A 56,954-nucleotide genomic window follows, 5' to 3' on the forward strand; every position below is an offset into this window, starting at 1 on the left:
ACGCGGTCGCCGTTCTCCTCGTGGGCGCTGGCGACGCGATAGGTCATGGGGTAGGTCGGCCACGGCTGGGCGCCGGACCGCTCCTCGTCGGGCCGCGGCATGATCTCCAGCTGGGTCACCGACCGGGCGGCCTGGCGGGTCGCCGTGCCGAGGCAGTCGGCGCCGGTGTCGCCACCACCGATGATGATGACGTCCTTGCCGGTGGCGAGGATCTGCCCCTCGACCTGCTCGCCGAGGGCGACGCGGTTGGACGGCGGGAGGTAGTCCATCGCCTGGTGTATGCCGTGCAGCTCGCGCCCGGGGACCGGCAGGTCACGCGGGACGGTCGACCCGATGGCGAGCACGACTGCGTCGTAGCGCGCCCGGAGCTGGGAGCCGGTGATCTCCTCACCCACCGCGACGCCGGCCCGGAAGCGGGTGCCCTCGGCCTCCATCTGCGCGAGGCGACGGTCGAGGACGGCCTTCTCCATCTTGAACTCGGGGATCCCGTAGCGCAGCAGGCCGCCCGGCTTGTCGGCGCGTTCGTAGACCGCGACGGTGTGACCCGCACGGGTCAGCTGCTGGGCCGCCGCGAGACCCGCGGGGCCCGAGCCGACGACCGCGACGGTCTTGCCGGACAGCCGCTCGGGCGGTTGCGGCGTGACCGACCCGGCCTCGAAGGCCTGCTCGATCGTCGTGAGCTCGACCTGCTTGATCGTCACGGCCGGCTGGTTGATGCCGAGCACGCAGGCCGTCTCGCACGGGGCCGGGCACAGCCGACCGGTGAACTCCGGGAAGTTGTTGGTCGCGTGCAGCCGCTCGATGGCCTCGCGCCAGTCGCCCTTCCACGCCAGGTCGTTCCACTCGGGGATCAGGTTGCCGAGCGGACAACCGTTGTGGCAGAACGGGATTCCGCAGTCCATGCAGCGGCCGGCCTGTCGCTGGAGCTGGCCGAGCTCCTGCTCCTGGTAGACCTCCTTCCAGTCCCTGATGCGGACCGGGACGGGGCGGCGCGTCGGCAGCTCCCGCTCGCGGACCTTGAGAAAGCCTTGGGGATCAGCCACGGGATGCCTCCATGATCCGGTCCCAGACCTCTGCGCCGTCGAGGTCGAGGCCCTCGACCTCGGCCTCGGCGCGCACGTCGAGGACACGCTGGTAGTCGCGGGGCAGGACGAGGGTGAAGCGCTGCTTCGCCTCGTCCCAGTCCTGCAGGAGCCGGTCCGCGACCGCGGACTCGGTCCAGCTGCGGTGCTTCTCGAGCATCGTCCGCAGCACGTCGCCGTCCTGCTCCCGCAGGGGCAGCAGGTCGACGAGATCGACGTTGACGTGGTCGGGCCGCAGGTCGAGCACGTAGGCCACGCCCCCCGACATCCCGGCGGCGAAGTTGCGCCCGGTCGGTCCGAGGATCGCGACGACGCCACCGGTCATGTACTCGCACCCGTGGTCGCCGACCCCCTCGACGACGGCCGTCGCGCCCGAGTTGCGGACGCAGAACCGCTCGCCGACCTGACCGCGCAGGAAGATCTCGCCGGTGGTCGCGCCGTAGCCGATGACGTTGCCGGCGATGACGTTGGACTCTGCGGTGAGCGGCGCCGAGGACTCGGGACGCACGACGATCCGCCCGCCCGAGAGGCCCTTGCCGACGTAGTCGTTGGAGTCGCCCTGCAGGACGAGGGTCAGCCCCGCCGGCAGGAACGCCCCGAAGGACTGTCCGCCCGAGCCGGTGAGGGTGAACTCGATCGTGCCGTCGGGCAGCCCGTGGGGATGGACCTTGGTGATCTCGTGCCCGAGCATCGTGCCGACGGTGCGGTTGACGTTGCGGACCGCCACCTCCGCCCGGACCTGCTCCCCGTCACGCAGCGCGGGCTGCGCGAGCGAGATGAGCTGGTGGTCGAGCGCCTTCTCGAGGCCGTGGTCCTGCACCGCCGAGTTGTATGCCGTGCCGCCGGTCGGGTCCTCGACCTGGGTGAGGATGGGGCTGAGGTCGAGCCCCGACGCCTTCCAGTGCGCGACCGCCTTCTCGGTGCGGAGAGCATCGACGTGGCCGATGGCCTCCGCGATCGAGCGGAAGCCGAGCGACGCGAGGTGCTCGCGGACCTCCTCGGCGATGTACTCGAAGAAGGTGACGACGAACTCGGGCTTGCCCGAGAACCGGGCCCGCAGCTCGGGGTTCTGCGTCGCGACCCCGACCGGACAGGTGTCGAGGTGGCAGACCCGCATCATGATGCAGCCCGACACGACGAGCGGGGCGGTCGCGAAACCGAACTCCTCGGCGCCGAGCAGCGCGGCGATGACGACGTCGCGACCGGTCTTGAGCTGGCCGTCGGCCTGCACGACGATGCGGTCGCGCAGCCCGTTGAGCCGCAGGGTCTGCTGCGTCTCGGCGAGGCCGAGCTCCCACGGTGCGCCGGCGTGCTTGAGCGAGGTCAGCGGGGACGCGCCGGTGCCCCCGTCGTGGCCGGAGATGAGCACGACGTCGGCGTGCGCCTTGGAGACGCCGGCCGCGACGGTGCCGACGCCGATCTCGGAGACGAGCTTGACGTGGACCCGTGCGCCGGGGTTGGCGTTCTTGAGGTCGTGGATCAGCTGGGCGAGGTCCTCGATCGAGTAGATGTCGTGGTGCGGCGGCGGGGAGATCAGCCCGACCCCGGGGGTGCTGTGCCGGGTCTTGGCGATCCAGGGGTAGACCTTCGGCCCGGGCAGCTGGCCACCTTCGCCGGGCTTGGCTCCCTGGGCCATCTTGATCTGGATGTCGTCGGCCTGGGTGAGGTAGAGGCTGGTGACCCCGAACCGGCCGGAGGCGACCTGCTTGATCGCGGAGCGGCGCAGCGGGTCGAGCAGCCGGTCCTCGTCCTCACCGCCCTCACCGGTGTTGGACTTGCCGCCGATCTGGTTCATCGCGATCGCGAGGTTCTGGTGCGCCTCGAGGCTGATCGAGCCGTAGCTCATCGCGCCCGTGGAGAACCGCTTGACGATCTCGCTGATCGGCTCGACCTCGTCGAGGGGGACCGGCTCCCGCCCGGACGCCTCGGGGCCGGCGAACTCGAAGAGCCCCCGCAGGGTCATCAACCGCTCGGACTGCCCGTCTACGCGCTCGGTGTACTGCTTGAAGATGTCGTAGCGCCGCGCCCGGGTCGAGTGCTGCAGCCGGAAGACGGTGTCGGGGTCGAAGAGGTGGGGCTCGCCTTCGCGGCGCCACTGGTACTCGCCGCCGACCCACAGCGAGCGGTGGGCCTGGTGGATTCCCTCCGGGGGGTAGGCGACGGCGTGCCGGGCCGCGACCTCCCCGGCGACGACGTCGAGGCCGATCCCGCCGAGCTGGCTGACGGTCCCGGTGAAGTACCGGTCGACGAGCTCCTGGGACAGCCCGATCGCCTCGAAGACCTGAGCGCCGCGGTAGGACGCCACAGTCGAGATGCCCATCTTCGACATCACCTTGAGGACGCCCTTGCCGAGCGCCTTGATGAGGTTGGCCACGGCCTTGTCGGCGGTGACACCGGTCAGCGTGCCGGACCGCACGAGGTCCTCGACGCTCTCCATCGCGAGGTAGGGGTTGACGGCCGCGGCGCCGTAGCCGACGAGCAGCGCCACGTGGTGCACCTCGCGGACGTCACCCGCCTCTACGACGAGGCCGACCTGGGTGCGGGTCTTCTCGCGGATGAGGTGGTGGTGGACCGCCGAGGTGAGCACGAGCGACGGGATCGGCGCGAGGTCACGGCCGGAATCGCGGTCGGACAGCACGACGAAGCGCGCGCCACGGCGGATCGCCGCCGACACCTCGGCGAAGATCTCCTCGAGCTTGGCGGTCATCGCTGCCGCGCCACCGGTGACGTCGTAGAGGCCGTGCACGACGTGGGTGGCGTAGCCCGGCAGGTCGCCGTCGGCGTTGATGTGGACGATCTTGGCCAGCTGGTCGTTGTCGATCACCGGGAAGGGCAGCAGCACCTGTCGGGCGTGCGCCGGCGACACCGAGAGCGCGTTGCCCTCGGGACCGATGGTGGCGCCGAGCGAGGTCACCAGCTCCTCCCGGATCGCATCGAGCGGCGGGTTGGTGACCTGGGCGAAGAGCTGGGTGAAGTAGTCGAAGATGAGTCGCGGTCGGCTGGAGAGCACGGCGATCGGGCTGTCGGTGCCCATCGACCCGAGCGCCTCGCCGCCGGACTTCGCCATCGGCGACAGCAGGATGCGCAGCTCCTCCTGGGTGTAGCCGAAGGTCTGCTGGCGGCGGGCGACGGACGAGGCGGTGTGGACGATGTGCTCGCGCTCGGGCAGGTCGTCGAGGCTGATCATGCCGGCGTGCAGCCACTCGTCGTAGGGGTGGCGCGACGCCAGACCGCTCTTGATCTCCTCGTCGCCGATGATCCGGCCGTGCTCGGTGTCGACGAGGAACATCCGTCCCGGCTGGAGGCGGCCGCGCTTGACGACGGTCTTCGGGTCGAGGTCGAGGACACCCGACTCCGAGGCGAGGACGACGAGCCCGTCGTCGGTCACGGCATACCGGCCGGGGCGCAGGCCGTTGCGGTCGAGGACCGCGCCGATGAGCGTGCCGTCGGTGAAGGTGACGCAGGCCGGGCCGTCCCAGGACTCCATGAAGGTCGAGTGGAATTCGTAGAAGGCCCGACGGGCGCGATCCATGTCGGCGTTGTTCTCCCAGGCCTCCGGGATCATCATGAGCACCGCGTGGGGCAGCGACCGACCGCCGAGGTGGAGCAGCTCGAGGACCTCGTCGAAGCTCGCCGAGTCGGAGGCTTCCGGGGTGCAGATCGGGAAGAGGCGGTCGAGGTCGCCGGGGATGATGTCGGAGGTGAGCAGGCTCTCGCGGGCGCTCATCCAGTTGCGGTTGCCCTTGACGGTGTTGATCTCGCCGTTGTGCGCGATGAAGCGGTAGGGGTGCGCGAGCGGCCACGACGGGAAGGTGTTGGTCGAGAAGCGGGAGTGGACCAGCGCGAGCTCGGTCTCGTAGAGCCGGTCGGACAGGTCGGGGAAGAACGGCTCGAGCTGGCCGGTCGTGAGCATGCCCTTGTAGACGATCGTGCGCGACGACAGCGACGCGAAGTAGACGTCGGTCTCGCGCTCGGCGCGCTTGCGCAGGCAGAAGGCGAACCGGTCGAGCCCGACGCCGGACTGCCGGCCGACGGAGGAGCTGACGAAGAGCTGGGTGAAGTGCGGCATGCAGGCCCGCGCGACCTCGCCGACGAGGTCGGCGGACACGGGCACGTCGCGCCAGCCGAGGACCTTGAGGCCCTCCTCTGCGGCGATCCGCTCGATGGCCGCGACGCTGGTGGCGCGCTCGGCGGGGTCGCGGGGCAGGAAGGCCAGGCCCACGGCATACGAGCCGACGACCGGGAGGGCGAAGTCGACGGCCTGGCGCAGGAAGCCGTCGGGGATCTGCGTGAGGATGCCTGCGCCGTCACCGACCAGCGGGTCGGAGCCGGTGGCGCCGCGGTGGTCGAGGTTGCGCAGGGCGGTGAGCGCGTGGTCGACGATGTCGTGGCCGGCGCGACCCCGCATCGTCGCGACCATCGCGACCCCGCAGGCATCGTGCTCGTGGGCACCGCGGTAGAGGCCGATGTCGCTCGGCCGGGCGGAGAACAAGGGGCGCTGGGGGGACACGCGGTCTCACCGTCCTTCGTGGTCAGCTGTCGGTGTGTCGTGGCACACCTTGATCACCTGGAAGCGCACCTGGACGGCGATGGCCGGTGCTGGGGCAGGATAGCCGGAAGGATCCGGCGTCCTAGGATCTGGGACAACTCATTCCGCGATGTGAGATGCCCGCGACGGTGACGGGTGGTCTCCGTCCCCGTCGGCATCGTCGTCACGAGGGCTGAGGGAGTCATGGACACCATTCTGGCCCAGCTCGTCCGGCTGGGCATCAGACCCGGATGTGTCGGAGATCTCCCCGCTCTCTCCCGAGGTCGACAGCGGTCGGGATCGCCGACCGAATCCGATGTAGAGGGCCACGCCGAGCAGGAACACCAGGAGCGACACCCACACGTTGACCCGCAACCCAAGGATGTGGTTGGCGTCGTCCGTGCGCATGAACTCCAGCACCACCCTACCGAGCGGGTAGCCCGCGACATAGAGCGCGAACACCTGGCCCGGGGCGAACCTGAGGCGACGGTCGAGCAGCAGCAGCACGATCGCGAGCAGCAGGCAGAAGATCGACTCGTAGAGGAAGGTCGGCTGGAAGATGCCGAGCACGATCGGGTGACCGCTCGCGTCGAGGACGGCGTGCCCGTCGGCCTGGTCCCACTGGTAGATCTTCAGGCCCCAGGGGAGCGTCGTCGGACCGCCGTAGATCTCGTTGTTGAAGTAGTTGCCCCACCGGCCCATCGCCTGGGCGACGAGGATGCCCGGCGCCGCCGCGTCGATGAAGTGCCGCAGCGAGACGCCCTGACGGTGGCAGCCGATGGCTGCGCCGACCGCGCCGAGCGCGATCGCGCCCCAGATGCCGAGACCGCCGTTCCAGATCTTGAACGCGTCGATCGGGTGGCCACCCTCGCCGAAGTAGGCCTGCGGCGAGGTGATCAGGTGATAGATGCGGCCGCCGAGGATGCCGAAGGGCACGGCCCACGCGGAGATGTCGAGGGTCTGCCCCGCCTTCCCGCCACGGTCCAGCAGCCGCCGCTGGGTGATCCACAGGCAGACGACGATCCCGGCGAGGATGCACATCGCGTAGCCGCGCACGGGGAAGATGCCGAGGTGCCAGACCCCCGAGGTGGGGCTGGGGATCTCCAGGGAGAGGGCGGTGATCATGCCGAGGCCACCATTCCGGAGGCCCCGCCGGGGGCACCGCCGGGCGTCGAGCGGCGGGCACGGACACCCTCGGCGAGCTCGCGGGTGAGGTCGGTGAGCGCCCGTATGCCGTCCGCCCGGGTGGGTGCCTCGGTCAGGCACCGGACGAGGGCGGACCCGACGATGACCCCGTCGGCGAACCGCGCGACGTCGGCCGCCTGCTCGCCGTTGGAGACCCCGAGGCCGACGCAGACCGGGACGTCGGTGACCGCACGGGTGCGCGCGACCAGCCCCTCCGCGGCGCTGCCCACGCTGGTGCGGGTGCCGGTGACGCCCATCGTCGACGCGGCATACACGAACCCGCGGCAGGCCGACGTGGCCCTGGTGAGGCGCTCCGACGTCGAGCTCGGGGCGACGAGGAAGACGCGGTCGAGGCCGTGGGACTCCGACGACGCGATCCAGTCGCCCGCCTCGTCGGGGATGAGGTCGGGGGTGATCAGGCCCGAGCCGCCGCCGGCGGCGAGGTCGCTCGCGAAGGTCTCCACCCCGCGGCGCATGACGAGGTTCCAGTAGGTCATCACGAGGGCGGGGGCCCCGGCGTCGCGGACGGCCGCCGTGGCCGTGAACACGTCGTCGACCCTGGTGCCGCCGGCGAGAGCCGTCTCCACGGCGTACTGGATGACCGGCCCGTCCATCAGCGGGTCGCTGTAGGGGACCCCGACCTCGACGATGTCGACGCCGGCCTCGACCATCGCGGTCATCGCCTCGATCGATCCGGGGACGTCGGGGTAGCCGACGGGGAGGTAGCCGATGAGGGCCGCGCGACCCTCGGCGCGGCACCGGGCCAGGACGTCACCGACGCGGGTCATACCTGGACCCCGTCGGTGAGGGAGCTGACGCCGGTCGCGTCGGCGCTCGCGATGGCGCCGGCGCTCTGGAGGGCGGCGTCGTCCAGGAGCCCGAACCACTGCGCGGCGGTGTGCACGTCCTTGTCGCCGCGGCCGGAGAGGTTGACGAGCAGGACGGCCTCGGGGCCGAGCTCGCGGCCGACGTCGATCGCCCCTGCGAGGGCGTGCGCCGACTCGATCGCCGGGATGATGCCCTCGGTGCGGCAGAGCAGCCGGAATGCCTCCATCGCGTCCACGTCGGTGATCGGGCGGTATTCCGCGCGGCCGATGTCGAGCAGGTAGGAGTGCTCGGGGCCGACGCTGGGGTAGTCGAGACCGGCCGAGACGGAGTGGGACTCGACAGTCTGGCCGTCGACGTCCTGCATGACGTAGGTGAAGGCCCCGTGGAGCACGCCCCGCTCGCCGGCGGAGAACCGGGCCGCGTGCCGGCCCGTCGTGACCCCGGCGCCCCCGGCCTCGAGCCCGACGAGTCGCACGCCGGTGTCGTCGAGGAAGCGGTGGAAGATGCCCATCGCGTTGGATCCCCCACCGACACAGGCGAGCACGACGTCGGGGAGTCGGCCGACGAGGTCGAGCACCTGGGCCCGCGCCTCGATCCCGATGACCCGGTGGAAGTCGCGGACCATCTCCGGGAAGGGGTGCGGACCGGTGACCGTGCCGAGCACGTAGTGGGTGTCGTCGACGTTGGCGACCCAGTCGCGCAGCGCCTCGTTGACGGCGTCCTTGAGGGTCTGGCTGCCGTTCTCCACGGCCACGACCTCGGCGCCGAGCAGCCGCATCCGGGCGACGTTGAGGGCCTGCCGCTCGGTGTCGACCTTGCCCATGTAGACGACGCAGTCGAGACCGAGGAGGGCAGCGGCGGTGGCGGCGGCGACGCCGTGCTGGCCGGCGCCGGTCTCGGCGATGATCCGCTTCTTGCCCATTCGCTTGGTGAGGAGGGCCTGTCCGAGGACGTTGTTGATCTTGTGCGAACCGGTGTGGTTGAGGTCCTCGCGCTTGAGGATCACCCGCGCTCCCCCGGCGTGCTCGGCGAACCGCGGCACCTCGGTGAGGATGCTCGGGCGGCCGGTGTAGGTGCGGTGCAGCCGCTCGAGCTCCCCGACGAACTCCGGGTCGATCATCGCCTTGCGACGGACCTCGTCGAGCTGCTCGAGGGCGGGGATGAGGGCCTCGGGGACGTAGCGTCCGCCGAAGTCCCCGAAACGTCCGGGCGTCGTCATCGCACACGCTCTCTGTCGTCGGTGGTGAGGGCTCTGTCGTCGGTGGTGCTGAGGGGCGCCGGTGGGCCATGGAGCACAGGGACGCGGGCGAAGCGGGCGACCGCGTCGCGCGGGTCGCCGCCGGTGACCAGGGCCTCGCCGACGAGGACCCCGCGGGCCCCGGCGGCGGCATACTCCTCGACGTCGGCGAGGTCACGGACCCCCGACTCGGCGATGGTCACCACGGAGTCGGGGACGAGCGGCCGCAGTCGCGCGAAGGTCGAGCGGTCGATCTCGAGGGTCTTGAGGTTGCGCGCGTTGACCCCGATGACACTGGCCCCGCTGTCGACGGCGCGGCGCGTCTCCTCCTCGTCGTGGACCTCGACGAGGGCGGTCATGCCGAGCGCCTCGGCCTGCTCGCGCATCGCGACGAGGGCGGTCTGGTCGAGGGCCGCGACGATGAGCAGGATCAGGTCGGCGCCCCAGGCCCGGGCCTCGTCGACCTGGTAGCTGGTGACCATGAAGTCCTTGCGCAGCAACGGGGTTCGCACGGCGGCGCGCACCACGGCGAGGTCGTCGAGGCTGCCGTGGAAGCGGCGCTGCTCGGTGAGGACGCTGATGGCAGCGGCGCCGCCAGCGGCATACCGGGCGGCGAGGTCGGCGGGGTCGGCGATGGTCGCGAGGACGCCCTTGCTCGGGCTCGAGCGCTTGACCTCGGCGATCACGGCGAGCCCCGGGGCCGCTCGCAGGGCCGCCGTTGCGTCGAGGGCGGGGGCGACCGTCGTGAGCAGGCGGTCGAGCTCTGCGCGAGGCGTCCGGGACTGACGCTCTGCGAGGTCGAGGCGCACGCCGACGATGATCTCGTCGAGGACGGTGGGCAGGCTGGACACAAGCCCAAGGTTACGGCGAGGGAGGGGGTCTGCGAGACACCGGTCCATCTCGGCACCGGCTGGGCTCAGGGGGCGAGCCACACGCCGAGCGGGACCTGGGGCAGGTTGCGCCACACGGCGAAGGCGAGGAAGAGGATCCCCAGCAGGACCCAGGTGCGGTTGGAGATACCGATCCGCGGTGTGGGACGGCCGGTCACCGAGGCCCGGACCCCCAGGCCCCACGTGATCGCGATCGCCGGCAGCACTAGGAGGACGACGGGAAGGTTGGACGACAACGCTGACGGGACGTCGAGGTGGGTGAGGTCGGCGACGGCGCGCAGGCTGCCGCAGAAGGGGCACCACAGGCCCGTGACGGCGTGGAAGGGGCAGAGCGGCACCGGGGCGACGTCGATGCCGTGGGTGGCGTGGAGCCGGACCAGGGCAGCCCCGAGCAGGGCCGCGCTGCCCCCGACTACAGCGAGGGCCCGCGGCCGGGAGATGCTCCCGGCCGACGGCCCTGCGATGAGTGATGCGTCAGTCACGCGGTGCTTGCCGGCGCCCGGGTCAGGACTTGGCGACGGTCACGACGACGGTGCCGACGATCTTGTCGGCGAGGGTCTGCCGCTTGGGGTCCCAGAGCGGGAAGAGCCAGCCGATGTAGAAGATGACGTTGTCGGCGACGTGCGCGATGTCGCGGACGAACGCCATCCCCGGCCCGATCGGCTGGCCGGTCTTCTCGCTGATCAGCTTGACGCCGACCACCCCGCGGCCGATCGTCTGGCCGGTCTTGCCGCCGCGGTACCAGCGGTTGTAGATGACCACAGCCAGCACGTAGATCGCCCCGATGAGGTAGGTCACCCCGATCGTTCCCAGCTGGCCGGTGGCCGCATCGGTGCGGGGTATGCCTATCGCCAGGAGGATGTAGCCGGGGATGAGCACGGCGCTGTCGATGAGGTATCCGAGAAAGCGCGTGAGCCACGTGGCGAGGGATCCAACGCCGTCCTGGGCGTAGGACTGGGCGTAGGGCTGACCGTAGGCCGGGCCGGCGCCGTACTGCGGGGTGGCGCCGTACTGCGGAGGGCTTCCGTAGGGAGCGGCCGGGGCGGAGCCGTAGGGGTTCGCGGGCGGCAGCGGGGCACCGTAGGACGACGGCGGCCCGTAGGAGGGCGGCGGCGGTGTCGCGCCGTAGGACGGCGGCGGCGGTGTCCCGTAGCCCGGGCTCTGGGGTTCCTGCGGGGAATCGGCCGGGCCCCCGGGAGGTGGCGTGTTTCCGTAGGACATGGTGTCGAGCCTCTCTGATGGACGGTGCGCCCCCTGGGCGCGACAGGGTTGGACATTAGTCCCTGTCCCGCGTCGACGCACCGTTCAGACTACGCGGCGAGGACAACGGTTCCCGTGGGAAGGAATCGTCGTCCCGCGCGGTCGGACCAGTATCCCGCACTACCGCGCGAAAGTGGTCAAATCAGGAGGTTCCGCTGTTGTGGCGACTCTTGCCGGGGAGCGGCGCCGCGCGGCCGTTGTCACCGCGGGCCGACGCGTGGGTGGCTGCCTTGGCGCCGTAGCCGGCCATCGAGAGGACCTTGCCGGCCACCACTCCGGCGACGCAGATCAGGACGCCGACGATGAACAGGACGACCGACGGGATGACGACCGCGACGGCCATCACGAGCGACCCACCCATGATCGTGAACACGCCGGTCCACGCAGCGATGCTGCGACCTTCGGTGTCGAGGTGCTCGTTCATCGGTATGCCGTCCTCTCGGGGGTGCTGCTGCTCGTCGAGCCGCCGACCAGATTCTGCCATTGCGGTCCGGACGTCATCACGGCGGTGGCTCGGCCCTGTCCGGATCGGGGCCGGCCGGCCGGCTGCCCGCGTCGGGGGTGTCGGCGGTGTCGGCGGTGTCGGCGGTGTCGGCGGTGTCGGCGGTGTCGGCGGTGTCGGTGTCGTCGGTGTCGTCGGTGTCGTCGGCGTCGTCGGCGTCCGCTCCCAGCGTGGGGTCCTCGCCCTCGCTGAGCTCGTCCCAGGCGGATCGCCGGGCACCGCGGGCATCGGCAGAGCCGGCGTCGGGGCGGTCGAACCGGCTCGAGAGCCCCTCCCACCGTCCCGAGGCCGGCACCACCAGGATCCCCAGCACCGTGACCAGCGCCCCCGCGAGGAGCCCCGGCCAGACCCAGAAGGTCAGCGACGCGACCGTGCCGACCCGACCGGTCTGGCCCACCCGCTCCGCGGCGGCGGTGCCCAGCGCACCCGAGGGGTCGAGAACCACGAGCAGCGTGAGGACCGTCGCGCCGGCCGCGGCCAGGATGATGAAGACGGCGGAGACACGGCGCAGCCGGGGACCGGCGGTGAGCAGGGCGACGGTCCCGGCGAGGGCGACCGCGGCCAGGGCGACGACGCCCGGGGCGGCCTGGGAGCCGGCGACCTCGATGGTCGCGCCGCCGAGGACGGGGTCGGCGGACCGGCCGGTGACCCACGTCCTGGTGGCCGCGAGGAGGAGGACGAGCGAGGGGACCACGAGCACGAGGAACGTGCGCCGCTTCGTCAGGCCCGCGAAGGGCCGGACGGCGTCGACGTCGTCGTCGACCTGAGTGGGGGTCACCTCGGCGCCCGCAGGCCCGTGGCGGCGCGCACGGCGCGGACCACGGCAGCGGCCTTGTGCTGGGTCTCCTCGTACTCCAGCTTCGGCACCGAGTCGGCGACGATGCCGGCGCCCGCCTGGACGTAGGCGCGGCCGTCCTTGATCAGGGCCGTCCGGATCGCGATCGCCATGTCGAGGTCTCCGGCGAAGTCGAAGTAGCCCACCACTCCCCCGTAGACCCCACGCCGCGACCCCTCCATCTCGTCGATCAGGGCCATGGCGCGCGGCTTCGGCGCCCCGGACAGGGTGCCCGCCGGGAAGGTCGCGACGAGGACGTCGTAGGCGGTGCTGCCGGGACGGAGGTCGCCGACCACCGTGGACTCGAGATGCATGATGTGGGAGTAGTGCCGGACGGACATGAACTCCACCGTGTCGACGGTGCCGGGGCGGCATACGCGCTGGAGGTCGTTGCGCGAGAGGTCGACGAGCATCACGTGCTCGGCCCGTTCCTTCGTGTCGGCGGCCAGCTCCTCGCCGAGGCGCACGTCCTCCTCGGGGGTCTTGCCCCGCGGCCGCGACCCGGCGATGGGGTGAGTGATCGCCCGTCGACCGGTGACCTTGACCAGCGCCTCGGGGCTCGAGCCGACGATGTCGTAGGTGCTGCCGTCGGGGTGGGGCAGCCGGAAGAGGTACATGTAGGGGCTGGGGTTGGAGGCCCGCAGCGCGCGGTAGACGTCGAGCGAGTCGGCGTCGCAGGGCAGCGAGAAGCGTTGCGAGACAACGATCTGGAAGGCCTCCCCCGCCCGGATCTCCTCCTTGCTGCGTTCCACCAGGTCGTAGAACTGCTCCTGGGTGTGGCTGCTGTGCAGCCCGAGGTCGACCGACTCGATCACCGCCACGGTGCTGTCGGCGGGCGCGGCCAGCTCCGCCGTCATCCGGTCGAGCCGGTCGATGCCGTCGGCCCAGGCCCACTCCATCCGCTCGTCGGTGTCGTCGTAGTTGATGACGTTGGCGACGAGCAGCAGCGAGCCGTCGGTGTGGTCGAGGATGGCGAGGTCGGTGGCGAGCACCATCGCGATCTCGGGCAGCCCGAGCTCGTCGACCCCGGTGTCGGGGACCTTCTCCCAGCGCCGCACGGCGTCGTAGGTGATGGCGCCGACCAGGCCCCCGGTCAGCGGCGGGAGTCCGGCGATCCGGCTCGTGGCCAGGGCGCTGATGGTGTCGCGCAGCGCCACGGTGGGGTCGCCCGAGGTCGGCACCCCGACCGGTGGCTCACCGATCCACCAGGCCTCGCCGTCCTTCTCCGTCAGGGTCGCCCGGCTGCGCGCACCGATGATGGAGTAGCGCGACCACACCCCGCCGTGCTCGGCGGACTCGAGGAGGAAGGTGCCGGGAGCGTCCTGGGCGAGCTTGCGGTAGACCCCGATCGGGGTCTCGCCGTCGGCGAGCAGCCGCCGGACGAGGGGGATCACCCGACGGCTGCGGGCCAGCTCGCTGAAGACCTGCAGGCTGGGCCAGGTCTGTCCCCAGGCGAGCTCGGCGGTGACGTCGGGGGCCGGCGCGGCGCCGGGGCCGGGGCCGGCCGTGACCGTGGCGTCAGCCATCGACGGTCACCGCCCGCTGGTCGGCGGGCAGGACCACGGCGTCGAGCGGGCGCGCGTCGAAGCAGCTGTGGTCTCCGGTGTGGCACGCGGCGCCCACCTGGTCGACCCGCACCAGCAGCGCGTCCCCGTCGCAGTCGACCGCCACCGACCGGACGAACTGTGCATGCCCCGAGGTGTCGCCCTTGCGCCACAGCTCCCCCCGGCTGCGGGACCAGAACGTCACGCGCCCCGTCGTGAGGGTGCGGGCGAGGGCCTCGTCGTTCATCCACCCGACCATGAGCACGTCGCCGGTGTCGTGCTGCTGGACGACGGCGGCGACGAGTCCTGCGGCGTCACGCCGGAGAAGCGCCGCCACCTGCGGGTCGAGCGGGGTGGGCGGAGTGGGAGCGGGCACCCGCCCATTCTGCCGAACTCTCCGGTATGCCGCGTCGCCTCCTCACGGCGGCGGTATACCCCCCCACGCGCTTGCGTCCGCGCCGACGCGACACCGGTGTGCCGTCGGCGCGGACGTTGCGGGGGCCCCAACCAGGACGTCCGCGCCGACGCGACACCGGTATGCCGTCGATGCGGACGTTGTGGGTCTGTAGCGTGGCGCCTCGTGAGCGACCGACCACTGCTGCCGTGGGAGGCCGACCTGCGTCCGGCGGGGACGGCGCCCTACTGGGAGCCGGGCGGGGTCGTGTGGTGGCACTACCGCCGCCGGACCTGGCGGCCGGGCGACCCCGAGACCGTCCATCCGATGCGCGTCGTCGCCGACGACGACCGGGCGCTCGTGGCTTGGCTGGCGGGCGGGACGCCGATCCTCGCGCCGACCCTCCCGAGCGGCGGGCACGTGCGGGAGCGCCCGCTCGGCGAGATGTTCACCACGCCGCGGATCCAGGGCCGGATGCTCTGGAAGGGCCGCGGCACCCTGCGGATCGCCCCGACCGGGCGCCCGTGGTCGGTGTGGCTGTTCTGGGACGGCACCGACTTCGACGGCTGGTACGTCAACCTCGAGACCCCCCACCGTCGTTCCGGGCAGCACACCGTCAGCGCCGACCACGTCCTCGACGTCCTCGTGGCCCCGGACCTCGGCTGGCGGCTCAAGGACGAGCACGAGGTGGTGGCCGCCGTCGAGCAGGGTCGGTACACCACGACCGAGGCCGCCTTGATCCGCGCCGACGGCGACGCGGTCGTCGAGGTCACCGAGAGTCGCGGCTTTCCCTTCGGCGTCGACGAGCAGCACTGGCAGTCATGGCTGCCCGACCCCGGGTGGAGCATTCCCGGCCTCCCGCCCGAGCTCGACGCCCCCCCGGCACCGGGCCCCGCGGCATACCCGCGGACGATCCGGCCCGAGGAGTCGCGCTACTGACGTCTTCGTTCCGAACACCTGTTTTGTCAAGCCCTGGCCGCGGATCCGCCCTGGAACTTCACACAACGTGTGTTCGGAACGAGAGGGGGGTGGCGGGCCGGGTCATCAGCCGCGCTGCTGAGAGACCCAGCTGGCGTGGAGGCCGGAGTAGACGCCGCCGCGGCCGACGAGCTCGGTGTGGTGGCCGCGCTCGACGATCCGGCCCTTGTCGACGACGATGACCTCGTCGGCGGCTTGGGCTGTGGAGAGCCGGTGGGCGATGGCGATCGAGGTGCGGCCGCGGGTGAGGCTGTCGAGGGCGCGCTGGATGCGGACCTCGGTGCTGGGGTCGACGGCCGAGGTGGCCTCGTCGAGGACGAGCAGGTCGGGGTCGGCGAGGTAGGCGCGGGCGAGGGCGACGAGCTGCCGCTCCCCGGCCGACATCGACTCGCCGCGCTGGCCCACGTCGGTGGCCAGCCCGTTGGGCAGGGTCGAGAGCCATCCGTCGAGCCCGAGCTCGGTCAGCGTGAGCAGGACCTCGTCGGGCGTCGCGTCGGGGGCACCGAAGGTGATGTTGGCCAGCAGCGAGTCGTCGAAGAGGAACCCCTCCTGAGGCACGAGGACGACCCGTGAGCGCAGTGAGCGGAACCGGATCTCGCGCAGGTCGGTCCCGTCGAGGCGGACGACCCCGTCGGAGGGGTCCATCAGGCGGGTGAGCAGCTTCGCGAAGGTGGACTTGCCGGACCCCGTCTCGCCGACGATGGCGACCCGGCTGCGCGGCTCGATCCGCAGCGACACGTCGTGCAGGACCCGGTCGCCGCCGGGATAGGCATACCTCACGTCGTCGAAGTCGACGGTGATCGGCCCCCGCGGGAGGTCCACGCCGTCGTCCCCCGGGTCGGCGACGTCGGCGTGCGTGTCGATGATCCCGATGACGCGGCGCCATCCGGCGACGGCGTTCTGCATCTCGTTGAGGATCTCGGTGGCCTGCTGGACGGGGGTGGTGAAGAGGTTGACGAGGAAGAGGAAGGCGAGCAGCTCGCCGAGGGTCAGGTCGCCGCGGACCGCCAGCAGGGTCCCGACGACGATGACGACCGCCGTGGTCAAGCCAGAGACCAGCTGGCCGGAGGTGAAGGCGACCACGGCTCGCGCCTGGGCCCCGATCGCCGCGCGGCGGTGCTGGTCGATGGCCTCGTCGATGCGGGCCGCCGTGCGGTCCTCGACGCCGTAGGCCCGGATCGTCGCGGCGCCGACGACGGCTTCGGAGATCCCGCCGAGCATGTCGCCGACCCGCTCGCGCACCGTGGTGTAGGCGCGGCCGACGATGCCCTGGAACTGGCGGATGACGACGAACAGCGGGATGTAGCAGACCCATACGACCAGGGCGAGCAGCGGGCTGTAGATGATCATCAGGACGGTCGCCAGGGTCAGCTGGGCGATGTTGATCATGAGCATCAGCCCACCGAACTGGACGAACATCGAGATCGTGTCGACGTCGGAGGTCACCCGCGAGACGAGGGAGCCGCGGCGCTCGGTGTTCTGGGTGAGCATCGACAGGTCGTGGATGTGCCGGAAGGCCCGGATCCGCAACGAGGACAAGCCGTTCTCGGAGGCGGTGAAGAGCCGGATGTTGACCAAGTAGGAGCTGAAGGCGGTGATCGCGACGCCGACGAGCGCGAGCAGGACGTAGCGAAGGACGACGGCGAGGTCGGGGCCTCCCGTGGCGAGGATCCCCTCGTCGGTGGTGCGCTGGACGACGAACGGGATGAGGACGCGGCCGAGGGTCGAGAGCATCGCCAGGGCGACGGTCACCCAGATCCCCTTGCGCAGCTCCGGAGAGAGCTGCACCCCGCGCTTGAGGGTCTGCCAGGTGCCGAGGTTCTGGCCGGCCTCGATCCCGGAGTGGTCGGTGACGGGGGTGCTGCGCAGGCTCATGACTCCACCGCGACGTTCTCGTCGTCGGCCCGGGTGAGCGCGGCCTCGGCCCGCTCCTCCTCGCGCAGCCGCAGCTCTCGGGGGTCGGTGGGCTCGGCGGGCCTGGGCGGCTCCTCGTCGGCGGCCACCGCCGCGCGCTCGGCCGCTTCCCTGGCGTATGCCGTGACGAGACGCTGATAGCCCACGCATCGTCCGAGCAGCTCGGCGTGGGTGCCATGGTCGACGACCCGCCCCTCCTCGAGGTAGATGATGTCGTCGGCGAGCGCGATCGTCGCCATCCGGTAGGCGACGACGAGCACGGTTGTCCCCGCAGCCGACTCGCGCAGCGCACCGAGGATGGCCTGCTCGACGCTGGGGTCGACGGCGGAGGTCGCGTCGTCGAGGATCAGGAGCTGAGGCTCGCGGATGACGGCGCGCGCCAACGCGATTCGCTGCCGCTGGCCACCGGACAGGCTGGCGCCCCGCTCCCCCACCCGCGTGTGGATCCCCGAGGCGAGGTGGGCCACGAAGCCGTCGCCCTGGGCGACCCGCAGCGCCTGCCAGACCTCCTCGTCGGTGCGTTCGGCGCCGAGGGCGATGTTGCCGCGCACGGTGTCGTCAAACATGAAAGTCTGCTGGGCCACGAGTGCGGCGACCTCGGAGATCCCGCCCCGCCGGACCGAGCGGAGGTCGACGTCGTCGACGAGGACCGCCCCGGTGTCGGGGTCGACGAGCCGCATCATCAGGTTGGTGAGGGTCGACTTGCCCGAACCGGTGGGACCGACGAGCGCGGTGGTGCCGCCCGCCGGGACGTCGAGGGTGACGGCGGAGACGGCCCGGTGCCGACCGGGCAGGCCGTCGCCCTCACCGGAGTCGGCGACCTCGTAGGAGTAGCTGACGTCGTCGGCCCGCAGCTCGCTCGCGCCGGCACGCGGCAGGGCGGCCGAGCCGTGCTCCATCGAGCCGGTGGCCCGCAGGACGGCGTCGACGCGGTCCCAGCCGACGACCGCCCGGGGCATCTCGGCGAGGACCCAGCCGAGGGCGCGCACGGGGAAGGCGAGGATGGAGAAGAGGTAGGCGATCTGGACGACCTCGCCCGCCGTGAGGTGTCCGGTGGACACCCGCCACACCCCGACGGCGAGGACGGCGAGCGTCCCGAGCGTCGGGATGGCCTCGATGGCGGGGTCGAAGACTCCGCGGGTGCGGCCGACCTCGATGTTGGCGTCCCGCAGCTCGTGGGTCACGGCGCGGAACCGCTCGGCCTCCTGGTCCTCCCGGCCGAGGCTCTTGACGATCAGCGCGGCCTCGAAGCTCTCGTGGGCGACCTCGGAGACCTCGGCACGCAGCTGCTGCGCGCGGGTGACCTTGGGCGACATGACGCGCTGGAAGGCGATGTTGACGAGGAAGAGCGCCGGGAAGACGGTCAGCCCGATGACGGCGAGGAAGACGTCGACGAGGAACATCTGCACGGCGGCGAAGACGAGCATCACGACGACGCCGATGGCCATGGGGAGGGGGTTGAACACGTTCCAGGTCGCCTCGACGTCCGCGTTGGCGTTGGACAGCAGCTGGCCGGAGGGGTGGCGGTGGTGCCAGCTGAGCGGGAGCTGCAGATATTGCCGGGTGACCCGGCGGCGGAAGATCGCGCCGAGGTTGAAGACCGCGACGCCGGCCGCGACCCGGCGAACCACGATGCCGATGACGTTGAGCACCACGACCGCGGCGAGCAGGAGCGCGGCGTGCCACAGCTGCCCCGAGGTGACGGAGCGGGCGGCGATGGCGGGCGCCACGGTCTCGTTGGTCACCTTGCCGATGACGTAGGCCGTGCCACCGGTCATGATCCCGTAGATCGTGCTGCCGATGACAGAGACGGTGAACCACCGAGGTTGTTCACGGATGCCTTGGCCGATGACGCCGAAGCCCCGCCTGAGGGTCGCTGCCGAGGGATGGGGGACGAGGGTCGACAACGGAGGAAACTCCCGGCAGTGCGCTGGTCTGGGTGGGCAACAACCAGTTTCTCACGTTGCACCGACAGCCTCGACCGGCCGTCTGCGGATCGAGGCGCAGAGCGAGGCGGCGACGACGCAGAGGGCGCCCGCGGCATACCAGGCCAGGTCGTAGGTGCCGAGCTGGTCGCGGATCATCCCCGCTCCGGCGGCGGCGATCGCGGCCCCGATCTGGTGCGAGGCGAAGACCCAGCCGAAGACGACCGGCGCCCGCTCGCCGAACGCGATCCGGCAGAGCGCCATCGTCGGGGGGATGGTGGCGACCCAGTCGAGGCCGTAGAACAGGACGAACGCCAGCATGTTGACGTGCATCCGGTCGCTGAACAGCGAGGGCAGGAGGAAGAGGGAGGCTCCCCGGAGCGTGTAGTAGACCGCGAGCAGGAACCGCGCGTCGACCCGGTCGGTGAGCCAGCCCGAGAAGATCGTGCCGACGATGTCGAAGACCCCGACGAGCGCGAGCAGGCCCGCCGCCGTGGTCATCGGCATCCCGTGGTCGTGGGCGGCCGGGATGAAGTGGGTGCCGACGAGGCCGTTGGTCGACATCCCGCAGACGGCGAAGCTCCCGACGAGCAGCCAGAAGACGCCGTGCCGCGAGGCCTCGCGCAGCGTCCGGATCGCGACGAGGGCGGGGTTGCCGGCCGGCGGGGGCGGCGGGGTGACGGGGGTCCCCTCCGGAGCCCCGTATGCCGCGACGCCGAGATCGCTCGGATGGCTGTGGAACCGCCAGAGCACGACCGGGACGACCGCGACCGAGACCGCCGCGGTGGCGATCGCGGCCGAGCGCCAGCCGTGGTTCTGCGCGAGCCAGGCGAGCCCCGGCAGGAAGACGAGCTGGCCCGTCGCGCCCGCGGCGGTCAGCACCCCGGTCACGAGCCCGCGGCGCTTGACGAACCAGCGTCCGGTGACGGTCGCGACGAGCGACATCGACATCGTGCCGGTGCCGAGCCCGACGAGGACGCCCCACGAGAGGATCAGCTGCCAGGAGGACGTCATCCAGATCGGCAGCAGCGAGCCGAGCGAGACGAGGACGAGGGCGGCCGCGACGACCCGGCGCACGCCGAGGCGCTCCATCAGGGCCGCGGAGAAGGGCGCCGTCAGCCCGAAGAGGACGAGGTTGACCGACACCGCGGTGCCGATCAGGCCCAGCGGCCAACCGAACTCGTCGTGCAGCGGCTCGATGAGCACGCCGGGTGTCGAGCGAAAGCCTGCGGCGCCGATCGCCGTGAGGAAGGCGACCGCGGCGACCCACCACGCCGGGTGGATGCGGGGCGAGTGCCGGGCCGACGGGGCGTCGAGGGCGTCCGCCGGAGTGAGGTCAGGGTCGATGAGGGCCACGACGACGAGTGTGTGCATCACCTCGCGCTTCGGCGAGTGGCCGAAAAGACAACATACGCAAAGATCCCGCCATATCTGTGTGATCTTCGGTCTTCGACGCGGCTCCTGGTGGCTCCTGCTGGCTCCCCTGGAGAAGGGGACGCTTCGCTCGAGGACGGTTCCCACGCGAAGCGTCCCTTTATCGGGTCACCCGATAAAGGGACGGGGCGTCCTAGGCTCGGGGCCATGTCCGACCACGAGGTGCTGCGCATCGACCTCGGGTGGTTCGTGCGCCCGGCAGAGGAGACCGGCACCGGGTCCCCGCGCGTCGAACCCTGCCTCGCGTATGTCGTGCGCCTCGACCGCGCTGACGGCGGTCTCCTGCTCTTCGACACCGGCATGGGATCGGACCCCGAGGTCGACGCGCACTACCGCCCGCAGCGGCAGCCGCTGCGAGAAGCGTTGGCAGCACACGGCATACGCCTCGACGAGGTGACCCACGTCAGCAACTGCCACCTCCACTTCGACCACTGCGGCGGCAACCCGCTCCTCGCTGGGAGGCCCGTCTTCGTCCAGCGCGTCGAGCTCGAGGCGGCCCGCACGACCGTCGACTACACGCTGCCGCGGCTCGTCGAGGACGACGACCACGTCGTCCTCGACGGCGAGGCGCAGATCCTGCCCGGCCTGCACCTCGTGCCGACGCCCGGCCACACCGACGGGCACCAGTCCCTCGTCGTCGAGCAGCGGGACGGCACCGTGGTCGTCGCCGGACAGAGCCACGACACGGCGTCCGCCTGGTCCGCCGACGTCCTGTCCCGTCGGGCGGCCCGGGAGGGAGCTGCCCCGCCGCTCCCGACCACGCCCGGCTGGCTCGACCGGATCGCCGAGTTCGACCCGCGCAGAGTGGTGTTCGCCCACGACCACTCGATCTGGGTGCCCTGACGTGATCCCGAGCCGAAGCGTGATCCCGAGCCGAAGCGTGATCCCGAGCCGAAGCGTGATCCCGAGCCGGAGCGTGATCCCGAGCCGGAGCGTGATCCCGAGCCGAAGATCCCGTGCAGCGGGTCCGCAATCATCGCTGCGACAACGAGATCCAGGAGCGGCGGATTCCCCCCTCGACCTCCTCGAGCGCTCCGCCCTGGTGCTCGATGGTCCGCGCCGACGCGACGTTGTCGTCGCGGCAGGTGATCAGGACGGGGTCGATCCCGCGGTCGAGGCACTCCTGCTGGACGAGCCCGAGAGCGGCCGTCGCGACACCACGACCACGGGCGGTGGGGCGAACGGCATACCCGATGTGGCCGCCCACCCGTCGGAGGTAGTCGTTGAGCTCGTGCCGCAGGCTGATCGTGCCGATGACCGTCGTGGGCTCACGGTCGTCGATGACCCACCGGAGAGTCGAAGCGACGAGCTCGGGAGGCACCCGCTCGCCGCGCTCGTGTGCCGTGGTCTCGGCCACCCAGCCGGCGAAGGCGTCGGCCCCCTCGAGGTCCTCGAGCGACCGTTCCATCACACCGGAGCCATCGATGTGCGCGCCGTGGAACTCACGCACCATGACGAGCCACGCAGCGTGCAGGTCCGTCGTGGGCCGGATCAGGGCGATCATGCCAGCACCGTATCCGTGACCGCGATCCCGGCGCGGGCGATGACGACCCGACGATCGGCCTGGGGCACGATGGCGGCATGACCGGATTCGCCCGACAGGAACGCCACGCCCTCTGCGACACCATGCTCCAGGTGGGTCCGGACGTGCCCACACTGTGCAGCCCCTGGCGCGCAAGGGATCTCGCGGCCCACCTCGTCATCCGCGACTCCCGGCCCGACCTCGCCCTGGGCATGTTCGTCCCGGCGCTCAAGGGCCGGCTCGATGCGGCGATGACGTCGTATGCCGCGGTCGCCTGGCCCGGGCTCGTCGACCGCGTCCGCTCCGGGCCGCCGTTCTGGTCACCGACCCGGTTGCCGCCCGTGGACGAGGCGGTCAACCTCGCGGAGTTCTTCATCCACCACGAGGACGTCCTCCGGGGGGCGCCGGGCTTCACGCGGAGGGTGCTCGACGCACCTCTGGAGGCGGCGATCTGGAAGGGCTTACGGTCCCAGTCGAAGCTCATGCTCCGGGGGGCCACGGTCGGCGTCGTCCTCGCGGCACCTGGCTTCGGACGGTTCACCGCGAAGGGTCCCAGCGGGCCCGGGACCGCGGTCGTGACCGCCACCCCGGGAGAGCTCAGCCTCTTCGTGGCCGGTCGCCAGCGGGTCGCCGAGGTCGAGGTCGAGGGACCCGACGCGGCCGTCACGGCCATCTCCGGGGAGCCCCTCGGGGCGTAGGAGTGTCGGCGACTCTGTCCCGGCGAGCAGCGGGGCCAGCGCCTACAGTGCCCTGTGTGCGCCGCCTCCTGGGACTCCTTCCTGCCCCCACACTGCTGTGCGCGGCATACGGGCTGCTGCTGCTGAGCTGGGCAATGAGCAACGCGCCGTTCGCGGGCGCCGACGAGACGTCCCACTACGTGCGGGCCATCGCCGTGGGCGACGGGCAGCTGGTCGGTCCGCTGGATCCCTTTACGACCGCCGACTTCCCGAACAGCCCGACCACCCTCGGCTGGCTCAACGACGCCACCCGGGCGGTGACCGTGCCGGGAGACAAGCTGAGCCGCACCGCCACGTGCAACGCCTTCCACGTCCTCGTCAGTGCCGCCTGCCTGGACGACCCGGCGGCGATCACGGGCACGACGGTGGTCCAGAACCCGGTGGGGAACTACCAGCCGCTGCCGTATGTGCTGCCGGGCCTGGCGATCGACCGGACGGACGGACCCTTCACCGCGGACCGGCTCGGTCGCCTCGTCTCGGCCCTCAGCTGCTGGGTCTTCCTGTGCCTCGCGGTCCGGCTGGCGTGGAACCGGGAGGCGCCGTCCCTCGTCGGCATCGCCCTGGCGGTGACGCCGATGGTGCTGTTCACCGCGTCGATCATCAACCCCAGCGGCCTCGAGATCGCGACCGGCCTGGCCTTCGCCGCAGCCGTGCTCCGCCTCCGACAGCACGAGCGGCCGCCGGCGTGGGTCTGGGCGGCGACCGCGGTCTCCGGCTTCACGCTGTCCCTGAGCCGCAGCCCCGGCCCCGTCTGGGTGGTCGTCGACCTCGTGGTGCTGACCCTGCTGCTCTCGTGGCGGGAGACCGGACGCCGTCTCCGGGCCCAACCCGTGGCAGCCACGATCACCCTGCTGGTCCTGGTCCTCGGCATCGTGCTCAACCGGATCTGGGAGGGCCTCTACGGATCCCGCCTGCGTCTGACGCTCGCCGAGGTGAGAGCGCTGGGGCGGCCGTCGCGAACGCTGCTCGACACCTTGTTCCGGCAGCAGGTCGGCAACTTCGGCTGGACCGAGACCCCGATGTCGCCGACTCTCGTCTTTGCCTGGTTCGCCCTCGTCCTCCTGCTCGTGGTGCTCGCTCTCGTCCTCGGCACCTGGCGCGAACGGATCGTGCTCGTCCTCACCACCGTCGGTGCGGTCGCGGTGACCATCGGGCTCCAGGTGGTCTTCCTGGCCGGCACGGGTTTTGGTGCGCAGGGGCGGCACGTGCTCCCGGTCACGGTGATGATGCCGCTGCTGGCAGGCCACATCATCGCCGCGCACCGGACCCGGATACCGCCGCACCCCCGGCAGCGGCCGCAGATCCTCGGCGGGTCGTCGGCCGCGGTCGTCGGCCTGCTGGTGGCGGTCCCGGTGGCGGTCCTCGTGGCCGTCGTCCAGGTTGGCGGGTGGTACACCAACAGCAGGCGCAACGCGGTCGGGGCCGCCGGGCCACGCTGGTTCTTCTCGCACCCGGAGTGGCAACCACCGCTGGGCTGGTACCCCTGGCTGGCGATCACCGTGGTGGCGGGCGCGCTGATCGTCATCGCCCTGTGCCTCCCGGGCGGTCTCCTGCCTGCGCGACCAGGGCCGCCTTATCCGTCGCCGGATCCATCGCCGGACGCGAGCGACACCAGCGACGCCTCCGGGAGCGGAGCCCGTCAGGGTGCGGTCATCGGACGGTGACGCCCTCGGCCCGCAGGGCCGCCTTCACCTGCGCGACGGTGAGCTCGCCGAAGTGGAAGACGCTCGCGGCGAGCACGGCGTCGGCGCCGGCGGCGACCGCAGGCGCGAAGTGCATGGCCGCGCCCGCTCCCCCGCTGGCGACGAGCGGCACGGTGACGGCGGCCCGCACGCGGGCGATCAGCTCGAGGTCGAACCCGTCCCTGGTGCCGTCGGCATCCATCGAGTTCAGCAGGATCTCCCCCGCCCCCAGCTCGGCCGCGCGGGCGCACCACTCGATGGCGTCGAGGTCCACGGGCGTCCGGCCACCGTGCGTCGTCATGACGAATTCGCCTGTGCGGCGGCCGTCGTCGCCGATCCGTCGGCGGACGTCGGCGGAGAGGACGAGCACCTGCGCCCCGAAGCGATCGGCGATCTCGGCGATGAGCTCGGGCCGCGCGATGGCGGCGGTGTTGACCCCCACCTTGTCGGCTCCCGCTCGCAGCAGCCGGTCGACGTCATCGACCGACCGCACCCCGCCGCCGACGGTGAGGGGGATGAAGACCTGCTCGGCCGTCCGCGTGACGACGTCGTAGGTCGTGGCCCGGTCCCCGCTGCTGGCTGTGACGTCGAGGAAGGTGAGCTCGTCGACTCCCTGGGCGTCGTAGAGCTTGGCCAGCTCGACCGGGTCGCCGGCGTCGCGGAGGTTCTCGAAGTTGACCCCCTTGACGACCCGCCCGGCATCGACGTCGAGGCAGGCGATGACGCGGGTGGCAACACTCACGGCGGCCACGCTACCGGGCTGCCGTAACCTCCCTCGGGTGGCACCGGGACCCCAGCGCGCCGACCCGGCGACGGCGGCGGCCGTCGCCGCCCTGGTCGAGCGGGCGACGCCCCGGTGCGGGGCCGTCCTCGTCGTCGCGATCGACGGGCCCAGCGGCGCCGGGAAGACGACTCTCGCCCGCGCGGTGGGGCGCCTCGTGGACGCACACGTCATCCACATGGACGACATCTACCCGGGGTGGGACGGGCTCGCCGAGGCCGTCCCGCTGGTGACCAGCCAGGTGCTGGAGCCGCTCTCGCGTGGTGAGGACGCGGCATACCGGCGATGGGACTGGATGCGCCACCGCTGGGGCCGGACCCAGCCCGTCGCCCACGCGCCACGGCTCGTCCTCGAGGGCGTCGGCTCGAGCGTCATGCCCGCGGGCACGTATGCCGCAGTGCGGGTCTGGGTCGAAGCGTCCCGCGAGCTGCGGTTCGAGCGAGGCATGCGGCGCGACGGTGAGACCTACCGGCCGCAGTGGGAGCGGTGGGCCGCGCAGGAGACCGCCCTCTTCGCCGCCGACGGCACCCGCGCGCGGGCCGACCTCGTCATCGACACGGGACCGGCTGCCGCCGACTCATGACGGGGGTGGTCCCAGAGACCTACCGGCGCGTAACGACGACCGTTGGTCACCCAGCGCGACCCCGGTAGGCGTGGCAGCTCGGCGGTCACGGACCAACGGTCGTCGTTGCGTCGTGTGCCGGCTGCAGCGGGGTCTGGGACAATGGTGTGGTGGCGGCCTTCACCTACTCCAACGTCAGTGACCGGCCACCCGGTCGGTTCGTCAGCGTGGCCGGTGTCTTCCTCCCGGGGGTGCGCGCGGTCCAGCGCGAGGTCGGCCCGTATGCCGCGGCCTGGGAACGCGACAACGCCGCCGCCGTGCGGTCGACGGGACCGTTGTGGGTGGCCATCGGTGACTCGATGACCCAGGGCATCGGGGCCTCGGCGCACGACCGGGGCTACGTCGGGCAGCTCAGTGACCACCTCACCGGCCAAGGGTGGTCCCACCGGCTCGTCAACCTGTCCGTGACCGGCGCGCGGGTGGAGGACGTCCTCGACCGTCAGCTGCCGGCGCTCGAGGCCCTCATCGCGAGCCAGGGCCCACCGGCGTTGGTAACAGCGGTGATCGGGTCCAACGACATCTTCCTGCGACGCTATCGGGAGCGGCTGGTCGAGCGCTTCACGGAGATGATCGACCGCTTCCCGCCCGGCGCAGTCGTGTCCAACCTGCCCAACCCGCACCAGGAGGCCAGGCAGATCGACCAGCTGCTGCAGCGGCGGGAGCGCGAGGGTGGCCTCGTGCTGGCCGACATGATGCGCGACGGGCCGAGTTCGTGGCGGGGCAAGCTCGCGGCCGACAAGTTCCACCCCAACGACCGCGGCTACGCGGACATGTCCGCCGCCTTCGAGCGCGCTCTCGACCGGTCGGGACTGACCTCGCGCGAGTCCCGCGATCCCCAGGTGGGGACCGACGGTCGGTGACCGCGGTCCGGCAGCGATTCGACGGGCGGATCGCCGGGGTCGGCACGACTTCGGGCACCCGGCTGGTCGTCGGGCGATGGACCCGGACGCCCCTCGGACCCTTTGCCGACGTCATGGTCGAGCGGGCCGACGGGTGGCGGGTCCTGCTCGCCCCGAGCGCGGTGGTGCGCGACGTCATCGAGGCGACCTACGTCTTCGACGAGGTGCGGATCGAGCCGGTCGAGGTGGCCGACGTCGACGCCCCGACCGGTATGCCGGGCTGGCGGGTCAGCACCGGCTCCCTCGAGCTCGACCTCGACATCGGCACCCGGCCGCTCCTCGGTCGGCTGCTGCGCCTGGTACCGCGCCCGCTCGCGACGAGCACGGGCTGGGCGACCCTCATCGACCCGGTCGCCGGGCGCGTCGTCGCCGGGGTGCGCACCCGGGGCACCGCCCGGGCAGGTCGACGAGAGTGGTACGGCGCGACCGACCTCCACCGGGTCGTCGCGGTTCGGGGTCGGTTCGACGACGGCGACCTCGGCCACCTCGCGCCCGTCGACCCGCCGTGCCGGTTCGGCTTCTCCTCGACCCCCCGCAGCCCCTCGGTGACGACCGTCGTCACGACGATCGAGCAGAGGTAGCCCGGACGATGGACGAGCCGCCGCGCCACGACTGGCGGATCGAGGAGCGGCAGTACCAGCGCCACGAGCAGCGCCGCGGACGGCGGCACGCGTTCACCACGCTCGCTCCCGAGCAGACCGCTCTCGTGGTGGTCGACATGGTGCCGTTCTTTGTCGCGGAGATGCCCTACTGCCGAGGCATCGTCCCCGTCATCGGCCGGCTCGCGACCGCGTTTCGCTTGGCGGGCGGCACCGTGGCCTGGGTGGTCCCCAGCCCCGGTCCCCGGCCTGACCTCGAGGTGGAGTTCTTCGGAGCCGAGGCTGCCGCGGCCTACCAGGGCTCAGGTGGTGTCGGACCGCTGCGGGACCGGCTGTGGCCGGAGCTCCGAGTGGAGGAGACCGACCTGCTCGTCGAGAAGACCGCGGCGAGTGCCTTCTTCCCCGGCCGCTCGCCGCTGCCTGCGCTGCTGGCCGACCGCGGCATCGACACCGTCGTCATCACCGGCACCGTCACCAACGTGTGCTGCGAGTCCTCAGCCCGCGACGCCAGCACCCTCGGCTACCGCGTGATCCTCGTCGCTGACGGCACCGCCGCACGCTGCGACGAGGACCACAACGCGGCGCTCCGCACGATCTACCGGACCTTCGGCGACGTCCGTGGCGCGGCTGAGGTCCTCGCCTTGCTCGCGGCCGGGCGCCACCACTCGTGAGGCGGGCTACGGGCGGGCCTCGCCCAGGGCCTGGACGAGTGCGGCGAGGCGCGAGGCCTCGGCCGAGGAGACCGGGCCGTCGGCGCGCTGGATCGCCATCACGGCGACCGAGTCGGTGTCGTCGAGGTCGAGGGTGACCCACGGGGCGCCGCCGCCGTACTGGACCTTGAGCACCTGGGGCCAGGTGAGCTCGCGGGTCGTCATGAGGTTGCGCACGACGAGGCCCTGCCGGGTCGGGGTCGCCCGGATGGTGGCGTAGCGCCAGCACATGACGGCGATCGCGATCCCGAAGGTGCTGATCAGGATCCGGTCGGTGGGGGTGGCGTCCTGGAGCCCCACGGAGATGCCGACGAAGATGAGGACGGCGAGCACCCCCATCGTCGTGGCGACGATCCGGCCGCGGCGGGACCGGAAGACCCGGAAGGGGTCGTCGCCGGGAGGCGGGCTGGGGAGGTGCTCATCGGCCACGACGGACCTCAGATCCGGCAGGCGGCGATGTCGGTGACGAGGATCGCCCGCGCCCCGAGGTCGTAGAGCTCGTCCATCACGCGGTTCGTGCGCGCCCGCGGCACCATGGCGCGGACCGCGCACCACGCCTTGTCCTGCAGCGGTGAGACCGTCGGCGACTCGAGGCCGGGGGTGATCGTGCAGGCGCTGTCGACCAGGTCGGCCGGCACGTCGTAGTCCATCATCACGTAGGACCGGGCGGTGACGACACCGAGCAGCCGGCGCCGCAGCACCTCGAATGCCGCGTCAGCGCCGGGCTCGACCGTCCCGCCACGCTGGATGAGCACGGCCTCGCTGCGCAGGATCGGGTCCCCGAAGATGGCCAGCCCCTGGCTGCGCAGGGTCGCGCCGGTCTCGACGACGTCGGCGATGACGTCGGCCACCCCGAGGGTGATGGCGGTCTCGACCGCGCCGTCGAGGCGCACGACGGAGGCGGAGACGCCGTGACCGGCGAGGTCCTTCTCGACGAGACCGGGATAGCTCGTCGCGACCCGCTTGCCCTCGAGGTCGGCGACCTGGGACACCTCACCGGGCCGACCGGCATACCGGAAGGTGGAGCCGCCGAAACCGAGGGCCATCACCTCGACGGCGCTGCTGCCGGAGTCGAGCAGCAGATCGCGCCCGGTCACCCCGGCGTCGACGGTGCCCGACCCGACGTAGATGGCGATGTCGCGGGGACGGAGGTAGAAGAACTCGACGTCGTTGTCGACGTCGGTGACGATGAGCTCCTTAGTGTCACGGCGCACGGCGTAGCCGGACTCGCGGAGCATGTCGATCGCGGAGTCAGCCAGGGATCCCTTGTTGGGGACCGCGATTCGCAGTGTGGACGGCATCACGTCGGAAGACTTTCTGGGGTGGTGAGGGGAAAGCAGGTGAGGGCGCAACAGGTCAGAGGTGGGCGTAGACGTCGTCGAGCGACAGGCCCGTCGCGTGCATCAGCACCTGGAGGTGGTAGAGCAGCTGGCTGATCTCCTCGGCCGTCTTCGCGGAGCCCTCGTACTCCGCGGCCATCCACACCTCAGCGGCTTCCTCGACGATCTTCTTGCCGATCGCGTGGACGCCGGCGTCGAGGGCGGCGACGGTGCCCGACCCTTCGGGCCGTGTCGCCGCCTTCTCGCCCAGCTCGGCGAACAGCTGCTCGAAGGTCTTCACGAGGGACAAGCCTACGGGGCGACCGTTCCCACCCCGGCGGGCGTCCGGGGCGCGGTCAGGGCGAGGAGGGTGACGGCGGTCGACACCGCGGCGTTCGCCGCCTCGTGCCCCTTGTCCTCGTGCGATCCGGGGAGGCCCGAGCGGTCGAGGGCCTGGGCGTCGTCGTCGCAGGTGAGCACCCCGAAACCGATGGGCACGCCCGTGCGGACGCCGACCTCTGTCAGCCCGAGCGTCGCGGCCTGGCAGACGTAGTCGAAGTGGGGAGTGCCACCTCGGACCACGACCCCGAGCGCCACGAGGGCGTCGTAGGCCGGCGCGAGTCGGGCGCAGGCGACCGCCAGCTCGAACGTACCCGGCACCCGCACGACGTCGACGTCGGTCACGCCGGCCTCCGCGAGTCCCCGCCGCGCGCCGTCGAGCAGACCGTCCATCACCGTGGCGTGCCACGAGGCAGCGACGACCGCGACGCGCAGTCCGCGTCCGTCGACCGTCAGGAGCGGCGCACCGGACCCGCTCACGCCGACACCGTCCAGGGACGGGGCGAGGCGCGTCCCTCGTCGGGGTCGCAGACGTCCGCGAGCAGGACGCGGTGCCCGAGGCGGTCCCGCTTCGCCCGCAGGTATGCCGTGTTGTCACGGGTGGCGGGGACGGCGAGCCGCTGGGGGGTGACCTCGAACCCGAGGGCGCGCAGGGCGTCGACCTTGTCGGGGTTGTTGGTGAGCAGATCCAGCCGGCTGACGCCGAGGTCGGCGAGGATCGCCGCACCCACGGCGTAGTCGCGGGCGTCGACGGGCAGCCCGAGCGCGGTCTGGGCGTCGACCGTGTCGAGGCCTTGGTCCTGGACGGCATACGCGCGGAGCTTGTCGACGAGACCGACACCTCGACCCTCGTGACCGCGGAGATAGACGACGGCACCGCCCTGGGCTGCGACGAGGGCCATCGAGCGCTCGAGCTGGGGGCCGCAGTCGCAGCGCCGCGAGCCGAGGACGTCGCCGGTGAGGCACTCGGAGTGCAGCCGCACGAGGGGGGCTCCGCCGTCCGTCCCTCGCAGCCCGCGGGGGCTGACGAGCGCCAGGTGCTCGACGCCGGTAAGCCGGTCGCGGTAGCCGAGAACGACGAACTCGCCGTGCTCCGTAGGGATCCGCGTCTCCGCCAGCCGGTCGACCCGGTCGTGGAGCTGACGGTGCGCGACGAGCTGCTCGATGGTGATGACGGGAAGATCGTGCTCGGCGCCGAGGGCCAGCACGTCGTCCCGACGCATCATCGTGCCGTCGTCGTGGACGAGCTCGGCGATCGCGCCGACCGGTGTCAGCCCGGCGAGACGACACAGGTCGACGGCCGCCTCGGTGTGGCCAGGGCGCTCCAGCACCCCGCCGGCACGGGCCCGCAGCGGCAGCACGTGACCGGGTCGGACGAAGTCGTCGGCGCTGACGGTGTCCGCAGCCAGCAGGCGGATGGTCAGGGCACGGTCGGCCGCGCTGATCCCCGTCGTGATGCCCCAGCCGGCGTCCACCGAGACCGTGTAGGCCGTCCGCAGCGGGTCGCGGTTCCGCGTCACCATGAGCGGCAGGTCGAGGCGGTCGGCGAGTGCGGCCGGCATCGGGGCGCAGACGTAGCCGGACGTGTGCCGGATCGTCCAGGCGAGCCAGTCGTCGGTGAGGGTCTCCCCGGCGAGGACGACGTCGCCCTCGTTCTCCCGGTCGGCCGCGTCGAGGACGAGCACCGGGCGGCCCTCCCGCATCGCGGCGAGGGCCTTCCCGACGGTGGACAGACCGCTCACTGTGGTGGTCATCGTGACGCCACCTGCTCCGGCTCCCGCTCGGGCGCCTCGGTGCGAGAGGCCTTGAGCCAGACGAAGAAACCGTAGACGACCAGCCCGGCATACACGATGTAGAGGACGGCCGAGGGGTAGTACTGCGAGTGCCAGAGCAGGGGGACGCCGACGAGGTCGACGGCGATCCACGCCAGCCAGAAGTCGTTCCAGCCGCGAGCCATGGCGTAGGTCGCGACGATCGAGCCGATGAAGATCCAGGCGTCGCACCAGTAGTACCAGCGCTCGGCCGGGAAGCCGGCGCCGACGCTCGCGAACACCCACTGCGCGACCACGACGCCCGCGACCCAGAAGCCGAGGTAGCCGAGCCGCTCGCGCTGCGTGGCCCACCGGGGGATGACCGCGGGTGCGTTGCTGTCGTGGTGGTTGAGCTTCTTTACCTCGTTCCACCGGTACCAGCCGTAGATGCTGGTGATGATGAAGAAGATCTGACGGGCGGCCTGACCGAAGAGCGGCGGCTGGGACGAGGCGAAGGCCACGCCGAAGAAGACGGTGAACAGGAGCGCGTTGCCGATGATGCCGATCGGCCAGGCCCAGACGCGGCGACGCAGTCCGCCGACCGCCGACAGGAAGCCGAAGAGGTTGCCGACGATCTCGCGCCAGTAGATGGCGTGGCCGGCGATCGTCAGCTGGGCCTCGAAGAGGCGTTCGAGGAGGGTCATGTCAGGACTCCTTGGTCGGGACGGCCGTGGCGGTGGCAGTGGGGATGGGGGTGGTCGGGAGGGTGCCGGTCGGGGTGGTGGTCGGGGTGGCGGTCGGGGTGGCGGCGGTCGTGACTCCGGCGGCGAGCAGCCGCTCGACGTACTTCGCGAGGACGTCGACCTCGAGGTTGACGAGATCGCCGACTCCCTTGTGCCCCAACGTCGTCAGGGCCAGCGTCGTTGGGATGAGGGAGACCTCGAAGCCGTCGTGGTGGACGGCCGACACGGTGAGCGAGACCCCGTCGACGGTGACCGACCCCTTCTTCACGACGTAGCGGGTCAGGTCGGTGGGCAGGCCGATCTCGACGACCTCCCACCGGTCCCCCGGCGCCCGGCGCCGGATCGTGCCGACGCCGTCGACGTGCCCCTGCACGACGTGTCCGCCGAACCGTCCGTCGGCCCGCATCGCGCGTTCGAGGTTGACGCGGTCACCGGGGTGGAGGCTGCCGAGGCTGGTGCGGTCGAGGGTCTCGGCCATCACGTCGACGCTGAAGCTCTCGGTGTCGTGCTCGACGACGGTGAGGCAGATGCCGTTGACGGCGATCGAGGCGCCGTGCGTCGCGTCCTCGACGACGAGTGGGCCACGCACGTGGAGGATCGCGGAGTCGGTGCCACGGTCGAGGCGCAGCACCTCGCCCAGCTCCTCGACGATTCCGGTGAACATCAGTGGCTCTCCTCAGGCGGGGTGGGGCGGGTGGCGGGGTCCGTGGTTCTTGGCGAGGCCGTGGCGACCCGGGCCCGGATGCGCACGTCGGCGCCGAGGACGGTGACATCGACCGGCTCGAGCCGCAACGCCGAGTCGATGGTCGTGATTCCGAGGTCGCCGACGGTCGGGTGGCCGGCGCCGAGCAGGACGGGAGCGACGTAGGCGACGACCTCGTCGACGACACCGGCTCGCAGGAAGGCGGCGGCCAGGGTCGGCCCGCCTTCGAGGAGAACGTGCCGAATACCCTTGTCCCACAATGCTTGCAGGGCGAGGCGCGGGTCGTGCGTGGTCAGGTGCAGTGTCGGCGCGCTCTCGTCGAGCAGTGTCGCGCCCGCCGGCAACGAGCGCCGGCCCATGACCACCCGCAGCGGTTGCCGCGCTCGGAGGGACCCGTCGGGGTGCCGGGCGGTGAGAGAGGCGTCGTCGGCGAGCGCCGTGCCGGTGCCGACGAGCACCGCTTCGCACGAGGCGCGCAGGTCGTGGACGTCCGCACGCGCCGCCTCCCCGGTGATCCACCGGCTCGTCCCGTCGGTCGCCGCAGCCCGTCCGTCGAGGGTCGTCGCGAGCTTCCACGTGACCATCGGTCGCCCGTGCCGGTGGGCGAAGGTCCAGGCCGAGTTCAGCGCCTCGGCCTCGCCCGCGAGGACTCCCCCGAGGACATCGACACCCGCGTCCCGCAGCCGCTCGGCGCCACCACCTGCGACGGGGGTGGGGTCGGCCTGCGCATAGAAGACGCGGGCGATACCGCTCACCAGCAGGGCGTCGGTGCACGGCCCGGTGCGGCCGGTGTGGGCGCAGGGCTCGAGCGTGACGTAAGCCGCGCCGCCCCGGGCCATCTCGCCGGCCTCGCTGAGGGCAACGACCTCCGCGTGCGCCGTGCCGGCTCCGGCGTGGAAACCCTGCCCCACGACGGCACCGTAGGCGTCCGTGACGACTGCCCCGACGCGCGGGTTGGGATCTCCGAGGGGCCCCCGAGCGGCGAGCGCGAGCGCGGAACGCAGGTGCTCCAGATCAGCCGTCGACGGAGGGGTCGCGGCGACGCCCGGTGCGGGTAGCTCGCGTCCGGTCACCTGACTCGTCCTCTCCCTCGTGCTCTGCCTGGTGGGGCGAGCTCCGGGAGAGGGCGATCTCGGCTACCTCGAACGGCGACGCCAGAGGCCCCTGACGGGACCCCGCGGCATACCGGTCGAGCGATGTGACGAGACGCCGACGGGGCCTCACGGCCTCGTCACGTGCTGCCTACCATCCGGACTTTCACCGTCGGTCCTGGAGTTTCACCAGATCAACCGGCCGCTGGCTGCGGCCGGGTCGCGGACTGTTACCGCCGGTTCGGAGTTGCACCGACCCCGGAGCACGTTGCCCTCGAGTATGACACCAGCACTGGCCGACGCGGAACCGTTGGCCTCCGTGACCGCCGCCACGGCAGATCAGGCATGCGTATGCCGCGTGGCCAACGCCCGCAGGTCCGCGATCGCGGCCGCCGCGTCGTCAGCGCCGTAGACCGCGGACCCGGCGACGAACACGTCGGCGCCGGCCTCGGCACACTGCTCGATCGTCTCGGCGCTGACTCCGCCGTCGACCTGGACCCACACCTCACCACCGTGCCGGCGGACCGAGTCGCGCACCGCGCGCACCTTGGGCATCTGGTCGGCCATGAACGACTGGCCGCCGAAACCGGGTTCGACGGTCATCACGAGCACCATGTCGAGCTCGGGCAGCAACCCGGCATACGGCTCCCACGCGGTGCCCGGCTTGAGCGCGAGGCCGGCGCGGGCGCCCGCCGCACGCAGGGCGCGGGCCAGCTGTTGCGGGTGGGCGGCCGCCTCGACGTGGAAGGTCACCGACTGCGCCCCCGCTTCGGCGTATGCCGGTGCCCACCGATCGGGGTCGTCGATCATCAGGTGGCAGTCGATCGGGATCGGGCTGACCTTGATGAGCGCCTCGACGACCGGCAGCCCGAAGGTGAGGTTGGGCACGAAATGGTTGTCCATGACGTCGACGTGGGCCCAGTCGGCACTGCCGATGGCGGCCAGCTGAGCCTCGAGGTTGGCGAAGTCGGCTGCGAGGATGCTCGGGGAGATCTGCACCGTGCGACCTTAGCCAACCAGCTCCCACGAGGTCCGCGACGACGACGACCTGGCGACCGACGACCGTCGCACCGACGACCAGGCACTCGAAGCTCAGGCTGGCGTCATCGAGGACGGGGGCGCCGACATGGATCACCCATAGGGAAGGCCACCACTGGCGCAGCTCGCGGCGACTGCGTCCACCAGGTCGACTCCGCTGTGGCGGTCGAAGACGACCGGTTCTCCGGTGTAGGCGTCGATCGCCGTGATGACGAGCGACCGCTCCGGCCACCGCTGGCTGGGCAGCCGCGAGGCGACGGTGGCGCGCCAGCGAGCCGGCCAGGACCCGTCCGAGGCCGCCTCCTTGGCGAGAGCAGCCGCTCCCATTCTGCGGCGCATGTCAGTCACGTCGGCGGCGGCGGCGATGATCGCCAGGAAGCTCTCGAGGTGGGTCGCCACCGGCCGAGGGGTGACGCGTCCCCGATCGGATCCGGTGGGGGTCGTGGCGTGCCGGGGCGGAGCGGCAACGGTGGCGGCGAACAGCTCGGTCGGGCTCGCGCCGGCGATCTGGGCGGCTGCCGTGGATCCGGCCGATGTCCCGACGGTCATGTCGGCGGTCGTCACGTCCAGCCCCGCGCCGAACAGGCCCGCGATGACGCCGATGAGCCACGCGTTGCCGGTCGAGCCACCGCCACCGAGGACCAGAGCCCGGTTGCCGGTTGTTTCCGTGAAGTACTTGGTCGGGAAAAGGATGGTGTTCATGGGAGCTGCCTTTCGCACGCTGCGCGAGGGCGCTCCCGGCTGGCGACGTGGTCAGTCGCGTGTCGTGGACTGCGGGGAGCACCCACTGGACGTGGGGTTCATGGGTTCTCACCTCTTGCCGGTCGATCACGGTTCTCCTGGAACATCATCGTCGGCGAACCAGCGGACAAGGGGAATCGGTGTCCTCGAGGCGACGGCCGCCGCCACGTCGACGACCCGGTGAGGCGGGTATCGCCCACGGCGCCGTCGGCACCCGCTTCGCCAAAGGACGCTCCTATGGGTTGTCAAGTGGTGGTGGGGCCGTGTTCCAGGAGTCGGTAGAGGTCTCGGGCGATGTCGCGCTTGAGGATGCGGCGGATGTCGCGGGGGGTTTTGCAGTCGGTACGGCGGGCGGTGTAGGCCCTGGTCGGTTCGTCGTAGCGTTGCCGGGAGACGGTGATGGTGTGCAGGGCGCGGTTAAGGTGGCGGTCGCCCAGCGGCGGCACGACCACCTACACCCACACCCCCAGCGGCAAGCCCGCGACCACCACCGGCCCGACCGGCACGGTCACCACCTACACCTACAGCCCGACCACCGGCCAGCTCCTCGAGACCGACATGAGCCGGGCCGGCGCGACGACCCAGAAGACCGCCTACACCTACTATCCGGACAGTGGGCTGGTCAAAACCATCGGCGATCCTGGCCAACCCACCGACGTGATCACGTATCAGTACGACCCCGACGGTCACACCATCAGCAAGCAGTATCCGGACGGCACCACCAGCGCCGCCCGCTTCGCGCCCGACGGATCACTGGCCACCGCCACCGACGTCACCGGTGCCGTGACCACCTACCAGTACGACGGCACGGGGCTGGTCAAAGGTGCGACTGAGGCCCGCCCCGGCACCACGATCGGTTCTGTCGCCTATACCTACGATTCCCTTGACCGGATCCACACCATCGACCGTGGCAACGGTGTGACCACCACGATCACCTACAGCGACGCCAACCAGGTCACCGACCAGACCACGACCGGGCCTGACGGCACCGCACTGCACGACGACGCCTACACCTACGACGCGCACGGCAACGTCGCCACGCATACGACGACGACCGCTACTGCCACCACGACGTCGCGCTACGGCTATGACGCCTATGACCGGCTGGTCTCCTCGGCCGTCTACCCGAACGCGGCCGGCACCGGGACGCCCACCTCGACCACGGGCTACGTCCTCGATGCCGGCGGCAACGTCACCCGCCTGACCGCGACCGCAGCCGGCACGACGTCGACGACCGTCAACACGGTGACGTCGGGAGACCAGCTCACGACCCAGACCGTCGACGGCACCGCCACCAGCCAGATCTTCAACGCTGATTGGTCCCACGAGACCCGCCGGCGGACCGCGGTTAGCATGTCGTTGCCGAGCTTGACCAAGTGGAACCGATCGGCCACGACGACAGCGTCCGGGAGGGCGTAGTGGTCAAGGGGCCCGGATGCCATGGGAAGCAGTCGAACTGGTGACGTCCCTCACCGCGCGAGCGGCTCCCGAACCATGTCGCGACCGCCTCCTGACCCGGGGACATGACCGACGCGGCGAACGTACCGGTCTCAGCGACCACCGACCACCACCGCGAGTCCCGGCGGACGGCGACGACCACGCGCATCGGGTCCGGACAGATGGCGGCGAGCGAGTCGACCGTCATGCCGTGCACGACGTCGCCTCGGCGAGCCGACACCACGGACACGTTCCGGGCCAGGTCCTCGAAGGCGTCGCGCCCCGTGGTGAGCGCGCGCACACCATCGGGTGGGGGAGTCGAGATCGGTCGGGACACGGACATGGTCACGCCGACAAGGACGCCCCCGGAGCGGTGGAGATACCGGCCGGTCGAGGGTGTATCTGCGGGGACGTCCGCTGCCCCCTCTCGGCGACCCACGAGGAAAGGGGGTGACTCAGATGACGACCACCATCCACACCCCGGCGATGCCGGCGACCCCGTCGCTCAAGCGCATCGTCGTGCGCAACGCCGGTCAGGTTCGGCTCACGGCTCGCTGCAGCAACTACTGCTACGGCAACTACTGCTGCTAGTCCAGCGCGGGGAGCCCGCCTGGTCTCGCCGCCGCTTGGTCGGGCTCCTCGTCCTACCTCCGAGACTCTCATGCCATCTGTGATCCTGCGTCAGCTGACCTTCCTCGAGGAAGGTGACGGCGTGTCGTCGGGTGCGCCGAGTCCGACGTGTATGCCGTCCTGCCACCGGACGGTGCCGCGCTCCTTCGACTCCTCGGTGACCTACCGGTCGACGAGGCCGCCGACCGCTACGCACGGACCTACGGCGAGTCGGTCGACATCGACGACTTCCTCGAGGCGATGGCCGACCTGGGTTTCATCGAGGTGCGCGAGGACTCTGACGACGGGCCGTCGCATCCCCGGGTGGCGCCTCCCGTGCGCTGGCAACGCGCCGGGCGACTGCTCTTCTCCCCCGTCGTCGCCCTGCTGGCTGCGGCGCTGGTGGCCGCGGCCGTGGTCATCGCGATGCTCGACCCCGCGTTGCGTCCGCACCCAGGAGTGGTGTTCTTCAGCGACTACCTCGTCCTCATCGAGGTCGTCGTCGCTGTCGGACAACTCCCCCTCATCCTCCTGCACGAGCTCTGCCATGTCCTGGCGGCCCGGCGGCTCGGTGTCCACGCGCGGATCCGGGTCAGCCATCGGCTGTCCTTCGTCGTCTTCGAGACCGTCATGGACGGGCTCGTCGTCGTGCCGCGACGCCAGCGCTACCTGCCGATGCTGGCCGGGATGGCCGCGGACCTCGTTGTCGCCGCAGGGCTCACCGTCGGCGCCGCCGCGACCCGTGGGGAATGGGGTGCGACCGGTGTCCTCTCGGGGGTTTTCCTGGCGCTGGCCTTCACGACGCTCGTCCGGTTCGGCCTGGAGTTCGTCCTGTTCCTGAGGGCCGACGTCGGCTACCTCATCCTCACCCTCACGGGCGCCCACGACCTGCACTGCACCTCGAGCCAGATCACCGCGAACTGGTTCTGGCGCCGGCTCGGTCGCACCGACCAGCTCCACGACCCGACGCTGTGGCACGCCACCGACGTCCGGGCCGCCCGGTGGTACACCCCGATGCACCTGCTCGGATACGCGCTGTCCTTCGTCATGCTCGCTACGGTGCTGCTGCCGATCAGCTGGCGGTTCCTCGCCACTGCTGTCGGCCGGATCCTCCACCCCGACCTCTCGTCGGGTCCGTTCTACGACGCCGTGCTGCTCCTGCTGCTCAACCTCGCCCAGCCGGCCACCACCGGTGCGCTCTGGCTGAGGGAGCGCCTGCGCGCCGAACGGCGCACCGGTTAAGGGTCGCGCTCACCGGCGTCGCGACACTCACCGTCCCGTCCCCCTCCGCCATAGACAGAAGCGAGACCACCCCATGAACCGGCATCTCTGGCTCGTCACCGAGCCGTCCGACCTCTCCGAGAACCTCCCTGAGCCCACCGAACGGTGGTGGACCGTGAGCGGCGACCGGCGTTGCCGGGGCGCCTTCACCGCCGCGGGCGGTGTGATGCGGATCGTCGTCCCCGCCCTCCTGGCGGGCGACGCCGAGCTGGTGCAGCGCTACGACATCGAGGTCCTCGCTGCCGCACCCGAGCTGGCCGACCGAGTCGAGAACCGACGCACCACCCTGACGTCTCAGGCGGACGCCGCGACGCGGACGCGGTACTACCCCCACGACCGGGCGACCTGGATCGCGCACGGTCTGACCGACGTCGTCCTGGCCGCGGCGTCACGCGGTGGACGCGGGCACGTCCTCGTCGTCACCGAGGCCGACTGGCTCGACCCGACCGACGCGACGTGGCTCGCCGAGCTCGTCCGCCGGGCCGACCCCGATCTGCTGCGCCTCGTCGTAGTCACGAGCGGGCGGGAGGTGCCCGAGCCCCTCGGCGGGGCGTTGCGCGCCTCCGCGGAGCAGGTGAGCGCGACGGCTGCGTGGGCGACCGCCGCCCAAGCGGGCCGGTGGCTGTCCGTGGGGTCCGAACTCACGGCCGCCGTCGACGCCGGCCTCGCCCTCGACCCGGAGAGCGCTCACCTGCTCTCGCTGCGCGGTCAGCTCTGTCAGGACGCCGGGGACCTCGAGGGCGCACGCGCGTCCCTCGAGGCCGCCACCCACGTCGACCCCGGTCTCGCTGTCGCGTGGGCGAACCTCGGATCGGTCCTCTACGACCTCGGAGACCTGGCCGGCTGCGTCACCAGTCTGAAGGGCTCGCTCGCGATCGTCGACGACGCGGACGTCCGCGACAACCTCGCCGTGGTGTCGCGGGTCCTCGCGGCCGGGTGAGGTCACGATCGCCGCTCCGGTCGCGCCGTGAAGGTGGAGGGTCACATGTTCTGGGCGCCGCTCACGATCGCCTGCCGGATGCGGTTGTAGGTGCCGCACCGACAGACGTTGCGGATGGCGTCGAGGTCGGCGTCGGTGATCGACCGTCCCTGGGCCTTCACCTCGTGCACGAGGGCCACGGCCGCCATGATCTGGCCCGGCTGGCAGTAGCCGCACTGGGCCACATCGCGCGCGATCCATGCGTCCTGCATGGGGTGCAGATCACCCGGCACGGTGTCCGCGAGGCCCTCGATGGTCGTGATCTCGTCGGTGGCCTTGATGTCGGCCACCCGGACCGCGCAGGGGTTGAACGCCTTGCCGTTGATGTGCGAGGTGCACGCCTTGCAGACGTTGATGCCGCAGCCGTACTTGGGACCGGTGACGCCGAGGACGTCGCGCAGGACCCAGAGCAGCCGGACGTCGTCTGCGACATCGACCGTGACGTTCTGGCCATTGAGCCGAAAAGTGTGTTGTGCCATGAGGTTTCGCCTTTTCTGCAGGTGGGGGGCCAGAAGGCAGGGGCCCAGGATGAGAGGACTCAGAAGGTGGAGGAGAGGCCGTCGGTCGGGGACTGCTGCACCGGCGGGATGTAGGGCTTCGGGGTGAAGGAGATGGTGCCGTGGTTGATCGGGAACCGGGTCGGGACGGTACCCGTGGCCCGGGCATACGCGCAGGCGGTGGCCGCGACCGTCGAGGCGACGCCGGCCTCCCCCGCACCCCCGGGGGCGTCGCCGTTCGACGGCATGATGATGCACTCGAAGTCGAGCGGGGTGTTCCACTGCCGCGTGTAGAAGTAGTTGTCCCAGCTCGCTTCGAGGAAGGCACCCGCCTGCAGGTGGTTGCTGCTCGTGAGCGCGAGGGCGATGCCGTCGTTGACGCCGCCCATCATCTGCGCCTCGAGTCCCACGGGGTTCACCACGAGGCCCGCATCCACCGCGATGACCGCCTTGGTCACCCTCGGTCCCGTGACCCCGTCCCGGATCGGCCGGTTGACGGTGGCGGGACGCGCGTCGATCTCGATGAGCACGGCGGTCGCCCCCTTGTACTCCGCGTGCAGCGCGATGCCCTGCGCGGTCCCGGCCGGCATCGAGCGCCCCCAGGTCCCGACCTGGGCGACCTTCTGGAGCACCGCTCTGGCCTTGGCGTTCTTGACGAACGCGAGCCGGACGGCGAGCGGGTCGAGGCCGAGCTTCTTGCCCAGTTGGTCGATGAACAGCTCGTTGGCACAGGCGACGTCGGGTGAGTAGATGTTGCGCATGCTGCCCGTGTTGAAGCCCATGTCGACCTCGTTGAGCAGCTGGGTCACCACCCCGAAGTTGTAGGGCAGCTCCTGGGTGAGCTCGAAGATCGACTCGGCGAGCCCGAGGTTGCCCAGGCCGGTCGGCAGCTCCGCGACCATGGCGGTCAGCCGCTCCCCGAGGCCGTGCGAGAAGTCGGTCCGGATGCTCGTATGCCGCTGCTCGAAGGTCAGCACGTTGCCGGCCAGGACGGTGGCGCGGATGCGGGACGTGGCCATCGGGTGGGTCCGTCCCTGGCGTGGCTCGTCGGCACGGTGCCACATCAGCTTGACGGGCTTCCCCATCGCCTTGGAGATCTTCGCCGACTCGAGGGCGGCGTCACCAAAGAGCTTGTGCCCGAACGACCCTCCTCCGGTGACGACATTGACCGTGACGTTGGTCTGGAGCATCCCCAGTGCGTCGGCGATGTTCTTCTGGGCGACGATCGGCGACTTGAGGCCCGCCCACACCGTCGCGGTGGTGGCGCGGACGTCGGCGATGGCGCAGTTGGGCTCGAGGGCGGCGCTGCTGCGGAACATGAACTCGAAGCGCATGTCGATCGTCTGGGTGAGGATCGGGACGCGTGGCACGGTCATCGGCAGCTCGGCCGCCTTGAGCCGCGCGAGCACCGAGGCGTCGGACTGGCCCTCGACCGGACCTCCCTGCCACACGACGTCGAGCGCGCGCACCGCATCGATGCACTGGCCGAAGGTGGCCGCCCGCACGGCGACCCCGGTGTCGATCATCACGACGTCGGTCACCCCGGGCATCGCCAGGACGACGGGCAGGTTGCGGATCGCCGTGGGTGACCCGTTGAGGGTCGGCGGCCGGCAGACCATCGTCGGCAGCGCACCCGGCACCTGCAGGTCGGTGGTGAAGGTCTTCTTCCCCGTGACGATGTCGCGGGCGTCGACCCGGCCGTAGCCCTGGCCGATCACCGAGTAGGCCGACGTCGGCTTGAGGGTCACCGTGACGGGACGGGTCGTGGAGCTCGCGGCCTTCGCGGCCAGCTGGCCGTAGGTGCGGGTCGCGCCACCGGGCGCCGAGATGACCCCCAGCTTCGTGACGAGATCCGAGACGTTGGCGCCCAGCTCGATCGCCGCGGCCTGCAGCAGCGCGCCGCGGGCGATCGTGGCCGCCACCCGGATGGGGGTGAACATCGACTCCATCGTGTTGGAGCCGCCGGTCAGCTGGTTGAAGATCAGCTCGGGGCGGGCCGGTGCCAGGGTGACGTCCACCTTGTCGACGGACACGGCGAGCTCCTCCGCGATGATCATCGCCGCGGCCGTGGTGATGCCCTGACCGACCTCGGCCCTCGGGATGGCAAAGTGCGCGATCCCCTGGCTGTCGACCGTGATCGTGATCAGCGCCGACGTCGGGAGGGCGGACTGGGTCTGGAGGTCACCCAGGTCGTAGGTCTCGGCGATCTGCGGCGGTGAGGGGATCGCGGCCTGGGCCGGCGCCGCCCCCACGCTCAGATCGGCGGCGACCGCGAGGGTGGCGCCGCCGAGGACGAAGCCGACGAAGGTGCGCCGCTTCAGCCCTGTCTGTCCGGCCTGCTCGGCCTGCACCTCGCGACCCTGCTGGTCGTGTCGATCGTGTGCCGTCGTGGTCATCTGAACCCCTCGCTCCGTGGCGATGCGCGACAGACCTCCTGTCGCGGTCCTTGCCCAACGAGCCGACGGCACGGAAGTTACGCGGGGTAAGGAGTCCCAAGACCGTCACACGGCAAGGCCCGTCCCGCATCCTGCAGGGGAGGAGAGCAACCTCACAAAACGGGCGTCAGATCGCCTCGTGCACCCCCCCACCACCCCCGCTTCTTGCTTCTGCCGGGCCCGTTCTTACGACATTCCGGTCAGGTTCGGGCACCCTCGGAGCAACAAGCGGGGTCTTGAGATGGCGACGGTGCGTCACGCTCGCCGGTCGACGCCTCGTCAGCGCTTGCGCAGCAGCGCGAAGAACATCGCATCGGTGCCGTGCCGGTGCGGCCAGAGCTGGACGAACGGCCCGTCGCCGAGGTCGGACACGGGGCTGCCGTCGGGACGTGCAAAGAGGGAGCGGGCATCCACGACCTCCACGTCGTCGCGCTCCTTCACGACGTCGAGGACGACGAAACGGGTCTCGTTGAGGTGGGGGCTGCAGGTCGCATAGGCGATGACGCCGCCCGGGCGGGTGGCGTCGATGCCGCTGGCGAGCAGCTCCCGCTGGAGGCTGGCGAGCGCCACGACGTCGGCGGGCTGCCGGCGCCAGCGGGCCTCCGGCCGCCGGCGCAACGCTCCGAGTCCCGTGCACGGCGCATCGATGAGCACCCTGTCGTAGGAGTCGGGTTCGTCAGCGCCGATCTCCCGGCCGTCCCCGACCCGGACGGTGATCTGGCCGTCGCCGCCGTCCGCGATGGCCGGCGCCAGGGTATGCCGCACGAGCTCGGCCCGGTGGTCGCTCACCTCGTTGGCCACCAGCCCGGCCCCACGCAGCAGGGCGAGCCCTGCGAGCAGCCCGGCCTTCCCGCCGGGCCCGGCGCACAGGTCGAGCCACTCCTCGCTCCCCGAACCGTCCTCGCGCTCCACCTCTGCTGCGGCGACGGCGAGCGCGACGAGCTGAGAACCCTCGTCCTGCACGGCCGCTCGCCCCTCTCGCACCGCCCGGATGGCTCCGGGGTCACCCTCGTCGAGCACTACCGCCGTCCGCGCCAGCCGGCCGCGCTCGCCTCCGGCCTCGAGCAGCTCGTCGATGCTCGAGAGCCCGGGCCGGGCCACGAGCGTGACCCGAGCCGGCGCGTTGTCGGCCGCGAGCAGGGCGTCGAGCTCGGCGTCCACGGTGTCGGCCGTGGCCGCGCCGTGGCCGAGGAGGGCGGCACGCAGGGCCCGGACGATCCACTCAGGGTGGCTCGTGCGGATCGCCCGCGCAGCGGTGGGCTCGAGCCCCTCCGGGACGACGTGGGTCAGCCACGCGTCGCGGTCGCGCTCGGACACCCGCCGCATCACGGCGTTGACGAACCCCGACGCACCGATCCCGTTGACCTGCCGGGCGAGGGCGACCGTCTCGTCGACGGCCGCGTGCACCGGCACCCGCATCCCGAGCAGCTGGTGGACGCCGAGCCGAAGGGTGTCGAGGACATTGGCGTCGATCGCCTCGACGCCACGGCCCGAGGCGAGGGCGATGACGGGGTCGTAGAGACCACGCATGCGCGTGGCGCCGTAGACGAGCTCGGTCGCGAAGGCAGCGTCCCGACCGCGGATTCCCTTCTCACGCAGCTGTTTCGGCAGCTCGAGGTTGGCGTAGGCACCGTCCGAGACCGCGCGCATGACGGTGTATGCCGCGAGCCGCGTCGCATCGGTGTGCCGCGAGCGGTCGGCCGGTCGCTGGACCGAGCCCCCGTCGGCACGCCGCCCGTCGGACCCCTTGCGTCCGGCGCCGCCGTCGTCACGGGACCGCCCGCGGTCGCGGCGCTCGTCAGACATCGCCGAGCCGTTCGCCGGAGTCGATCCGCAGCCCGCGTGCCCAGTCGGCGGCCGGCATCGGTTTCTTGCCGTCCGCCTGGACGATCCCGAGCTGGACCGCACCTGCGCCAGTCCCCACGCATACCGACTTCTTGGTCACGAGAACCGTTCCAGCAGTCAGAGTTTCGGTCAGATCGGGCGCCAACGACACGGGGAGGACCTTGAGCCGTTCACCCCGGAAGGTCGTCCACGCACCCGGCGCCGGCGTGCACCCCCGCACCAGCCGGTCGATCGCGAACGCCGGCCGCTCCCAGTCGATCCGGGCGTCCTCGACCGAGATCTTGGGCGCGAGGGACACACCGTCCGCCGGCTGGGGGCGGGCCACGAGCTCTCCGCTCGCGATGCCGTCCATCGTCGCGACGAGCAGGCCGGCCCCCGCGAGCGCGAGCCGGGCGAGCAGGGCGCCGCTGGTGTCGTCGGCGCGGATCGTCTCGGTCATCGTGCCGAAGACCGGCCCTGTGTCGAGCCCCTCCTCGATGAGGAAGGTGCTCGCCCCGGTGACCTCGTCCCCCGCCATGACGGCGTGCTGCACCGGAGCCGCGCCCCGCCAGGCCGGGAGGAGAGAGAAGTGCAGGTTGACCCAGCCGTGCACCGGGATGTCGAGGGCGCTCCTCGGGATGAGCGCGCCGTAGGCGACCACCGGGCAGACGTCGGGAGCGAGGTCACGCAGGTCGCTCTGGAAATCCGGGTCCCGCGGGCTCTTCGGCGTGAGCACCGGCACCCCGAGCGCCTCGGCCCGCTGTCGCACCGGTGAGGCGACGAGCGACCGCCCACGACCGGCGGGCGCGTCCGGGCGGGTGACGACGCCGACGACCTCGTGGCTCGACGCCGCGAGCGCCTCGAGAGCCGGCACCGCGACCGCCGGCGTCCCGGCGAGGACGAGGCGCACGTTAGAGGCCCCGCCCGAAGCTCCCGTGCGGACTCACCTTGACCAGGGGCGCGGGGCCACCCCAGTCCGACTCGCGGATCGCCCGCATCGCCAACCGGCGCTGCTCGGGGTCGAGCCGGTCGATGAAGAGGATGCCGTCGAGGTGATCGGTCTCGTGCTGGATGCACCGGGCCAGCAGGTCGGACCCCTCGAGCCGGACCGGCTCGCCGTGCATGTCGAAGCCGGAGGCCACGACGCGCAGCGCCCGGGAGGTGTCGTACGTCAGGCCGGGGAACGACAGGCACCCCTCCGGTCCGAGCTGCAGCTCCGGCGACAGCTCGAGCCGCGGGTTGACGAGGTGCCCGACGACCTCGTCGACGAAGTAGGTGAAGACCCGCAGCCCCACCCCGAGCTGGGGGGCCGCCAGACCCCGACCCGGCGCCGCGAGCATCGTGTCGGTGAGGTCGGCGACCAGCCGCTGCAGCTCCTTGTCGAAGTCGACGACCTCGAGCGCGGGGGTGCGCAGGATCGGATCGCCGAACAGACGGATGTCGGTGATCGACACGGGTGGGGACTCCTGCAGGACGGGACGGGACGTGGCGGAAACGGGATGAGCCGGGTGGGGCGTTGTGGCGCGCGTCAGTCTAGGCCGCGCCGGTATGCCGTCCTGCTCACCCACCGGCCGCGCCGCACCGACCGGCGGGGTCCGTCAGCCGACGGGCTGGCGGACGGACCGCTCGAGGGTGCGGACGGACCGCGAGAGGGTCGTGCCGAGGGCGATGGCGGCATACGTGACGGCACTGACCACCAAGAGGGTCCTGACGTCGACGAGAGCGGCGAGCGCGCCGAAGGCGAGGGTGCCCACGGGGATGGCCACGATGGATCCCAGCATGTCGTAGCTGGAGACCCGGGAGAGCACCTCCTCCGGGATGTGTTCGTGCAACGCGGTGCTCCACCCCACGCCGAAGACCTCGGTGCCGGCGCCCGCGACGACCATCGCCACGACGAGCGGCAGCGTCGTGGGGGCCACCCCGAGCAGGCCGATCGGGACGGCGATGGCGGCGATGCCGATCATCCCGGCGCGCAGCGGGAAGCGGAAGCTCAGCCGCAGCATGAACAGGGTCATCACGACCGTGCCGGCGGCCTCGGCGCTGAGGGCCAGGGCCCAGCCGTTGACGCCGAGGGCGGGTACGCGGGTGGCGATGAGCGGGCCGAGCACGCTGAGGGCGCCGGCCTGGATCGCGTTGATGACGCCGAAGACGACGACGATGAGCCAGAGCCAGGTGCGGGAGGTGAACTCGCCCCAGCCCTCGCGGAGGTCGGCGATCATCGACGGACGCGGGACGGAGACGTCGTGCACCCGACCGGGCAGCCGGACGCCGAGGAGACAGAGGATCGCCAGCACGTAGGCGAACGAGTCGGCCGCGAGCGCCCAGCCGGCGCCGACGGTCACGACGAGGACGCCGGCGATCGAGGGGCCGATGATCGCCAGGCCGCTTCGGCTGAAGGAGAGCAGTGCGTTGGCCTGCTGGAGCCGGGAGCGGTCGACGACGAGCGGGACGATGCCCATCATCGCCGGCATGGTGAACGCGGAGACGGCGCCGTTGACCGCCTCGATGGCGATGATGGCACCGAGTTCGGCCCGGCCCGTGACGAACAGCGCGGCCGCCAGACCCTGGGTGAGGAAGGTCAGGGCGTGCGACACCTGCATCACGGTGGTGCGCGACATCCGGTCGGAGACCACACCTCCGACCAAGAGGAAGACGACCATCGCCGCCGTCCGTGCGGCGAGCACCTGGGCGAGGGCGCCGGCCGACCCGGTGAGCTCGAGGATCGCGAAGGTCAGCGCCACAGGTGCCATCGAGGACCCCGCGGTGGAGATCGTGCGGGCCGAGAAGTACCACGCGAAACGCCGGTCCCCCAGCGCTCCGAGGGAGTCGCGCAGTCTCACCGGCCCTCCTCCATCCGGAAGACGGCGATGGACATCGTCGCGCGGAGGGTGCCCTCGGTGCGCGGCGGTCTGGCGTTCGCGTGCAGGAGATACGAGGCCTGCCGGGCGAGCGCCATCGCCTCCTCCCATATCTCCGGCTCGACCCAGGTGTCGATGTCGGAGAAGAAGGTGGGTTCCGGTGCCCCCTCCGCGCCCCGCAGCCGCTTCCGGAAGCGGCGCGGGACCGCGTCGGCCATGACCTGCACCTCCGCGAGCCGGTCGACCTCGGTCGCCGGGCCCTCGGCATCCGGCTCGACGTCCCACGGGTGGCGGTACTTCTTCGCCGTGCCGCCGTTGACCTTCTCCTCGCCGTCGATGACGAGCAGGCCCGCGGTCAGCAGGCGGCGCAGGTGGTAGGACGCGTTGGCCTGGGTGATGTCGAGCTCGCGGGCCACCTCGGCCGCGCTCAGGGTCGCGCCCGTGAGCAGCGAGAGCATCTCGAGCCGCACCGGGTGGGCGACGGACCGCAGTCGGTCGACCTGAGCAGGGGAGGGATCCGCCAAAGACACGTTGGGGAGTATGCCGTCGGGCTGACCGACCTGTCAAGCACCTGTTGGGGAGGTGGCTCGCACGGGCCGCCCTAAACTGAGGAGATGAGCCTCGAACCGACGCCGCGGTCCCGGCCCGGAGGCGACCTCGTCGTCCCAGCTGGTCCCGGTCTGCGCTCGGGCCTCGTCATCCCCGCCAGCGAGCTGCTCGAACGGTTCTCGCGCTCGTCCGGCCCCGGCGGGCAGGGCGTCAACACGACCGACAGCCGGGTCGAGCTGGTCTTCCGGCCGAGCACGTCGATCGCGGTCCTCGCCCTGCCGTCGGCCACCCGCGAACGCCTCCTCAACGCACTCGCTCCCCGGCTCGTCGGCGAGGACATCGCCATCGCCGCCTCCGAGCAGCGGTCGCAACGGCAGAACCGGTCGGCGGCCCGCGAGCGTCTGGTGGCGATGCTCCGCGAGGCGGCCGCTCCCCCGCCTCCGCCGCGTCGGGCCACCAGGCCCACGCTCGGCTCGCAGCGGCGGCGGCTCGCGGGCAAGAAGCGGCGGGCCGGCACCAAGGCCGCCCGAGGTCGGGTCTCGCCCGACGACTGACCTTCTCCCCCGTAACGTCCGCGTCAGCGCTCGCTGGAGCAGGCGTTGCCGCGGACGCAAACGGGGGCCAGCCCGGCAACGTCCGCGTCAACGCTGGCTGGACCAGACATCCACGCGGGCGCAACGGTGGTGGCCCGGCTCAGCCCATACCGTCGACGGGGTCCATCCGGACCTGGAGCGACTCGGGCTCCTTGCGGGCGCTGCGTCCGGCGCGGACGGCGGCCAGGGACCGGGCAAGGCCGGGCGCTCGGGCGAGCGGCGCCCTCAGCAGGACCTGGACGAGCGTCCCCCCGCCGGGACGGCCACCCGGCCGTTCGGCGCCAGGACCGCTCCCCCACTGGTCGGCGCCGCCCCGGGAATCGGCCCGGGAGCCGGCCCGTCCGGCCCCAGCCCGACCGCCTCGGAACGGCAACGGCCCCAGCCGCTCGACGCCCTGCAGCTGCGCCTCGTCGAGGCCGTCGATCGAGGCCTGCACGACCGCGCGCTCGCCGACGAGCTGCGCGAGGGTCACCGCGGGTGGCAGGCCCAGCTCGGTGCGGTCGTCGAGCTCGCGACCGGCCAGCCAGGCCGGGTCCCAACGCACGAGGGCCTCGACGGCCGGGATCGTCGTATGACCCGGCGCGCCCGCGAGCACCACGATGCCGCCCTCGGCGACACCCCGGGTCAGGGCAGCCGCCGCGGTCCACCGGCGCATCGCCTCGATCGAGGCGTCGAGCGCGGCTCGGTCGAGCAGGGCCCAGGCGTCAAGGAGGAGGCACGCGGCATACCGGCCCTCGGCGACGGGCTCGGCCCCCGGCGTCGCGATGACGAGCGCCGGCTCGGACCCCACGGCCGCCAGGACCTCGCCCGACCCGGACGTCCGCACGGGCACGCCGGGGAAGGCCCGACCGAGCTCCTCGGCGGTGCGTCGCGCTCCGACGACGGTCGAGCGCAGCGACCGACCTTCGCAGTGGGGACAGGTGAACCCCTCGGGACCGTAGGTCGCACCGCACCACCGACAGCGCGGCGGAGTCCCGGGCGCAGCCTGGCCCATCGGCCCGTGGCACCGCGGACAGCGCGCCGGCTCGCGACAGTGTTGACACGTCAACGAGGGGAGGTACCCGCGGCGCGGCACCTGGATGAGCACCGGCCCGCGCTCGAGGGCCGCCTTGGCGGTGCGCCAGGCGACCGACGGCAGGTGGGCCCGCGCCGTCGGGCCGTCGCGCTCGACCTCGACGTCGTCCCCGGCGACGACCACCCGGGGGGCCGCGGCACGGACCTCCCTGGCCGTCGCCACGACGGCGACCGCCCGCCCCTCGCGGACCTCCAGCTCCAACGGCACGCTGCGCGCGAAGCCCCCGCTCAGTGCTGCGGCACCGGCGCGTCGGGCGCGTTCGCGCAGGACCTCGCGGACGTGGGGGTAGGGCGCCCGCGGCTCGTCCAGCAGGTCGTCGCCGTCGTCCCACCAGGCCACGAGGCCGAGGTCGTGCACCGGCGCGAACGCGGCCGCCCGTGTGCCGACAACGCACCCCACGTGGCCGCGCAGCACCTTCAGCCAGGCGGTGTAGCGCGCCTGCGGGCCCTGGTCGGCGGTCAGTCGCACATGGGCACCTCGGCCGAGCAGCTGGGTCAGCTCGGCGTCCACCCGGTCGACGTCGCGGTGGTCGGGCACGACGACGACGCAGCCGCGTCCTGCCGCCAGCGCCGTGCCCGCGGCGACCGCCAGCGCCCGCGGCCAGTCGCGCTCGGGCGGCTGTCCCGGCAGTGCGAGCCAGGAGGCGGCCGGCGCCTCGCCCGCGACCACCCGGCGCAGGAACGACCCCCCCGCCGGGTATGCCGCCCACGGCCCCGGCTCGGGCAGCTCCACCTGCGGAGGGGACGCCTCGAGCGCGAGCGCCTTCTCGGCCCCGGCGTGCCGCTTGGGGACGGCGAGCCGCAGGACGTCGCCGAGGGTACCGGCATACCGGTCGGCGATGGCGCGGGCGGCCGCGAGGACCTCGGGGGTGAGGACGGGTTCCGGGCTGACGACGCGCCGCAGCTCCGCGAGCCGCCCGCCGTGCTCGGGCTGCTCGCGTCGCTCGACGACGAAGCCGTCGAGGTCGCGCCCGGCGAAGCGGATCCGCACCCGGGCTCCGGGGACGGCGCCGGCGTCCATCTCGGGTGGCACGGCGTACTCGAAGATGCGGTCGAGGTGCGGCAGACCGGTGTCGACGACGACAGCGGCGACACCCGCGCGAGCCATTGGCGCGGAGCTCGTGAGGGGCGCAGCAGGCGTGCGGGACCGGGCGGCGGCCGTGCTGGCCGGTGCCTCGAAGAGCCCCGCGGCCTCGTGCGTCACGGCGCCAGTCTCACAGACACCTCGGACATCCGGCCGACCCCCGGATTGAGGTGAAACCGCGCTCTCGAAGACGCGTTCTCACCCCAATCCGGAGGCGGGAGAAGGGACTCAGCCGCGGACCGCGGCCTGGAGCGCCTCGATGCGGGTCGTCTGCTCCCACGGGAAGGCGTTGGCGACGCCGTCGAGGGAGATCCGACCGAAGTGTCCGTAGGCGGCCGTCGCCTTGTAGATCGGGCGGAGCAGGTCGAGCTGGTCGATGATCGCGCCGGGACGCAGGTCGAAGACCGACTGGATGGCCGACTGGATCTTGTCGACGGGCGCCGTCTCGGTGCCGAAGGTCTCGACGTAGAGGCCCACCGGCTTGGACGCGCCGATGGCGTACGCGACCTGGATCTCGCAGCGGCCGGCGAGCCCGGCGGCGACGATGTTCTTGGCGACCCACCGCATCGCGTAGGCGGCCGAGCGGTCGACCTTGCTCGGGTCCTTGCCGGAGAAGGCGCCGCCACCGTGCCGGGCCATGCCCCCGTAGGTGTCGACGATGATCTTGCGACCGGTGAGGCCGGCGTCGCCCATCGGGCCGCCGATCTCGAACCGGCCGGTGGGGTTGATCAGGGTGCGGTAGTCCGACACGTCGAGGTCGGAACCGCCCTCGAGCAGCTCGGCGAGCACCGGCTTGATCACGTGCTCGAGGATGTCGGGCTGCAGCAGGCCCTCGAGCGAGATGTCGGCGGCATGCTGGGTGGACAGGACGACGGTGTCGAGCTTGACGGCCTTGTCGCCGTCGTAGGCGATGGTCACCTGGGTCTTGCCGTCGGGCCGCAGGTAGGCGACGTCACCGCTCTTGCGGACCGCGGTGAGCCGCTCTGCGAGGCGGTGCGCGAGGTGGATCGGCAGCGGCATGAGCTCGGCCGTGTCGCCGCACGCGTAGCCGAACATCAGGCCCTGGTCGCCGGCGCCCTGCTTGTCGAGCGGGTCGATGCCACCCGTCCGGTTCTCGTATGCCGTGTCGACGCCCTGCGCGATGTCCGACGACTGCTGGCCGATGGAGACCTCCACCCCGCAGGAGGCCCCGTCGAAGCCCTTGGTCGACGAGTCGTAGCCGATGCCGAGGATCGTCTCCCGGACGATCTTGGGGATCTCGACGTAGGCCTCCGTCGTCACCTCACCGGCGACGTGGACGAGCCCGGTCGTGACCATCGTCTCGACGGCGACGCGGCTGCCCGGATCCTGCTCGAGCATCGCATCGAGGATGGAGTCGCTGATCTGGTCGCAGATCTTGTCCGGGTGACCCTCGGTGACGGACTCGGACGTGAACAGGCGTGCGGACAACTTCTTCTCCTGGCATGGGGGGCGGGGGGCTCGGACGGACGGGGGGAGAGCGGGCACGGCGGGAAGGGCGGGAACGGGGGCGGCCACCGGCCGCCGCAGAATCTATGCGGACTCAGAGCAGCGGCTGGATCCCGTCCCACACCACGGCCGCGATGGCCTCCTTGGGAGCGGGACCGGCGGTTCGTTCTCCGGGCGCACCGGCCAGCCCGGGACGGTAGAACAGGTGGACCGTGTTGGTGTCGGTGCCGAACGCGACGCCGTCGCCCACCTCGTTGGCGACCAGGAGGTCGCAGCCCTTGCGGACGAGCTTCTCGCGGGCCAGGTCGAGGACCGAGCCGGCGGCATCACCGGTCTCGGCGGCGAACCCGACGACGATCGGCCGCAGCCGGTCGCCGCGTGCCCGGTCGCCGCGTGCCTGCACGAGGCCGGCGAGGATGTCGGGGTTGCGGACGAGCTCGATGGTCGGCGCCGACTCGTCGGGCCCGGCGACCGTCTCCGCGTGCGTCTTCTTGATCTTGGACGACGCCACCGTCCTCGGCCGGAAGTCGGCGACCGCGGCGGCCATGACGACGACGTCGGCGTCCTTCGCGGCGCGGGTGACGGCGTCCTGGAGCTCGATGGCGGTGCCGACCTCGACGACGTCGACGCCGGCTGGCACGGGGAGGGTCACGTTGGCGCTGACGAGGGTCACCCGGGCCCCCCGCGCGGCGGCCACCGCGGCCAGCGCGTAGCCCTGCTTGCCCGACGAGCGGTTGCCGAGGAAGCGCACCGGGTCGAGCGGTTCGCGGGTCCCGCCGGCGCTCACGACGACGTGACGCCCCGCCAGAACCCCGCGTGAGGGGGCGGCGGGGGCGGCGGACTCGAGCAGGTGCAGGCACGCGGCATACAGGTCGCCGGGCTCGGGGAGTCGGCCCGGGCCGGTGTCCGCGCCCGTGAGCCGGCCCGAGGCCGGGGGGATGACGTGGACGCCGCGCCCGACGAGCGTGGCGACGTTGGCCTGCGTCGCGGGATGGAGCCACATCTCGGTGTGCATCGCCGGCGCGAACACCACCGGGCAGCTGGCCGTGAGGAGCGTCGTCGTGAGCAGGTCGTCGGCCATCCCGGCAGCGGCGCGGGCGATGAGGTCGGCCGTCGCGGGCGCCACGACGACGAGGTCGGCCTGCTGGCCGATCCGGACGTGCGGCACCCGCGCCACGTCGCTCCAGACGTCCGTGGCCACCGGCTTGCCCGACAGCGCCGACCAGGTCGGTGCCCCGACGAACTGCAGGGCGGAGGCTGTCGGGACGACCGTGACGTCGTGGCCGTGCTCGGTGAAGAGGCGCAGCAGCGAGGCGACCTTGTAGGCCGCGATGCCGCCGCCGACACCGAGGACGACGTTGCTCACGAGGGAGAGGCTAACGCTCAGCCCTCGGTGACCTGCGAGGTGAGCAGGCCCTGGTTGATCTCGCGCAGGGCGATCGAGAGCGGCTTCTCGTGGACCGCGGTCTCGACGAGCGGGCCGACGTAGTCGAGCAGGCCCTCCTGCAGCTGGGCGTAGTAGGCGTTGATCTGACGGGCGCGCTTGGCGGAGTAGATCACCAGGGCGTACTTGCTGTCGGCCACCTTGAGGAGGTCGTCGATCGGCGGGTTGGTGATCCCGATGGGGTTCGCGACGGTTCCGGACATGGGTGCGCTCTCGATTCTGTGGTTCTCGTCGATCTCGTCGTTCTCGTGCCCGGACCACTCGTGGCATCTTGGGGGCAGCGTCAAGCGTCTCGCTGACGCGAACTCATCAATGATACGAGGTGTTCGCTCGCCCGGCGTACATCGTCGTTGACGATGACCTCGTCGAACTCCGAGACGGAGGCCAGCTCGCGCCGCGCGGTCTCGAGCCGGACCTCGCGCTCGACCGACGTCTCGGTGCCGCGGCCGACCAGCCGTCGGACGAGCTCCTCCCACGACGGCGGCTCGAGGAAGACGAACAACGCCTCGGGCATCGTCGCGCGCACCTGCCGGGCCCCTTGCAGGTCGATCTCCAGCAGCGCGAGCTGGCCTTCGCGCAGAGCGCGCTCCAGCGGAGCGCGCGGGGTGCCGTACTTCGCCCGGCCGTGCACGACGGCATACTCGAGGAACTCGCCTGCGCTGACGAGCCGGTCGAACTCCGCGTCGTCGACGAAGTGGTAGTGCACCCCGTCGATCTCGGCCGGACGGGGCCGACGGGTGGTCATGGAGACCGACAGCCAGACCTGGGGGAAGAACCGGCGGACGTATGCCGCGACCGTCCCCTTCCCGACGGCGGTGGGTCCGGCGAGGACGGTCAGCCGTCCGGTCGTCACGCCCGCGCGGAGCCGGCGTCGAAGCGGGTGATCAGCGCCGCCGCCTGGTTGGTGCCGAGGCCGCGGACCCGGCGCGACTCGGAGATGCCGATCTCCTCCATGATCTGGCGGGCACGCACGCGCCCGACCCCGGGCATCGACTCCAGCAGGGCCGAGACCTTCATCTTGCCGATGACGTCGTCGTCCTTGCCGAGGGTGATCACCTCGGCCAGCGAGCCCTGGGAGTACTTCAGCCGGTTCTTCACCGCGGCACGCTCGCGACGGGCCACGGCGGCCTTCTCCAGAGCGGCGGTGCGTTGCTCCGGGGTCAGCGGGGGTAGGGCCACGTCGGAACTCCTCGGGCGGTGCTGGGGCTGGTGTCTGAACCCATCGGCTCCGCTTCGGTCGGGGACCATGGCGCTGGCGCTGGCGCGCAGGCGGAGTCGACCGGGGCGGGAGACCGCACAGGTCGGTCAGCGACGAACCTACCGAGTGGTCACGACCGGTGCAACGACGGGTCGTCAACGTGCTGCCGCTGCGCGCCGCTACAGAAGTGGTCAGGTGCCCAGCGGTGTGCGCTCGCCGTCGCGGACCCCGCCGTCACCACAGAAGCTGAGCTCTCGTTCCCCAGTTGAGAGATGATTCCACCTACCTTCCCCCTGGCTCCCGCACCACCACGCGGATCGCAGTCACGCAGGCGGCAGACCCAGTCGGATCTCGCACGCCAGGCCGGGCGCCCGGGTCAGGCGCGCGTCGCACGTGACCAGGGCGGCCTGAACGGCCTCCGCGACCGCGACGTAGGAGGCGTCGTAGCCCGTCAAGTTGGCCCGCAGCTCCCACATCCGCGGCAACAGCGGCGCGGTTTCGACGAGGTCGAGCGCCGCCTCCGACACCGCCGCGAGCGCGTCGAGGGCCCGCCTGTCGTCCAGCTGCCCACCAAGCCAGCGCCCCCGGACGGCCGAGAAGACCTCGACCACGAGGTGCTCGGGCGCCACCCAGTGCGGATCGTCGGCGAGCAGCGTCCGGCACTTCTCACCGACGGGTCCGTCGTCCGTGAGCGCATTGGTGAACGCCGAGGCGTCGATGACGATCACGATGGGAGCGACGGCGGGGTCAGCTTCGTCAGAGACGCCTCCCGCTCGGCGCGGATGGGGTCAAGGGTGAGCGCAGGGTCGGCCGAGGAGATCCAGGTCCCGTCGACGCGCCCGGTGAACCGTCCCAGCAGGGTGAGGTTGCCGGTCCGCCGAGCCTCCGCCGTGAGCACGGCCAGGAGATAGGCCTGGAGCGACTGACCCCGGGCCGCTGCCCCGGCAGCGAGGACGCGACGGACATCATCCGGCACGTCTCGGATCTGTAGAGCGACCATGCATGCAGAATACATGCAGATGGGGCCGACCAGTGCACAGGACGTCCGCGCCGACGGCATACCGGTGTCGTTTCGGTGCGGACGCAAGGGCCTCGGGCTCAGTCGGCGAGCAGCTCCCGCAGCCGGTATGCCGTGTCGACGGCGGCCGCCCGCAGCCTCGCGACGTCGGGGCCGGCCGAGAGGACCTCGCGGCTGCTGCTCGCGAGCACGTGGGGGAGGGCGGCGCCGAAGACGGCGCGGATGCTGTCGGCGCTGCCGCCCTGGGCGCCGAACCCCGGCGCGAGGACCGGGGTCCCTGCCGCCACGAGGTCGAGCCCGAGGTCCTGGACCGCGGTGCCGACGGTGGCCCCGATGACCACGCCGACCGAGCCGAGCTCACCTCGCGCGACCGCTGCGGCGTTGTCCGCGGCGGCTCCGTCGAGGATCGACGCGGCGACCGACCGGCCGTCGAGGACGGCGTGCTGCACCTGCGGCCCCTCGGGGTTCGAGGTCAGGGCCAGGACGAAGACGCCGCGGCCGGTGCTCTCGGCGAGGTCGAGCGCGGGGCGCAGGGAGCCGTAGCCGAGGAACGGGCTCACGGTCACCGCGTCGGCCGCGACCGGGCTGTCCTTGCCGAGGTAGGCCTCGGCATAGGCCAGCATCGTCGAGCCGATGTCGCCGCGCTTGGCGTCGAGCAGGACGAGGGTCCCTGCGGCCCGGAGCCGGGCCATCGCCTGCTCGAGGACGCGGATGCCGGGAGAGCCGAAGACCTCGAAGAACGCGGACTGCGGCTTGACGACCGCGACGTGCCCCCCGAAGGCCTCGACGCACGT

The 56,954-nt window shown here is 71.8% G+C and carries 55 protein-coding genes, 3 pseudogenes and 1 riboswitch (1 of these 59 running past the window's edge); of the genes and pseudogenes, 12 read left to right on the forward strand and 46 right to left on the reverse strand.

The genetic code is table 11. The features are described from left to right. The 12 genes from Q0R63_RS23055 to hisI form a co-directional block, all read right to left on the reverse strand. Positions 1–1,043: glutamate synthase subunit beta (locus tag Q0R63_RS23055; protein ID WP_295702478.1), on the reverse strand; the 1,043-nt coding region annotated here is incomplete at its 3' end. Further along, positions 1,036–5,592: a glutamate synthase large subunit gene (gene gltB / locus Q0R63_RS23060; protein ID WP_295702480.1), complete on the reverse strand. Its 4,557-nt coding sequence runs from the start codon at positions 5,590–5,592 to the stop codon at positions 1,036–1,038. The genes gltB and Q0R63_RS23055, both read right to left, overlap by 8 nt. A 138-nt stretch (positions 5,593–5,730) precedes the next feature. Next, the gene (lgt, locus tag Q0R63_RS23065) at positions 5,731–6,735 is read right to left on the reverse strand and encodes a prolipoprotein diacylglyceryl transferase (protein WP_295702482.1); all 1,005 of its coding nucleotides are present in this window, start codon (positions 6,733–6,735) and stop codon (positions 5,731–5,733) included. Further along, positions 6,732–7,583, reverse strand: a complete 852-nt coding sequence (gene trpA, locus Q0R63_RS23070; RefSeq protein WP_295702484.1) for a tryptophan synthase subunit alpha — start codon at positions 7,581–7,583, stop codon at positions 6,732–6,734. The genes lgt and trpA overlap by 4 nt, the downstream gene beginning before the upstream one ends. Further along, a complete protein-coding gene (gene trpB, locus Q0R63_RS23075) occupies positions 7,580–8,842 on the reverse strand; it encodes a tryptophan synthase subunit beta (RefSeq protein ID WP_295702486.1) in 1,263 nt (420 codons plus the stop codon). Before trpB ends, trpA begins: the two co-directional genes overlap by 4 nt. Next, on the reverse strand, positions 8,839–9,702 hold the full coding sequence (gene trpC / locus Q0R63_RS23080) for an indole-3-glycerol phosphate synthase TrpC (protein ID WP_295702594.1): 864 nt from the start codon (positions 9,700–9,702) through the stop codon (positions 8,839–8,841). Before trpC ends, trpB begins: the two co-directional genes overlap by 4 nt. 74 nt (positions 9,703–9,776) lie before the next feature. Beyond that, positions 9,777–10,232, reverse strand: a complete 456-nt coding sequence (locus tag Q0R63_RS23085; protein WP_295702488.1) for a DUF2752 domain-containing protein — start codon at positions 10,230–10,232, stop codon at positions 9,777–9,779. Between the two features lie 22 nt (positions 10,233–10,254). Further along, positions 10,255–10,971, reverse strand: coding sequence for an RDD family protein (locus tag Q0R63_RS23090; protein WP_295702490.1), 717 nt, complete (start codon positions 10,969–10,971; stop codon positions 10,255–10,257). Positions 10,972–11,152: 181 nt separating this feature from the next. Further along, entirely contained in the window at positions 11,153–11,494 is a 342-nt protein-coding gene (locus tag Q0R63_RS23095) for an HGxxPAAW family protein (protein ID WP_295702492.1), read from the reverse strand. Between the two features lie 16 nt (positions 11,495–11,510). Further along, positions 11,511–12,290, reverse strand: coding sequence for a Trp biosynthesis-associated membrane protein (locus Q0R63_RS23100; protein ID WP_295702493.1), 780 nt, complete (start codon positions 12,288–12,290; stop codon positions 11,511–11,513). Then, the gene (locus Q0R63_RS23105) at positions 12,287–13,873 is read right to left on the reverse strand and encodes an anthranilate synthase component I (protein ID WP_295702495.1); all 1,587 of its coding nucleotides are present in this window, start codon (positions 13,871–13,873) and stop codon (positions 12,287–12,289) included. The genes Q0R63_RS23100 and Q0R63_RS23105 overlap by 4 nt, the downstream gene beginning before the upstream one ends. Beyond that, positions 13,866–14,267: a phosphoribosyl-AMP cyclohydrolase gene (gene hisI / locus Q0R63_RS23110; protein ID WP_295702497.1), complete on the reverse strand. Its 402-nt coding sequence runs from the start codon at positions 14,265–14,267 to the stop codon at positions 13,866–13,868. Before hisI ends, Q0R63_RS23105 begins: the two co-directional genes overlap by 8 nt. Before the next feature lie 204 nt (positions 14,268–14,471). Between hisI and Q0R63_RS23115 the strand changes: the two genes are divergently transcribed. After that, positions 14,472–15,224, forward strand: a complete 753-nt coding sequence (locus tag Q0R63_RS23115) for a DUF402 domain-containing protein (protein ID WP_295702499.1) — start codon at positions 14,472–14,474, stop codon at positions 15,222–15,224. Between the two features lie 105 nt (positions 15,225–15,329). Here the strand turns inward: Q0R63_RS23115 and Q0R63_RS23120 are convergent, their stop codons facing one another. The 3 genes from Q0R63_RS23120 to Q0R63_RS23130 are packed head-to-tail and all read right to left on the reverse strand — an operon-like array spanning position 15,330 to position 20,476. Further along, positions 15,330–17,138: an ABC transporter ATP-binding protein gene (locus tag Q0R63_RS23120; protein WP_295702501.1), complete on the reverse strand. Its 1,809-nt coding sequence runs from the start codon at positions 17,136–17,138 to the stop codon at positions 15,330–15,332. Continuing rightward, a complete protein-coding gene (locus Q0R63_RS23125) occupies positions 17,135–19,084 on the reverse strand; it encodes an ABC transporter ATP-binding protein (RefSeq protein ID WP_295702503.1) in 1,950 nt (649 codons plus the stop codon). Before Q0R63_RS23125 ends, Q0R63_RS23120 begins: the two co-directional genes overlap by 4 nt. Before the next feature lie 51 nt (positions 19,085–19,135). After that, positions 19,136–20,476: an MFS transporter gene (locus Q0R63_RS23130; protein ID WP_295702596.1), complete on the reverse strand. Its 1,341-nt coding sequence runs from the start codon at positions 20,474–20,476 to the stop codon at positions 19,136–19,138. A 207-nt stretch (positions 20,477–20,683) separates the two neighbouring features. Between Q0R63_RS23130 and Q0R63_RS23135 the strand changes: the two genes are divergently transcribed. After that, entirely contained in the window at positions 20,684–21,379 is a 696-nt protein-coding gene (locus Q0R63_RS23135) for an MBL fold metallo-hydrolase (RefSeq protein WP_295702505.1), read from the forward strand. Between the two features lie 130 nt (positions 21,380–21,509). On the opposite strand, the gene Q0R63_RS23140 is transcribed toward Q0R63_RS23135, so the two are convergent. Then, positions 21,510–22,040: a GNAT family N-acetyltransferase gene (locus Q0R63_RS23140; protein ID WP_295702507.1), complete on the reverse strand. Its 531-nt coding sequence runs from the start codon at positions 22,038–22,040 to the stop codon at positions 21,510–21,512. A gap of 77 nt (positions 22,041–22,117) precedes the next feature. On the opposite strand from Q0R63_RS23140, the gene Q0R63_RS23145 reads away from it, so the two are divergent. Together Q0R63_RS23145 and Q0R63_RS23150 are read left to right on the forward strand one after the other, a co-directional pair. Further along, complete coding sequence (locus Q0R63_RS23145) at positions 22,118–22,756, forward strand: TIGR03085 family metal-binding protein (protein ID WP_295702509.1); 639 nt, start codon at positions 22,118–22,120, stop codon at positions 22,754–22,756. A gap of 56 nt (positions 22,757–22,812) precedes the next feature. Beyond that, entirely contained in the window at positions 22,813–24,459 is a 1,647-nt protein-coding gene (locus tag Q0R63_RS23150) for a DUF2142 domain-containing protein (protein WP_295702511.1), read from the forward strand. Here the strand turns inward: Q0R63_RS23150 and hisF are convergent. Then, positions 24,446–25,219, reverse strand: coding sequence for an imidazole glycerol phosphate synthase subunit HisF (gene hisF, locus Q0R63_RS23155; protein WP_295702513.1), 774 nt, complete (start codon positions 25,217–25,219; stop codon positions 24,446–24,448). The genes Q0R63_RS23150 and hisF overlap by 14 nt on opposite strands. Before the next feature lie 37 nt (positions 25,220–25,256). Here hisF and Q0R63_RS23160 point away from each other — a divergent pair, with 37 nt between their 5' ends. The 4 genes from Q0R63_RS23160 (at position 25,257) to Q0R63_RS23175 (ending at position 28,049) form a co-directional block, all read left to right on the forward strand. After that, entirely contained in the window at positions 25,257–25,841 is a 585-nt protein-coding gene (locus Q0R63_RS23160) for a (d)CMP kinase (protein WP_295702515.1), read from the forward strand. Positions 25,842–25,990: 149 nt separating this feature from the next. Next, positions 25,991–26,740 carry an SGNH/GDSL hydrolase family protein gene (locus Q0R63_RS23165; protein WP_295702517.1) on the forward strand — a complete coding sequence of 250 codons (750 nt, stop codon included), beginning with the start codon at positions 25,991–25,993 and terminating at the stop codon, positions 26,738–26,740. Next, positions 26,737–27,360 (forward strand): hypothetical protein, encoded by a 624-nt coding sequence (locus tag Q0R63_RS23170; protein WP_295702519.1) that lies wholly within the window; start codon positions 26,737–26,739, stop codon positions 27,358–27,360. Before Q0R63_RS23165 ends, Q0R63_RS23170 begins: the two co-directional genes overlap by 4 nt. A gap of 8 nt (positions 27,361–27,368) precedes the next feature. Continuing rightward, positions 27,369–28,049 carry an isochorismatase family cysteine hydrolase gene (locus Q0R63_RS23175; protein WP_295702521.1) on the forward strand — a complete coding sequence of 227 codons (681 nt, stop codon included), beginning with the start codon at positions 27,369–27,371 and terminating at the stop codon, positions 28,047–28,049. A 6-nt stretch (positions 28,050–28,055) separates the two neighbouring features. On the opposite strand, the gene Q0R63_RS23180 is transcribed toward Q0R63_RS23175, so the two are convergent. The 13 genes and pseudogenes from Q0R63_RS23180 to Q0R63_RS24700 all read right to left on the reverse strand — a co-directional run. Further along, positions 28,056–28,517, reverse strand: a complete 462-nt coding sequence (locus Q0R63_RS23180; protein ID WP_295702523.1) for a PH domain-containing protein — start codon at positions 28,515–28,517, stop codon at positions 28,056–28,058. A gap of 8 nt (positions 28,518–28,525) precedes the next feature. Further along, positions 28,526–29,389, reverse strand: a complete 864-nt coding sequence (hisG, locus tag Q0R63_RS23185) for an ATP phosphoribosyltransferase (RefSeq protein ID WP_295702525.1) — start codon at positions 29,387–29,389, stop codon at positions 28,526–28,528. Positions 29,390–29,444: 55 nt separating this feature from the next. Then, a complete protein-coding gene (locus Q0R63_RS23190) occupies positions 29,445–29,708 on the reverse strand; it encodes a phosphoribosyl-ATP diphosphatase (protein WP_295702527.1) in 264 nt (87 codons plus the stop codon). Between the two features lie 11 nt (positions 29,709–29,719). After that, on the reverse strand, positions 29,720–30,226 hold the full coding sequence (ribH, locus tag Q0R63_RS23195) for a 6,7-dimethyl-8-ribityllumazine synthase (protein ID WP_295702529.1): 507 nt from the start codon (positions 30,224–30,226) through the stop codon (positions 29,720–29,722). Beyond that, a complete protein-coding gene (gene ribB / locus Q0R63_RS23200) occupies positions 30,223–31,500 on the reverse strand; it encodes a 3,4-dihydroxy-2-butanone-4-phosphate synthase (protein WP_295702531.1) in 1,278 nt (425 codons plus the stop codon). Before ribB ends, ribH begins: the two co-directional genes overlap by 4 nt. After that, positions 31,497–32,201, reverse strand: a complete 705-nt coding sequence (pnuC, locus tag Q0R63_RS23205) for a nicotinamide riboside transporter PnuC (protein WP_295702533.1) — start codon at positions 32,199–32,201, stop codon at positions 31,497–31,499. Before pnuC ends, ribB begins: the two co-directional genes overlap by 4 nt. A gap of 1 nt (position 32,202) precedes the next feature. Then, positions 32,203–32,904, reverse strand: a complete 702-nt coding sequence (locus Q0R63_RS23210) for a riboflavin synthase (protein ID WP_295702535.1) — start codon at positions 32,902–32,904, stop codon at positions 32,203–32,205. Then, complete coding sequence (gene ribD, locus Q0R63_RS23215; protein ID WP_295702537.1) at positions 32,904–34,016, reverse strand: bifunctional diaminohydroxyphosphoribosylaminopyrimidine deaminase/5-amino-6-(5-phosphoribosylamino)uracil reductase RibD; 1,113 nt, start codon at positions 34,014–34,016, stop codon at positions 32,904–32,906. The genes Q0R63_RS23210 and ribD overlap by 1 nt, the downstream gene beginning before the upstream one ends. Before the next feature lie 158 nt (positions 34,017–34,174). After that, positions 34,175–34,305, reverse strand: a riboswitch (FMN riboswitch). Positions 34,306–34,373: 68 nt separating this feature from the next. Next, complete coding sequence (rpe, locus tag Q0R63_RS23220) at positions 34,374–35,033, reverse strand: ribulose-phosphate 3-epimerase (RefSeq protein ID WP_295702539.1); 660 nt, start codon at positions 35,031–35,033, stop codon at positions 34,374–34,376. A 153-nt stretch (positions 35,034–35,186) separates the two neighbouring features. After that, positions 35,187–35,774, reverse strand: a pseudogene (locus Q0R63_RS23225) (patatin-like phospholipase family protein); the annotation flags it as partial. A gap of 284 nt (positions 35,775–36,058) precedes the next feature. Continuing rightward, positions 36,059–36,265: a hypothetical protein gene (locus tag Q0R63_RS23230; protein WP_295702541.1), complete on the reverse strand. Its 207-nt coding sequence runs from the start codon at positions 36,263–36,265 to the stop codon at positions 36,059–36,061. Between the two features lie 864 nt (positions 36,266–37,129). Then, positions 37,130–37,228 (reverse strand): annotated as a pseudogene (locus tag Q0R63_RS23235) (transposase); the annotation flags it as partial. Between the two features lie 26 nt (positions 37,229–37,254). Beyond that, positions 37,255–37,593, reverse strand: a pseudogene (locus Q0R63_RS24700) (flavin reductase); the annotation flags it as partial. A gap of 116 nt (positions 37,594–37,709) precedes the next feature. On the opposite strand from Q0R63_RS24700, the gene Q0R63_RS23240 reads away from it, so the two are divergent. The 3 genes from Q0R63_RS23240 to Q0R63_RS23250 all read left to right on the forward strand — a co-directional run bounded on the left by Q0R63_RS23240 (position 37,710) and on the right by Q0R63_RS23250 (position 40,080). After that, positions 37,710–37,841: a hypothetical protein gene (locus Q0R63_RS23240; RefSeq protein ID WP_295702543.1), complete on the forward strand. Its 132-nt coding sequence runs from the start codon at positions 37,710–37,712 to the stop codon at positions 37,839–37,841. A gap of 147 nt (positions 37,842–37,988) precedes the next feature. Continuing rightward, positions 37,989–39,101, forward strand: a complete 1,113-nt coding sequence (locus tag Q0R63_RS23245) for a hypothetical protein (RefSeq protein WP_295702545.1) — start codon at positions 37,989–37,991, stop codon at positions 39,099–39,101. A 73-nt stretch (positions 39,102–39,174) separates the two neighbouring features. Next, entirely contained in the window at positions 39,175–40,080 is a 906-nt protein-coding gene (locus tag Q0R63_RS23250) for a hypothetical protein (RefSeq protein ID WP_295702547.1), read from the forward strand. A 41-nt stretch (positions 40,081–40,121) separates the two neighbouring features. Here Q0R63_RS23250 and Q0R63_RS23255 read toward each other — a convergent pair whose 3' ends face one another. The 7 genes from Q0R63_RS23255 to Q0R63_RS23285 all read right to left on the reverse strand — a co-directional run bounded on the left by Q0R63_RS23255 (position 40,122) and on the right by Q0R63_RS23285 (position 48,263). Continuing rightward, positions 40,122–40,598: a (2Fe-2S)-binding protein gene (locus tag Q0R63_RS23255; RefSeq protein WP_295702549.1), complete on the reverse strand. Its 477-nt coding sequence runs from the start codon at positions 40,596–40,598 to the stop codon at positions 40,122–40,124. A 59-nt stretch (positions 40,599–40,657) separates the two neighbouring features. Further along, the gene (locus Q0R63_RS23260; protein ID WP_295702551.1) at positions 40,658–43,012 is read right to left on the reverse strand and encodes a molybdopterin cofactor-binding domain-containing protein; all 2,355 of its coding nucleotides are present in this window, start codon (positions 43,010–43,012) and stop codon (positions 40,658–40,660) included. Positions 43,013–43,330: 318 nt separating this feature from the next. Continuing rightward, a complete protein-coding gene (locus Q0R63_RS23265) occupies positions 43,331–44,857 on the reverse strand; it encodes a transcription antitermination factor NusB (RefSeq protein ID WP_295702553.1) in 1,527 nt (508 codons plus the stop codon). Further along, the gene (fmt, locus tag Q0R63_RS23270; protein WP_295702555.1) at positions 44,850–45,785 is read right to left on the reverse strand and encodes a methionyl-tRNA formyltransferase; all 936 of its coding nucleotides are present in this window, start codon (positions 45,783–45,785) and stop codon (positions 44,850–44,852) included. The genes Q0R63_RS23265 and fmt overlap by 8 nt, the downstream gene beginning before the upstream one ends. A gap of 1 nt (position 45,786) precedes the next feature. Then, a complete protein-coding gene (gene def / locus Q0R63_RS23275; RefSeq protein ID WP_295702556.1) occupies positions 45,787–46,329 on the reverse strand; it encodes a peptide deformylase in 543 nt (180 codons plus the stop codon). Positions 46,330–46,473: 144 nt separating this feature from the next. Continuing rightward, positions 46,474–47,715 (reverse strand): MFS transporter, encoded by a 1,242-nt coding sequence (locus tag Q0R63_RS23280; protein ID WP_295702558.1) that lies wholly within the window; start codon positions 47,713–47,715, stop codon positions 46,474–46,476. Beyond that, positions 47,712–48,263, reverse strand: a complete 552-nt coding sequence (locus tag Q0R63_RS23285; protein WP_295702560.1) for a helix-turn-helix domain-containing protein — start codon at positions 48,261–48,263, stop codon at positions 47,712–47,714. The genes Q0R63_RS23280 and Q0R63_RS23285 overlap by 4 nt, the downstream gene beginning before the upstream one ends. An 84-nt stretch (positions 48,264–48,347) precedes the next feature. Between Q0R63_RS23285 and arfB the strand changes: the two genes are divergently transcribed. Then, a complete protein-coding gene (gene arfB / locus Q0R63_RS23290; protein WP_295702562.1) occupies positions 48,348–48,836 on the forward strand; it encodes an alternative ribosome rescue aminoacyl-tRNA hydrolase ArfB in 489 nt (162 codons plus the stop codon). 139 nt (positions 48,837–48,975) lie between these two features. Here the strand turns inward: arfB and Q0R63_RS23295 are convergent, their stop codons facing one another. From Q0R63_RS23295 to pyrF, 9 genes are all read right to left on the reverse strand, one after another. Continuing rightward, entirely contained in the window at positions 48,976–51,153 is a 2,178-nt protein-coding gene (locus tag Q0R63_RS23295; protein ID WP_366521202.1) for a primosome assembly protein PriA, read from the reverse strand. A 108-nt stretch (positions 51,154–51,261) separates the two neighbouring features. Beyond that, positions 51,262–52,482, reverse strand: a complete 1,221-nt coding sequence (gene metK, locus Q0R63_RS23300) for a methionine adenosyltransferase (protein WP_295702565.1) — start codon at positions 52,480–52,482, stop codon at positions 51,262–51,264. 112 nt (positions 52,483–52,594) lie between these two features. Continuing rightward, entirely contained in the window at positions 52,595–53,866 is a 1,272-nt protein-coding gene (coaBC, locus tag Q0R63_RS23305; protein WP_295702567.1) for a bifunctional phosphopantothenoylcysteine decarboxylase/phosphopantothenate--cysteine ligase CoaBC, read from the reverse strand. Between the two features lie 17 nt (positions 53,867–53,883). Further along, positions 53,884–54,147: a DNA-directed RNA polymerase subunit omega gene (gene rpoZ / locus Q0R63_RS23310; protein ID WP_295702569.1), complete on the reverse strand. Its 264-nt coding sequence runs from the start codon at positions 54,145–54,147 to the stop codon at positions 53,884–53,886. A gap of 80 nt (positions 54,148–54,227) precedes the next feature. Continuing rightward, positions 54,228–54,797, reverse strand: coding sequence for a guanylate kinase (gene gmk / locus Q0R63_RS23315; protein WP_295702571.1), 570 nt, complete (start codon positions 54,795–54,797; stop codon positions 54,228–54,230). Then, a complete protein-coding gene (gene mihF / locus Q0R63_RS23320; protein ID WP_295702573.1) occupies positions 54,794–55,123 on the reverse strand; it encodes an integration host factor, actinobacterial type in 330 nt (109 codons plus the stop codon). The genes gmk and mihF overlap by 4 nt, the downstream gene beginning before the upstream one ends. Before the next feature lie 342 nt (positions 55,124–55,465). After that, positions 55,466–55,870 carry a type II toxin-antitoxin system VapC family toxin gene (locus tag Q0R63_RS23325; protein ID WP_295702575.1) on the reverse strand — a complete coding sequence of 135 codons (405 nt, stop codon included), beginning with the start codon at positions 55,868–55,870 and terminating at the stop codon, positions 55,466–55,468. Next, positions 55,867–56,118, reverse strand: a complete 252-nt coding sequence (locus Q0R63_RS23330; protein WP_295702577.1) for a hypothetical protein — start codon at positions 56,116–56,118, stop codon at positions 55,867–55,869. Before Q0R63_RS23330 ends, Q0R63_RS23325 begins: the two co-directional genes overlap by 4 nt. Before the next feature lie 122 nt (positions 56,119–56,240). Then, positions 56,241–56,954, reverse strand: the 3' portion of a protein-coding gene (gene pyrF / locus Q0R63_RS23335) for an orotidine-5'-phosphate decarboxylase (RefSeq protein ID WP_295702579.1). It continues 141 nt past the right edge of the window; the window shows 714 of its 855 coding nt (coding positions 142–855); its start codon lies off the right edge, out of view; the stop codon is at positions 56,241–56,243.

Origin of the sequence: Lapillicoccus sp., from assembly GCF_025353065.1 — a bacterium.
In the GTDB taxonomy this organism is placed as follows: Bacteria; Actinomycetota; Actinomycetes; order Actinomycetales; family Dermatophilaceae; genus Lapillicoccus.

Bases quoted from the DNA above. Each gene is read 5' to 3' on its own strand.
- lgt (WP_295702482.1), bottom strand. From the start codon at position 6,735: ATGATCACCGCCCTCTCCCTGGAGATCCCCAGCCCCACCTCGGGGGTC.
- trpA (WP_295702484.1), bottom strand. From the start codon at position 7,583: ATGACCCGCGTCGGTGACGTCCTGGCCCGGTGCCGCGCCGAGGGTCGC.
- trpB (WP_295702486.1), bottom strand. From the start codon at position 8,842: ATGACGACGCCCGGACGTTTCGGGGACTTCGGCGGACGCTACGTCCCC.
- Q0R63_RS23090 (WP_295702490.1), bottom strand. From the start codon at position 10,971: ATGTCCTACGGAAACACGCCACCTCCCGGGGGCCCGGCCGATTCCCCG.
- Q0R63_RS23095 (WP_295702492.1), bottom strand. From the start codon at position 11,494: ATGGCAGAATCTGGTCGGCGGCTCGACGAGCAGCAGCACCCCCGAGAG.
- Q0R63_RS23105 (WP_295702495.1), bottom strand. From the start codon at position 13,873: ATGGCTGACGCCACGGTCACGGCCGGCCCCGGCCCCGGCGCCGCGCCG.
- Q0R63_RS23120 (WP_295702501.1), bottom strand. From the start codon at position 17,138: ATGAGCCTGCGCAGCACCCCCGTCACCGACCACTCCGGGATCGAGGCC.
- Q0R63_RS23130 (WP_295702596.1), bottom strand. From the start codon at position 20,476: ATGCACACACTCGTCGTCGTGGCCCTCATCGACCCTGACCTCACTCCG.
- Q0R63_RS23135 (WP_295702505.1), top strand. From the start codon at position 20,684: ATGTCCGACCACGAGGTGCTGCGCATCGACCTCGGGTGGTTCGTGCGC.
- Q0R63_RS23140 (WP_295702507.1), bottom strand. From the start codon at position 22,040: ATGATCGCCCTGATCCGGCCCACGACGGACCTGCACGCTGCGTGGCTC.
- Q0R63_RS23145 (WP_295702509.1), top strand. From the start codon at position 22,118: ATGACCGGATTCGCCCGACAGGAACGCCACGCCCTCTGCGACACCATG.
- Q0R63_RS23175 (WP_295702521.1), top strand. From the start codon at position 27,369: ATGGACGAGCCGCCGCGCCACGACTGGCGGATCGAGGAGCGGCAGTAC.
- hisG (WP_295702525.1), bottom strand. From the start codon at position 29,389: ATGCCGTCCACACTGCGAATCGCGGTCCCCAACAAGGGATCCCTGGCT.
- ribB (WP_295702531.1), bottom strand. From the start codon at position 31,500: ATGACCACCACAGTGAGCGGTCTGTCCACCGTCGGGAAGGCCCTCGCC.
- pnuC (WP_295702533.1), bottom strand. From the start codon at position 32,201: ATGACCCTCCTCGAACGCCTCTTCGAGGCCCAGCTGACGATCGCCGGC.
- Q0R63_RS23210 (WP_295702535.1), bottom strand. From the start codon at position 32,904: ATGTTCACCGGAATCGTCGAGGAGCTGGGCGAGGTGCTGCGCCTCGAC.
- Q0R63_RS23240 (WP_295702543.1), top strand. From the start codon at position 37,710: ATGACGACCACCATCCACACCCCGGCGATGCCGGCGACCCCGTCGCTC.
- Q0R63_RS23250 (WP_295702547.1), top strand. From the start codon at position 39,175: ATGAACCGGCATCTCTGGCTCGTCACCGAGCCGTCCGACCTCTCCGAG.
- Q0R63_RS23255 (WP_295702549.1), bottom strand. From the start codon at position 40,598: ATGGCACAACACACTTTTCGGCTCAATGGCCAGAACGTCACGGTCGAT.
- Q0R63_RS23260 (WP_295702551.1), bottom strand. From the start codon at position 43,012: ATGACCACGACGGCACACGATCGACACGACCAGCAGGGTCGCGAGGTG.
- Q0R63_RS23265 (WP_295702553.1), bottom strand. From the start codon at position 44,857: ATGTCTGACGAGCGCCGCGACCGCGGGCGGTCCCGTGACGACGGCGGC.
- arfB (WP_295702562.1), top strand. From the start codon at position 48,348: ATGAGCCTCGAACCGACGCCGCGGTCCCGGCCCGGAGGCGACCTCGTC.
- rpoZ (WP_295702569.1), bottom strand. From the start codon at position 54,147: ATGTCCGGAACCGTCGCGAACCCCATCGGGATCACCAACCCGCCGATC.